The sequence below is a fragment of the Teichococcus coralli genome (assembly GCF_009829925.1).
GTDB lineage: Bacteria > Pseudomonadota > Alphaproteobacteria > Acetobacterales > Acetobacteraceae > Pseudoroseomonas > Pseudoroseomonas coralli.
The window spans coordinates 54983-107813 of the sequence record NZ_SNVJ01000017.1; the positions used below are offsets into that span (position 1 = coordinate 54983).

General features: G+C 71.2%; 55 protein-coding genes (1 of these 55 only partly in view). 28 read left to right on the forward strand and 27 right to left on the reverse strand.

Annotated elements, in window-relative coordinates; translation table 11 throughout:
* The 3 genes from E0493_RS17085 to E0493_RS17095 all read left to right on the forward strand — a co-directional run.
* Window positions 1-445: the end of an ATP-binding protein gene (locus E0493_RS17085; protein WP_367614533.1), read on the forward strand. The gene continues 953 nt to the left of window position 1, outside the view; only the last 445 of its 1398 coding nucleotides appear in the window; the start codon falls outside the window, past its left edge; the stop codon is at window positions 443-445.
* Entirely contained in the window at window positions 435-968 is a 534-nt protein-coding gene (locus E0493_RS17090) for a response regulator transcription factor (RefSeq protein ID WP_160938457.1), read from the forward strand. The genes E0493_RS17085 and E0493_RS17090 overlap by 11 nt, the downstream gene beginning before the upstream one ends.
* An 81-nt stretch (window positions 969-1049) precedes the next feature.
* Window positions 1050-1964 carry an NYN domain-containing protein gene (locus E0493_RS17095; protein ID WP_160938458.1) on the forward strand — a complete coding sequence of 305 codons (915 nt, stop codon included), beginning with the start codon at window positions 1050-1052 and terminating at the stop codon, window positions 1962-1964.
* Between the two features lie 125 nt (window positions 1965-2089).
* Here E0493_RS17095 and E0493_RS17100 read toward each other — a convergent pair whose 3' ends face one another.
* From E0493_RS17100 to E0493_RS17110, 3 genes are read right to left on the reverse strand one after another with little or no spacing between them, the layout of a single operon-like run.
* A complete protein-coding gene (locus tag E0493_RS17100) occupies window positions 2090-3064 on the reverse strand; it encodes a Bug family tripartite tricarboxylate transporter substrate binding protein (RefSeq protein ID WP_160938459.1) in 975 nt (324 codons plus the stop codon).
* Window positions 3061-4257: a CaiB/BaiF CoA transferase family protein gene (locus E0493_RS17105; RefSeq protein ID WP_160938460.1), complete on the reverse strand. Its 1197-nt coding sequence runs from the start codon at window positions 4255-4257 to the stop codon at window positions 3061-3063. The genes E0493_RS17100 and E0493_RS17105 overlap by 4 nt, the downstream gene beginning before the upstream one ends.
* Complete coding sequence (locus tag E0493_RS17110) at window positions 4254-5114, reverse strand: FAS1-like dehydratase domain-containing protein (protein WP_160938461.1); 861 nt, start codon at window positions 5112-5114, stop codon at window positions 4254-4256. Before E0493_RS17110 ends, E0493_RS17105 begins: the two co-directional genes overlap by 4 nt.
* A 62-nt stretch (window positions 5115-5176) precedes the next feature.
* Between E0493_RS17110 and E0493_RS17115 the strand changes: the two genes are divergently transcribed.
* The 4 genes from E0493_RS17115 (at window position 5177) to E0493_RS17130 (ending at window position 6956) form a co-directional block, all read left to right on the forward strand.
* Window positions 5177-6127 (forward strand): LysR family transcriptional regulator, encoded by a 951-nt coding sequence (locus E0493_RS17115; RefSeq protein ID WP_160938462.1) that lies wholly within the window; start codon window positions 5177-5179, stop codon window positions 6125-6127.
* A 104-nt stretch (window positions 6128-6231) separates the two neighbouring features.
* Entirely contained in the window at window positions 6232-6447 is a 216-nt protein-coding gene (locus E0493_RS17120; protein WP_160938463.1) for a dodecin, read from the forward strand.
* A gap of 10 nt (window positions 6448-6457) precedes the next feature.
* On the forward strand, window positions 6458-6754 hold the full coding sequence (locus E0493_RS17125; protein WP_160938464.1) for a hypothetical protein: 297 nt from the start codon (window positions 6458-6460) through the stop codon (window positions 6752-6754).
* A 7-nt stretch (window positions 6755-6761) separates the two neighbouring features.
* Complete coding sequence (locus tag E0493_RS17130) at window positions 6762-6956, forward strand: hypothetical protein (protein WP_160938465.1); 195 nt, start codon at window positions 6762-6764, stop codon at window positions 6954-6956.
* Between the two features lie 71 nt (window positions 6957-7027).
* On the opposite strand, the gene E0493_RS17135 is transcribed toward E0493_RS17130, so the two are convergent.
* Genes E0493_RS17135 through E0493_RS17155 form a run of 5 tightly spaced genes read right to left on the reverse strand, consistent with a single transcriptional unit; the run spans window position 7028 to window position 11762 of the window.
* Window positions 7028-8326: a TRAP transporter large permease gene (locus E0493_RS17135; protein WP_160938466.1), complete on the reverse strand. Its 1299-nt coding sequence runs from the start codon at window positions 8324-8326 to the stop codon at window positions 7028-7030.
* Between the two features lie 10 nt (window positions 8327-8336).
* On the reverse strand, window positions 8337-8879 hold the full coding sequence (locus tag E0493_RS17140) for a TRAP transporter small permease (protein ID WP_160938467.1): 543 nt from the start codon (window positions 8877-8879) through the stop codon (window positions 8337-8339).
* Window positions 8880-8901: 22 nt separating this feature from the next.
* A complete protein-coding gene (locus tag E0493_RS17145) occupies window positions 8902-9897 on the reverse strand; it encodes a TRAP transporter substrate-binding protein (protein ID WP_160938468.1) in 996 nt (331 codons plus the stop codon).
* Window positions 9898-9943: 46 nt separating this feature from the next.
* Entirely contained in the window at window positions 9944-10825 is an 882-nt protein-coding gene (locus E0493_RS17150; RefSeq protein WP_160938469.1) for an NAD(P)-dependent oxidoreductase, read from the reverse strand.
* A gap of 4 nt (window positions 10826-10829) precedes the next feature.
* On the reverse strand, window positions 10830-11762 hold the full coding sequence (locus E0493_RS17155) for an NAD(P)-dependent oxidoreductase (RefSeq protein WP_160938470.1): 933 nt from the start codon (window positions 11760-11762) through the stop codon (window positions 10830-10832).
* Window positions 11763-11973: 211 nt separating this feature from the next.
* On the opposite strand from E0493_RS17155, the gene E0493_RS17160 reads away from it, so the two are divergent.
* The 7 genes from E0493_RS17160 to E0493_RS17190 all read left to right on the forward strand — a co-directional run bounded on the left by E0493_RS17160 (window position 11974) and on the right by E0493_RS17190 (window position 20988).
* Window positions 11974-13401, forward strand: coding sequence for an FAD-binding oxidoreductase (locus E0493_RS17160; protein WP_235913843.1), 1428 nt, complete (start codon window positions 11974-11976; stop codon window positions 13399-13401).
* Complete coding sequence (locus E0493_RS17165; protein WP_160938472.1) at window positions 13398-14108, forward strand: FadR/GntR family transcriptional regulator; 711 nt, start codon at window positions 13398-13400, stop codon at window positions 14106-14108. The genes E0493_RS17160 and E0493_RS17165 overlap by 4 nt, the downstream gene beginning before the upstream one ends.
* 250 nt (window positions 14109-14358) lie before the next feature.
* Entirely contained in the window at window positions 14359-14820 is a 462-nt protein-coding gene (locus tag E0493_RS17170; RefSeq protein ID WP_160938473.1) for a MarR family winged helix-turn-helix transcriptional regulator, read from the forward strand.
* Between the two features lie 51 nt (window positions 14821-14871).
* The gene (locus E0493_RS17175) at window positions 14872-16023 is read left to right on the forward strand and encodes an HlyD family secretion protein (RefSeq protein WP_160938474.1); all 1152 of its coding nucleotides are present in this window, start codon (window positions 14872-14874) and stop codon (window positions 16021-16023) included.
* 11 nt (window positions 16024-16034) lie between these two features.
* Window positions 16035-17549 (forward strand): DHA2 family efflux MFS transporter permease subunit, encoded by a 1515-nt coding sequence (locus E0493_RS17180; protein ID WP_160938475.1) that lies wholly within the window; start codon window positions 16035-16037, stop codon window positions 17547-17549.
* Window positions 17550-17860: 311 nt separating this feature from the next.
* Window positions 17861-19393, forward strand: coding sequence for a serine hydrolase domain-containing protein (locus E0493_RS17185; RefSeq protein WP_160938476.1), 1533 nt, complete (start codon window positions 17861-17863; stop codon window positions 19391-19393).
* On the forward strand, window positions 19390-20988 hold the full coding sequence (locus E0493_RS17190; protein WP_160938477.1) for an ABC transporter substrate-binding protein: 1599 nt from the start codon (window positions 19390-19392) through the stop codon (window positions 20986-20988). Before E0493_RS17185 ends, E0493_RS17190 begins: the two co-directional genes overlap by 4 nt.
* Before the next feature lie 63 nt (window positions 20989-21051).
* Here the strand turns inward: E0493_RS17190 and E0493_RS17195 are convergent, their stop codons facing one another.
* Window positions 21052-22077, reverse strand: a complete 1026-nt coding sequence (locus E0493_RS17195) for a Gfo/Idh/MocA family protein (RefSeq protein ID WP_160938478.1) — start codon at window positions 22075-22077, stop codon at window positions 21052-21054.
* Window positions 22074-23060, reverse strand: coding sequence for an MDR/zinc-dependent alcohol dehydrogenase-like family protein (locus E0493_RS17200; RefSeq protein ID WP_367614534.1), 987 nt, complete (start codon window positions 23058-23060; stop codon window positions 22074-22076). Before E0493_RS17200 ends, E0493_RS17195 begins: the two co-directional genes overlap by 4 nt.
* Window positions 23061-23266: 206 nt before the next feature.
* Between E0493_RS17200 and E0493_RS17205 the strand changes: the two genes are divergently transcribed.
* Both E0493_RS17205 and E0493_RS17210 read left to right on the forward strand, forming a co-directional pair.
* On the forward strand, window positions 23267-23695 hold the full coding sequence (locus E0493_RS17205) for a VOC family protein (RefSeq protein WP_160938479.1): 429 nt from the start codon (window positions 23267-23269) through the stop codon (window positions 23693-23695).
* Window positions 23696-23715: 20 nt separating this feature from the next.
* Window positions 23716-24249: a metallophosphoesterase family protein gene (locus E0493_RS17210; RefSeq protein WP_160938480.1), complete on the forward strand. Its 534-nt coding sequence runs from the start codon at window positions 23716-23718 to the stop codon at window positions 24247-24249.
* An 18-nt stretch (window positions 24250-24267) separates the two neighbouring features.
* Here the strand turns inward: E0493_RS17210 and E0493_RS17215 are convergent, their stop codons facing one another.
* Entirely contained in the window at window positions 24268-24714 is a 447-nt protein-coding gene (locus tag E0493_RS17215; protein WP_160938481.1) for a YqaA family protein, read from the reverse strand.
* 197 nt (window positions 24715-24911) lie between these two features.
* Here E0493_RS17215 and E0493_RS17220 point away from each other — a divergent pair, with 197 nt between their 5' ends.
* Window positions 24912-25220: a hypothetical protein gene (locus E0493_RS17220; RefSeq protein ID WP_160938482.1), complete on the forward strand. Its 309-nt coding sequence runs from the start codon at window positions 24912-24914 to the stop codon at window positions 25218-25220.
* A gap of 124 nt (window positions 25221-25344) precedes the next feature.
* On the opposite strand, the gene ilvD is transcribed toward E0493_RS17220, so the two are convergent.
* Complete coding sequence (gene ilvD, locus E0493_RS17225; RefSeq protein WP_160938483.1) at window positions 25345-27195, reverse strand: dihydroxy-acid dehydratase; 1851 nt, start codon at window positions 27193-27195, stop codon at window positions 25345-25347.
* 403 nt (window positions 27196-27598) lie between these two features.
* Here ilvD and E0493_RS17230 point away from each other — a divergent pair, with 403 nt between their 5' ends.
* Window positions 27599-28126, forward strand: a complete 528-nt coding sequence (locus tag E0493_RS17230) for an MOSC domain-containing protein (RefSeq protein WP_202397183.1) — start codon at window positions 27599-27601, stop codon at window positions 28124-28126.
* Window positions 28127-28272: 146 nt separating this feature from the next.
* On the opposite strand, the gene E0493_RS17235 is transcribed toward E0493_RS17230, so the two are convergent.
* From E0493_RS17235 to E0493_RS17250, 4 genes are all read right to left on the reverse strand, one after another.
* Entirely contained in the window at window positions 28273-28755 is a 483-nt protein-coding gene (locus E0493_RS17235; protein ID WP_160938484.1) for a CreA family protein, read from the reverse strand.
* A gap of 96 nt (window positions 28756-28851) precedes the next feature.
* Window positions 28852-30183, reverse strand: a complete 1332-nt coding sequence (locus E0493_RS17240; RefSeq protein WP_160938485.1) for a hemolysin family protein — start codon at window positions 30181-30183, stop codon at window positions 28852-28854.
* A gap of 572 nt (window positions 30184-30755) precedes the next feature.
* On the reverse strand, window positions 30756-30944 hold the full coding sequence (locus tag E0493_RS17245) for a CsbD family protein (RefSeq protein WP_160938486.1): 189 nt from the start codon (window positions 30942-30944) through the stop codon (window positions 30756-30758).
* 545 nt (window positions 30945-31489) lie between these two features.
* Window positions 31490-32248 (reverse strand): FkbM family methyltransferase, encoded by a 759-nt coding sequence (locus E0493_RS17250; protein WP_160938487.1) that lies wholly within the window; start codon window positions 32246-32248, stop codon window positions 31490-31492.
* A 253-nt stretch (window positions 32249-32501) separates the two neighbouring features.
* On the opposite strand from E0493_RS17250, the gene E0493_RS17255 reads away from it, so the two are divergent.
* Window positions 32502-33392 (forward strand): dihydrodipicolinate synthase family protein, encoded by an 891-nt coding sequence (locus tag E0493_RS17255; RefSeq protein WP_160938488.1) that lies wholly within the window; start codon window positions 32502-32504, stop codon window positions 33390-33392.
* Window positions 33393-33670: 278 nt separating this feature from the next.
* Here the strand turns inward: E0493_RS17255 and E0493_RS17260 are convergent, their stop codons facing one another.
* Both E0493_RS17260 and E0493_RS17265 read right to left on the reverse strand, forming a co-directional pair.
* On the reverse strand, window positions 33671-34357 hold the full coding sequence (locus E0493_RS17260; protein WP_160938489.1) for an MBL fold metallo-hydrolase: 687 nt from the start codon (window positions 34355-34357) through the stop codon (window positions 33671-33673).
* Between the two features lie 278 nt (window positions 34358-34635).
* Entirely contained in the window at window positions 34636-35544 is a 909-nt protein-coding gene (locus tag E0493_RS17265) for a LysR family transcriptional regulator (RefSeq protein ID WP_160938490.1), read from the reverse strand.
* Between the two features lie 153 nt (window positions 35545-35697).
* Between E0493_RS17265 and E0493_RS17270 the strand changes: the two genes are divergently transcribed.
* Window positions 35698-36861, forward strand: a complete 1164-nt coding sequence (locus E0493_RS17270) for a mandelate racemase/muconate lactonizing enzyme family protein (RefSeq protein WP_160938491.1) — start codon at window positions 35698-35700, stop codon at window positions 36859-36861.
* A gap of 156 nt (window positions 36862-37017) precedes the next feature.
* Here the strand turns inward: E0493_RS17270 and arsB are convergent, their stop codons facing one another.
* The 6 genes from arsB to E0493_RS17300 form a co-directional block, all read right to left on the reverse strand.
* Window positions 37018-38112 (reverse strand): ACR3 family arsenite efflux transporter, encoded by a 1095-nt coding sequence (gene arsB, locus E0493_RS17275; protein WP_202397185.1) that lies wholly within the window; start codon window positions 38110-38112, stop codon window positions 37018-37020.
* Window positions 38109-38546, reverse strand: coding sequence for an arsenate reductase (glutaredoxin) (gene arsC, locus E0493_RS17280; RefSeq protein ID WP_160938492.1), 438 nt, complete (start codon window positions 38544-38546; stop codon window positions 38109-38111). Before arsC ends, arsB begins: the two co-directional genes overlap by 4 nt.
* Before the next feature lie 11 nt (window positions 38547-38557).
* Complete coding sequence (locus E0493_RS17285; protein WP_456316351.1) at window positions 38558-38893, reverse strand: ArsR/SmtB family transcription factor; 336 nt, start codon at window positions 38891-38893, stop codon at window positions 38558-38560.
* Window positions 38894-39083: 190 nt separating this feature from the next.
* A complete protein-coding gene (locus E0493_RS17290; RefSeq protein WP_160938494.1) occupies window positions 39084-40022 on the reverse strand; it encodes a cation diffusion facilitator family transporter in 939 nt (312 codons plus the stop codon).
* Window positions 40023-40328: 306 nt separating this feature from the next.
* Window positions 40329-41054 (reverse strand): DUF2270 domain-containing protein, encoded by a 726-nt coding sequence (locus E0493_RS17295; RefSeq protein WP_160938495.1) that lies wholly within the window; start codon window positions 41052-41054, stop codon window positions 40329-40331.
* Window positions 41055-41209: 155 nt separating this feature from the next.
* Complete coding sequence (locus E0493_RS17300) at window positions 41210-41575, reverse strand: hypothetical protein (RefSeq protein ID WP_160938496.1); 366 nt, start codon at window positions 41573-41575, stop codon at window positions 41210-41212.
* Window positions 41576-42040: 465 nt separating this feature from the next.
* Between E0493_RS17300 and E0493_RS17305 the strand changes: the two genes are divergently transcribed.
* The 5 genes from E0493_RS17305 (at window position 42041) to E0493_RS17325 (ending at window position 45852) form a co-directional block, all read left to right on the forward strand.
* Window positions 42041-42466, forward strand: a complete 426-nt coding sequence (locus E0493_RS17305; protein ID WP_160938497.1) for a curli assembly protein CsgF — start codon at window positions 42041-42043, stop codon at window positions 42464-42466.
* A 10-nt stretch (window positions 42467-42476) separates the two neighbouring features.
* Complete coding sequence (locus tag E0493_RS17310) at window positions 42477-43415, forward strand: CsgG/HfaB family protein (protein WP_160938498.1); 939 nt, start codon at window positions 42477-42479, stop codon at window positions 43413-43415.
* Between the two features lie 157 nt (window positions 43416-43572).
* Entirely contained in the window at window positions 43573-44706 is a 1134-nt protein-coding gene (locus E0493_RS17315) for a hypothetical protein (RefSeq protein ID WP_160938499.1), read from the forward strand.
* A gap of 131 nt (window positions 44707-44837) precedes the next feature.
* Complete coding sequence (locus E0493_RS17320; RefSeq protein WP_160938500.1) at window positions 44838-45200, forward strand: hypothetical protein; 363 nt, start codon at window positions 44838-44840, stop codon at window positions 45198-45200.
* Window positions 45190-45852: a hypothetical protein gene (locus E0493_RS17325; RefSeq protein ID WP_160938501.1), complete on the forward strand. Its 663-nt coding sequence runs from the start codon at window positions 45190-45192 to the stop codon at window positions 45850-45852. The genes E0493_RS17320 and E0493_RS17325 overlap by 11 nt, the downstream gene beginning before the upstream one ends.
* A gap of 341 nt (window positions 45853-46193) precedes the next feature.
* On the opposite strand, the gene E0493_RS17330 is transcribed toward E0493_RS17325, so the two are convergent.
* A complete protein-coding gene (locus tag E0493_RS17330) occupies window positions 46194-46400 on the reverse strand; it encodes a heavy-metal-associated domain-containing protein (protein WP_202397187.1) in 207 nt (68 codons plus the stop codon).
* A gap of 342 nt (window positions 46401-46742) precedes the next feature.
* On the opposite strand from E0493_RS17330, the gene E0493_RS17335 reads away from it, so the two are divergent.
* From E0493_RS17335 to E0493_RS17345, 3 genes are read left to right on the forward strand one after another with little or no spacing between them, the layout of a single operon-like run.
* The gene (locus E0493_RS17335) at window positions 46743-47783 is read left to right on the forward strand and encodes an aldo/keto reductase (RefSeq protein ID WP_367614535.1); all 1041 of its coding nucleotides are present in this window, start codon (window positions 46743-46745) and stop codon (window positions 47781-47783) included.
* A gap of 11 nt (window positions 47784-47794) precedes the next feature.
* A complete protein-coding gene (locus E0493_RS17340) occupies window positions 47795-48661 on the forward strand; it encodes an amidohydrolase family protein (protein WP_160938502.1) in 867 nt (288 codons plus the stop codon).
* A complete protein-coding gene (locus E0493_RS17345) occupies window positions 48655-49098 on the forward strand; it encodes an RbsD/FucU family protein (protein WP_160938503.1) in 444 nt (147 codons plus the stop codon). Before E0493_RS17340 ends, E0493_RS17345 begins: the two co-directional genes overlap by 7 nt.
* Window positions 49099-49235: 137 nt before the next feature.
* Here E0493_RS17345 and gyrB read toward each other — a convergent pair whose 3' ends face one another.
* Together gyrB and recF are read right to left on the reverse strand one after the other, a co-directional pair.
* Window positions 49236-51692, reverse strand: coding sequence for a DNA topoisomerase (ATP-hydrolyzing) subunit B (gene gyrB / locus E0493_RS17350; protein ID WP_160938504.1), 2457 nt, complete (start codon window positions 51690-51692; stop codon window positions 49236-49238).
* Window positions 51693-51745: 53 nt separating this feature from the next.
* Window positions 51746-52831: DNA replication/repair protein RecF (gene recF, locus E0493_RS17355; protein WP_160938505.1), on the reverse strand; the 1086-nt coding region annotated here is incomplete at its 5' end.

Here is a 52831-nt window from a genome sequence, read left to right on the forward strand (position 1 = left end):
CTTCCTCGAGGGGCTGGTGCAGGAATGGAGCGCGCTGCGCCCGCGCGCCCGCATCTCGCTGGAGAACAACCTTGGCGGCCAGGTGCCGATCGTCGCCGATCCCACGCTGAAGCAGGTGCTGTTCAACCTGTTCAACAACGCACAGGAGGCTTTCGCCTCGCGGATCTGCCTTTCCGCCGCCCGCGACGGCGCCACGCTGATCCTGGAGGTGCGCGACAACGGCGTGGGCTTCGCCCCCGAGATGCTGGCGCAGTTCGGCAACCCCTACCGCTCGACCAAGGCCCGCCAGGGCCGCGGCCTCGGCCTGTTCCTGGTGGTCAACGTCGTGCGCAAGCTCGGCGGCCGCGTCGCCGCCCACAACCGGCCGGAGGGCGGGGCGACGGTGACGCTCTCCCTGCCGCTGGGCTCCATCGCCATCGAAAGGAGGCGCGCCGATGCCGCATGATCGCCTGCTGCTGATCGTCGAGGACGACGTCAGCCTCTCCCGGACCCTGCGGCGCTCCTTCGAGCGGCGCGGCTACGAGGTCATGGTCGCGGCGGGCCCTGAGGAGATGGAGGCGCTGCTGCGGGAGCGCACGCCGCAATACGCGGTGGTGGACCTGAAGCTGGAAGGCGCCTCCGGCCTCACCTGCGTGCAGGCGCTGCACGCGCATGACCCGGCCATGCTGATCGTCGTGCTGACCGGCTTCGCCAGCATCGCCACCGCCGTGGAGGCCATCAAGCTGGGCGCCTGCCACTATCTGGCCAAGCCCTCCAACACCGACGACATCGAGGCCGCATTTGGCAAGGCGGCGGGGGATGCCGGCACGCCGCTCAGCCAGCGCCCGACCTCCATCAAGACGCTGGAATGGGAGCGCATCCATCAGACCCTGGCGGAAACCGGCTTCAACGTCTCGGAATCCGCCCGGCGGCTCGGGCTGCACCGCCGCACCCTGGCGCGCAAGCTGGAGAAGCGCCAGGTCGAGTAATCCTCCCCCTCCTTCCGGGTGAACTCGCCTCCGCCCTTCTCTGCCGGTAGGATGATCCCCGCAGGACCGGAGGCGCCGCACTTGGAACGCCGAATCGCGCTTTTCCTCGACTTCGACAACATCTTCGGCGCCCTCTGCGCCCAGGCGCCGGAAGCGGCGGAGGCCTTTGTCATCGAGCCGGCCCGCTGGCTGGACTGGCTGTCCCGCCGCCTGCCGGCCGACGAGGGCAGCAGCCGCCTGCTGCTACGGCGCTGCTACCTGAACCCTGGCGGATCGCTGTTGCTGGAGAACGGCGAGCGGGTGTTCTTCAGCAGCTTCCGCAACAGCCTGGTGCGCGCGGGCTTCCAGGTGACGGATTGCCCGCCCCTGACGCGCGGCGGCAAGACCAGCGCCGACATCGTCATGGTGATGGACGTGCTCGACGCCCTGCAGCACGCCACGCGTTTCGACAGCTTCGTGATCCTCTCCAGCGACGCCGACTTCACGCCCGTCCTGCAGCGCCTGCGCGCGCATGACCGGAGGACCCTGCTGGTCTCCATCGGCAGCACGGCCGATGCCTATCGCGCCGCCGCCGACGAGGTGGTCGGCCCGGAGGAGTTCATCCGTGAGGGTCTCACGCTGCCGGGCACGGCTGCGGAGCGGGCGGCCGGGGCTTTGCCGGCGCGATGGGAGGAGCACGCCCCACCCGAGGACGAGCTGCCGGACCTTGCCGCGGTGCGCGAGGCCATCCTCGCCCAGGTCACGGCCGAACTGTCCCGGGCCCCCGCCCCGTTGCATCTGCCGGCGCTGGGAAAGCGGCTGCATGAAAAGCTGGGCCCGCAGGTGCGGGCCACCGCCTTCGGCGGGGCGGGCAGCCTGGCCCGGCTGCTCGCCGCCGCCGGGGACCCGCAGATGGAGCTGATCCCCGGCTATGGCGGCGGCTGGGTGCGTGACACCGCGCGGCATCCGCCGGCCCGCCCGGACGAGGCGGCGGAGCTTCCGGCATCCCAGCCCTGAAAGGCGCCGCCCCGCCGGCGCAGGCGAGGGCGAGCAGTCGCCTCCCTGGCCTCTCGCTTCCGGCGGGGTCAGGGGGCACATGCGATGGTTTCCCGGCCGGGCTCCAGCGGCGGCCCTGATCCCCCTCAGTTCGCCGTCACGCCCGCCACCTGGATCAGCTTCGCCCAGCGGTCGAGTTCGGAGTGGATCAGCGAGGCGAACTGCTCCGGCGTCATCGGCGCCGGCACCGCCCCCTCCTGCTCCAGCCGCTGCTTGACCGCCGGCGAGTTCAGGCTGGCGTTCACCTCTTCATTGAGGCGCAGAATGATGGCCGGCGGCGTGGCCGCAGGCGCCGCGATGCCATACCAGGGCACGACATCGAAGCCGGGCGAGAGGGTTTCCGCGACCGTGGGCAATTCGGGCAGGCTGGCGACGCGCCCGGCGCTGGAAACGGCGAGGGCCCGCAGCAGGTCCTGCCGCACCAGGGGCATCACGGTTGGCGCGCCACCGAGCGTCACGTCCACCCGGCCGGCCACCAGATCGTTCAGCGCCGGTCCGAGGCCGCGATAGGGCACATGCTCCATCTCCAGGCCCAGCGCGTTGAGGAAGGCGAGCATGACGATATGGCCGGCGCTGCCGTTGCCGGCCGAGCAGTAGCGGAGCTGGTTGGGGTGGGCGCGGACGTGGTCAACGAAGCTCCTCACGTCCTGGAAGGGCAGCTTCGGGTGCACCACCAGCACATTGGGCACCTTGGCGATCATCGCCACCGGCGCGAAGTCCTTCAGCACGTCGTAGGGCAGGTTCGGGTAGATCGCCGGATTGACCGCCAGGGTGCCGATATGCCCGAGCAGCAGCGTGTAGCCGTCGGGCGCCGAGCGCGCCACGTTCTCCGCCCCCACGGCGCCGCCGGCGCCGGCGCGGTTCTCCACCACGACGGGCTGGCCAAGCCGCGGCGAGAGCTGGTCGGCGATGGCGCGGCCCAGCGTGTCGTTGGCGGCGCCGGGCGGAAAGGGCACCACCAGCCGCAGCGGCTGGCTCGGCCAGGCCGGCTCGGCACGCAGGCCGATCGCCGGCATGGCGAGCCCCGCCGCCGCACCGAGCAGCAGCTCGCGCCGCCTCATGACCCGCTCCCGCCGCGGCCGCGCAGCGCCGTCCGCTCCGTCTCGGAATAGCCGAGCTCGCGCAGGATGGCCTCGCCGTCCTCGTCCAGCCGCGGCGCCAGACGCGAGGGTGCGGCGCCGCTGCCTGAGTAGCGGTTCGCGTGACGCAGCCCGAGCATGGTTTCCTCCGTATGTTGTTCTGGTTCTTCGGTGAGCGTGCCGGAGCCGCGCAGCTGCGGGTCGTCCAGCAGGCTTTCCAGCGTGTGGAAGCGCATCGCCGGCACGTCGTGCCGGCGCAGCAGCGGCAGCCATTCGTCGGTGGTGCGCGCGGCCATCGCCTCGGTGCGCACGCGGAAATAGGCGGCGACGTTCTCCAGCCGGGCGCCGACGCTGCGGAAGCGCGGGTCCTCCTTCAGCTCGGGCCGGCCGATGGCGTCGAAGAAGCCGCGCGCCTGCGCGTCGGTATTGGCGGAGACGCAGATATGGCCGTCCCTGGTCGGCAGCGGGCGGGCGTCGGGCGTCATGATGCGCGGGTCGCCGAATTCGCCCTCCGGACCGAAGGTGCGCTGGCCCATGTGCTCTGACAGCACGAAGGCCGCCGCGTTCTCGAACATCGGCACCTCGATGGCCTGCCCGGCGCCGTCGCGCCCGCGCCCGACCAGCGCGGCGCAGATCGCCTGCGCGGCGACGATGCCGACGATGTGGTCGGTCAGCACGAAGGGGGCGAAGCGCGGCTCGCCGGTCTGCCGCTGGAAGCAGGCGGCGACGCCCGAAAGCCCCTGGATGATGGTGTCGTAGGCCGGCGCGCCGTCATAGGGGCCGCCGCTGGCGAAGCCGGAGATGGTGCAGTGGATCATCTTCGGGTTCAGCGCCGCCATGCTGGCCCAGTCGAGCCCCAGCGCGGCCAGGGCGCGCGCGCGCATGTTGCTGACGAAGACGTCCGTGCGCGCCGCCAGCCGCCGCATCACCGCGCGCCCGGCCTCGCTCTTGAGGTCGAGCACGATGGAGCGCTTGTTGCGGTTGAAGTGCAGGAACTTCGGCGACATGCCGGGCTGACGCGCCTTGCCGCCGAGGCGGCGCATCAGGTCGCCCTCCGGCGGCTCCACCTTGATGACCTCGGCGCCCTGTTCGGCCAGCAGCAGCGTCGCGGTAGGGCCGACGATGACCCCGGTGGCGTCCAGCACGCGGATGCCGGCGAGCGGGCCGCCGCTCATGCCGCGGCCTCGCCTTCGGCGATGGGCCGCCCGGCCTCGTCCAGCGCCCAGAGCAGCAGCCGCCCGTCCGCTTCCTGCCGGCAGCGCAGCTCGCCCCGCCGCCCGACGAAGAAGGGCCGCACGTTGCGCACGGAAAGCCGCCCGATCCGCCCGCCCGGCAACTGCCGCTTGGCCATTTCGCAGAGCCGCAGCGCGGTCAGCCCGCCATTCACCACCAGGGCGGGATAGCCCTCCTCCTGCGTGGCGTAGGGCTGGTCGTAGTGGATGCGGTGGCCGTTGAAGGTGACGGCCGAGTAGCGGAACAGCGTCACCGTGTCCGGCGCGTAGACCTCGGTGGCGGTCGGCTCCGGCAGGGGCGCCGGGGCCGGCGGGGGGGCGGCGGCCGCCCTGGTGGCCTCCTCGCGGTAGACGATGTCGTGTTCCTCGGTCACGACCACCTGGCCGTCCGCCGCAACGCTGTGGTCCACCCGCACAAAGACCATCCGGCCGCTGCGCCCGGTCTTCGGCGTCACCGCCGCGATGGTGGAGGTGCGGCGCAACTCCGCGCCGATCGGCAGCGGCGCCAGGAAGCGGATGCGCCGCCCGGCAAACATGCGGCGCGGCAGCGGCACCGGCGGCAGGAAGTCGCCCTTGCGCGGGTGCCCGTCCGGCCCGAGCTGCGACTGCGGCGTGACCGGGCCGAAGAACACGGCGTGCCAGCCCTCGGGCAGGGCGTCGCCGCGCCGGAAGCCCATGGCGTCACGGTCCATCAGCGCCGCCAGGCGGCGCACGATGGGCAGGGCGGCCTCGTCCTCCGCCACCTCGCTGCGCCCGACCCAGCCCTGCAGCGCCTCAATTTCGGCCGCCATGTCCTGCATCGCGTTTCCTCCTTTGGGCCTTCATCTGGCCGGGAGTTCGCCCATGCGTCCAATGCAATGCGGTGACAGTCCGATGCATCGCGCGCATCATCGCGGCCATGCATCTCGACCTGCCCGGGCTGGAGGCCTTCCTGGCGGTGGCCGATCTCGGCTCCTTCCAGCGCGCCGCGGCGCGGCTCGGCATCAGCCAGCCGGCGCTGACCCGGCGACTGCAGCGGCTGGAGCAGATCGTCGGGCAGGAGCTGCTGCTGCGCCGCTCCCGCCCGGTCCGCCTCAGCCCGGCCGGGGCGGCGCTGCTGCCCGAGGCGCAGGGCGCCCTGGCGCAGCTTGCCGACGCCCTGCGCCGCGCCGGCGGCCGGGCGGAGACGCAGGACGTCGCCTTCGGCTGCCTGCCGACCCTGGCGGTGCGCTATCTCGGCCCGTTGCTGGCGCGCCACCGCCGGCACTGGCGCGGCGAGGTCATCGTCTATGACCTCTCCGGCGCCGAGATCCGCAACATGCTGCAGGAGGGGCGGCTCGACTTCGCGCTTGCCGCCCTCGGCCCCGAGCACTGGGACGTCGAGAGCATCCCGTTGCTGGAGGAACCCTTCTTCCTGGTCTGCCCGGCGGGCCACCGGCTGGCCGGCCGCGCCGCCGTCGCCTGGGGCGAGCTGGCCAAGGAGCCGCTGGTCTCCATCGGGCCGCTCAGCGAGAACCGGCGCATCATCGAGGCCGCGCTGCGCCGCGCGCGGGTGGCGGCGCCCTGGCGGATCGAGGTGCGGCACCTTTCCACCGCGGTGGCGCTGGTGGCGGCGGGGGCGGGGCTCACCGCCCTGCCCGCCTCCGCCATCGCCGGGCGCGCGGGCGAGGGCGTGGTGGCGGTGCCGCTGGTGGAGCCGGCCCTGACCCGCCGCATCGGCCTGCTGCGGCGGCGGGACCGGGCGCCCTCCCCCGCCGCGCGCGACCTGATGGAGCAGATCCTGGCGACGCTCGGTGGCCAGGGCCGCGCGCCCCGCCAGGTTCGATCGGATTAGGCAACGGACGGCGCACCTGCCGTGTTCTGCCTCCATGCTCCGCAAACCGGCCGCGGCGGGAGCCGCTGCCCGCGCCATCGCGGAGCCCGGAAAGGGAGGCTGCGATGCCGGACCATGTCTACAAGGTGGTCGAGCTGGTCGGCTCGTCGAAAACGGGCATCGAGGATGCCATCCAGGGCGCGGTCAGCCGCGCCAGCAGCACGCTGCGGAACCTGCGCTGGTTCGAGGTGGTGCAGGTGCGCGGCGCCGTCGGCGACGACGGCGAGGTGGACCACTACCAGGTCACGCTGAAGGCCGGCTTCACCCTTGAGGATGGCTGAGGAGGAGACGATGTATCTCGCGCGGTTTTCCTATGACGTGCTGCCCGTCAACCGGCAGCGCGCCGTCGAGCTGATCCGCCAGGAGATGGCGGCGGCCGGCCGCAACGGCCTCAAGGGCCGGCTGCTGGTGCCGCTCACCCGCGGACAGGGCGGCGCGGCGCTCCAGTTCGAGGTGGAGCTCGCCAGCCTCGACCAGTTCGAGAGCCTGCGCCAGCAGGGCGGCGGCGACGATGCCGGCGACTGGATGCGCGCCTTCAGCGAGATCCTGCTCTCGCCGCCCTCGGTGGAACTCCTGCGGATCGCGTGAGGATGCCATGGTCACCCGCATTGTCCGGCGCCCGGTCTCGCTGACCTTCGACGAGGAGATCATCGAGGAATACAAGGCCAGGGGCGTGACCATCGCCCCCGCCCCGGGCGAGTCTTCCAAGCTCGTCATCTCCGCCCCGGACGAGGCGGCCGCCGATGCCGCCGAGATCTGGCTTGCGGAGATGGACACGCCCGCCGACTGATCGTCGGGTTCGGCGAAGCCATCGTTTCCACGCCAGGCCACCCGGGAGGCGAAACCTCCCGGGGAGCGCCTTCAGCCGAGCGCCCGCGGCAGCCAGAGCGAGATCTGCGGCAGGTAGGTCACCAGCGCGATGTCGGCCAGCAGAACGGCGTAGAAGGGCAGCATGCTCTTCAGGATCTGCTCGATCCGGAGCCCCGCCACCTGGCAGGCAACGAAGAGGTTGACCCCCACGGGCGGGGTGGTCATCCCGACCGCCAGGTTGACGATCATGATGATGCCGAAATGCACGGGGTCGATGCCCAGCTTCATCGCCACCGGCGTCAGGATCGGCGCCACGATGGTGATGGCCGCGCCGGTCTCCAGGAACATGCCGACGATCAGCAGGAAGGCGTTCACCAGCAGCAGGAAGACCGCCGGATCGTCCGAGAGGCTGATGAAGAAGCGCGCGATCATCTCGGGGATGCGGTTGGCCGTCAGGACCCAGCCAAAGACGCTGGCCGCCGAGATGATGACGAGGATGACCACCGTGCTGAGCAGCGAGGCGCGCAGCGCGGCGAGCAGCCGCGCCGGCGTCAGCGTCCGGTAGACCGCGGCGCCGACGAAGAGCGCGAAGAACACCGCCACGGCCGCCGCCTCGGTCGGCGTGAAGATGCCGCCATAGATGCCGCCCAGGATGATGACGGGCAGCAGCAGCGGCAGCAGGGCGTCGCGGAAGCTGCGCAACAGGCCCGCCGGCTCGCCGAGCCCCGGAGCGCCGCGCGGTGCGGCCTGGCCATAGCCGCGCAGCCGGCAGATGACATGCACCGTCAGCATCAGCGAGGCGCCGATGAGCAGGCCGGGAACCACGCCGGCGATGAACAGGCTGCCGATGGAAACCGGCACGCCCGCCGTCAGCGCGAAGATGATCATCGGGATCGAGGGCGGGATGATGACGCCCAGCTCGCCCGAGACCGCCTGCACCGAGGTGGCGAAAGGCCGCGGGAACCCCCGTTGCGCCATGGCCGGGATCAGCGTGCCGCCGATGGCCGCGGTGGTGGCGGCGCTGGAGCCGGAGATGGCGGCGAAGAACATCGCCGAGACCACCGTCACCAGCCCCAGCCCGCCGGTGGCGCGCCCGACCAGCGCCTGGGCGAAGTTGATGAGCCGGCGCGAGATGCCGCTCGCCTCCATCAGCGCGCCGGCCAGGATGAAAAAGGGGATGGCGGTGAGCGGAAAGGAATCCAGCGCCGCGAACATCCGCTGCACCAGCGCCTGCAGCGGAATGCCCGAGGCATGCATGGACAGCGCCGCCGTGCCCGCCAGCGAAATGGCGATGGGGATGCCGAGGGCGAACAGCGCCAGCAGGGCAAGGCCGATGGCGATGGGGCTCATGGCCGGCTCCTCAGTCCACCGGGATTTCGCTGCCGCCGCGCGGCGGATCGAGCGCGACGGCCAGGGTATTGGCCAGCGCAAGCAGGCTGCCGAGCGGGATGGCGGAATAGACATACGCCATCGGCACCTCCAGCGCGCCGGAACGCATGCCCTGCACATTGCCGAGGATGATCCAGCCATAGGCGACCAGCACCATCCAGAAGAGCGCGGAGAGGGCGAGGCTCGCCCAGGTCAGCACCTTCGCGGCCGGCGCCGGCACCGTCGCCCTGACGATCTCGACCGAGGCCAGCATGCCCCTGCGCACGCCAATCCCGACGCCAAGAAAGACGGACCAGATCAGCACGTAGCGGATCAGCTCCTCCGACCAGGTGAGCGGCGCGCCGATCAGGTAGCGCGCGATCACCTGCGCAAAGGCGAGCAGCGCCAGCAGGCCGAGCACCAGGGCCAGCACCGTCAGCAGCGCCGCATTGCAGCCATCGACCACCCGCAGCCAGCGCGGCGAGGCGGAAAGGCGGTCCGCCGGCTCCGCGGCGGCGCGCGGGAGGGATGACATGGCGGGCTCCTTTTCCGTCCGGTCAGCGCGCCGCGGGAGCGCCGACGGCGGCCACCTTCTCGTAGAGGGCGGCGACCGAGGGGAAGCTGGCCTTCACGAAGGCCGGCCCGACCTTGGCGCGGAAGGCCGCCTTGTCCGGCTCGATCAGCGTCATGCCCTCGCCCTGCAACTGCTTGATGAAGCCCGCCTCGCCCTTGTTCACCTCCTCGGACGCGAAGGCCTTGGCGGCGCCATTCGCGGCCTCCAGCACCGCCTTGCGCTGCGCCTCGGGCAGCCGGGCCAGCCGGCTGGCGCTCATCACCACCACGATCGGCTCGTAGGAATGCTCGGTGCGCACGAGGAACTTCACCACTTCGGAGAACTTCGAGGTCTGGATCAGCGAGAGCGGGTTCTCCTGCCCGTCGATCACGCCCTGCTGCAGGGCGTTGAACACCTCGCCGAAGCTCATCGGCGTCGGCGCCGCGCCCAGCGCCTTCCAGGAAGCCACCGAGACCGGGCTGTCCGGCACGCGGATCTTCAGGCCGGCGAGGTCGGCGGGCGCGTTCACCGGCTTCTTGGTGGTCAGCCAGCGCGGCCCGCGGAGCCAGTAGGCGAGGACCTGCAGGCCGGACTCCTTCCTGACGGCCTCGGTGATCTCCTGGCCGGTCGGGCCGCCATAGACCTGCCCGAAATGCTGCGAGTCGCGGATCATGAAGGGAAGCGCGAAGATCTTCGCCGTGTCCGAGGCGGAGGTGAGGACGCCGGCCCCGCCCACCCAGATGTCGTTCGAGCCGAAGCGCAGGCCCTCGACGAGTTCCCGGTCGCTGCCCAGCGTGCTGCCGCCGTAGATCTCCACCTTCACCGCGCCGTTGGTCGCCTGCGCGACATCCGCCGCGAAGCGCTCCGCCGCCCGGGCATGGATCTCGGCCGCCGGCCAGACATGCCCGAGCTTCAGCACGGTCTGGGCGAGGGCGACCCCCGGCAGCAGCACGGAGGAGGCCAGCGCGGCCGCCGCAACGGCCGTCTTGAAGTTGAACATTTCTTTTCTTCCCTTTGCTTTCCTGGACATTCCGCGCAGGGCGCGGTCAGCGCTCCTGCGCGGTCATGCGGTCATAGACGCGGAACAGCGCCTGGTTGCCGTTGCTGCCCTCGCCATGCGCGCGCGCCTCCAGGTAGAGGCTCGTCACCAGCGCCGTGCCCGGCAGCGGCACGCCCTGCTGGAAGGCGAGATCGTTGGCGAGGCGCAGGTCCTTCAGCTTCAGGTCGATGCGGAAGCCGGCGCCGGCGTCCTTTTCCAGCACTTTCGGGCCAAGGTTCTCCAGCATCCAGGAGTTGGCCGAGCCGCCCATCAGCACCTCGCGCGCCACCGCCGGGTCGAGACCCGAGGCGCGGGCCAGCGCGATGGCCTCGCACATGGCCTGGATGTTGATGGCGCAGACCAGCTGGTTGCACAGCTTCACCGTCTGCCCGTTGCCGATCGCGCCGACATGCACGACCTTGCTGCCCATCGCCTCCAGGACGGGCCGCGCGCGGGCGAAGGCCGCCTCCTCGCCGCCCACCATGATCGACAGCTTCGCGTCCCGCGCGCCGGTGACGCCGCCGGAAACCGGCGCATCCAGCATCGCCACCCCGCGCGCCGCCAGCGCCTCCGCCATCTTGCGCGTGGCGACCGGCGAGATGGTGCTCATGTCGATCACCAGCTGCTCCGGCCGCAGCCGGCCGAGCAGGCCGCCCGGCGCCGTCAGCACCTCCTCCACCTGCGGGGTGTCCGGCAGCATGAGGATGACGAACTCCGCCCCCTCCGCCGCCGCCGCAAGGTCGTGCGCCGGGGTGATGCCCTGCGCCGCCAGCCCCTCGGCCACGCCGGGGACGACGTCATGGCCGACCACCGCGTGCCCCGCCTTGGCGAGGTTGAGCGCCATCTCGCGCCCCATGACGCCGAGGCCGATGAATCCGATCCGAGCCATTCCGCTAGTTCCCCGATTGCTGCTTCTGCGCCTGCTGCCGCTCGTGCTCGTAGAGGCGGATGATCGAGACGATGTCGGCCATCGCGTTGCCCTGCTCGACATAGGCGTTGAAGCGCGCGGTGGCCGTCTTCACGCCGGGCAGGTCGAGCCCGAGCCCCTCGGCAGTGCCCTTCACCGCCTTCATGTCCTTGAGAAGCTGGCGCGCGTAGCCGAGCGGCGGGTCGAAGGCGCGGCGCTGCATCAGCGGGTAGATGCGTTGCAGCAGGGCGCTGTCGGCCAGGCCACCGGCCAGGCAGGCGGGCAGCGCGGCGGCATCGATGCCCGCGGCCTCGGCTAGGTGCAGCGCCTCCGCCATGGCGATGAAGCCTGCGCCGACGATCGCCTGGTTCACCACCTTCGTCACCTGCCCGGCGCCCACCGGCCCCATGCGGGTGATGTTGCCGGCGAGGTCGGCCAGCACCGCGGCGGCCTCCCGCAGCTCCGCCTCCTCGCCGCCCGCCATGACGGTCAGCGTGCCTTCGCGGGCGGCGGCCGGCCCGCCGGAAACCGGCGCGTCGATCCAGCCCATGCCCGTGCGTTCACGCAGCCGTGCCGCGAAGTCGCGCGTGGCGCCGGCGTCGATGGTGGAGAAGTCGATCAGCAGCCGCGCGCCGCCCTTGCCCCCGGCGACGCCGTTCGAACCCCAGACGCAGGCCTCCACCGCCGGCGTGTCCAGCACGCACATCAGCACGATGTCGCTGCGCGCGGCCACCTCGCGCGGGTTGCCGGCCTCGGCGGCGCCGGCCGCCAGCACCGGGTCGAGATTGGGCCGCTCGCGGTTCCACACTGTCAGCGGCCAGCCGCGCTCCAGCAGCCGCAGGCTCATCGCCGTGCCCATCAGGCCAATGCCGATGAAGCCCAGGCGCGGCCGGGCGGGCGTGTCGGTGGTCTGGCTCATGCCACGGCCTCCGGCGCGCGACGGTGGCTCCGTGTTCCTGGCATCCGGCTTCCTCCTTGCCCGCAGGCCTGCCCCGGCTGGTCCCGGCGCGTCGTTGTTGCTGAACTCTGGCACGTCGTCCTATTGTTGGACAAGTGATTTCCGGCCCGAGCCTCGGCGCCGCCACGTCCCCCGGCGCCTTGCCACGCCGGGATCGCCAGGGAGGGCGAACTTGCACATTGCCGGCCACCTGATCCCCCGCCTGCGGGACCTGCTGGGAGCCCAGGGCCTGCTCGACGAGCCCGCGCAATTCGCCCGCTACGCACAGGACTGGTCCGGCGACCTCGCCGGGTGCCCGCTCGCCGTCGCCCGCCCTGCCACGGTGGAGGAGGTGGCTGGGGTGGTGCGCCTCTGTGCCGAGGCGAAGGTGCCGGTGGTGCCGCAGGGCGGCCATACCGGGCTGGTCGGCGGTGCCGTCCCCTCCCCTGAGGGCGAGGAGCTGGTCCTCAGCCTGGAGCGGCTCGACCGCCTTCGCGCCATCGACCCCGTGAACTTCAGCATGGTCGCCGAGGCCGGTTGCGTGCTCGCCACCCTGCACCGCGCCGCCGCCGGGCACGACCTGCATCTGCCGCTCTCGCTCGGCGCGCAGGGGAGCTGCCAGATCGGCGGCAACGTCGCCACCAATGCTGGCGGGGTCAACGTGCTGCGCTACGGCATGGCCCGCGATCTCGTGCTCGGCCTGGAGGTGGTGCTGCCGGACGGCCGCGTCTGGAACGGGCTGCGCAGCCTGCGCAAGAACAACACGGGCTATGACCTGAAGCAGCTCTTCATCGGCTCGGAGGGCACGCTCGGCATCGTCACCGCCGTGGCGCTGAAGCTTTTCCCGCGCCCCACCCAGGTGCAGACCGTCATGCTCGGCCTCGCCTCGGTGGAGGCCGCCATGGCGCTCTATGCCGCCGCCCGGCGCGACCTCTCCGACCTGCTTTCCGCCTTCGAGCTGATGCCGCGCCGCTGCATCGAGCTGGCCCTCGCCGCCAGCCCCGCCCTGCGCGAGCCGCTCGCCGCGCCCGCGCCGGTTTATGTGCTGATGGAGGCCTCCGCCAGCGGCCTGGTGGACCTTGCCGCGCTGATGGAGCAGTTCCTCGCCGCCTGCCTGGAGCGCGGGTCGGTCCTCGACGGCAGCGTCGCCATGAGCGAGGCCCAGGCGCGTGGCTTCTGGCGCCTGCGCGAGGACCTCGTGGAGGCACAGCACCGCCACGGCCGCCATCTGCGCACCGACGTCTCGGTGCCGATCTCGGATCTCGCCACCTTCATGGCCGCCGCCGACGACGCCATGGCCCAACACCTGCCCGCGGCCCTGCCGGTCGCCTATGGCCATGTCGGCGACGGCAACCTGCACTACAACCTGCTGCCGCCGCGCGGCCTCGATCCCGCCGCCTGCGAGGCGCTGCTGCACCAGGGCGAGGAGCTCATCTTCGCGCTGGTGGACCGCTTCGGCGGCTCGATCAGCGCCGAGCACGGCATCGGCCGGGTCAAGCGCGCGCCCTTTCTCCGGCGCCTGGGCGCGGTTGACCGCGATCTGTTGCGTGCGATCAAATCCGGCCTGGACCCCGCCGGCCGCATGAGCCCGGGCCGGATCTTCACCTTGGACGAGTCATGAGCGATCGCGTCAGCCGCCCCCCGCAACTTCCCTCCCGCATCGCCGATCTCGTCGCCGCCGGCATCGCCGAAGGCCGCTGGAAGCCCGGCGAGCGCCTGCCCGCTGAGCAGGCGCTCGCGGATGCCTATGGCGTCAGCCGCAACGTCGTGCGCGAGGCGATCTCGCGCCTGCGCGCCGACGGGCTGGTGCAGTCCCGCCAGGGCGTCGGCGCCTTCGTCATCCGCAAGCAGGGCACCGGCGTGCTGCGCTTCGACGCCGAGGCGCTGCAGGACGGCGCCACCTTCCGCAACCTCTTCGAGCTGCGCGCCATCCTGGAGATCCAGACCGCCGGCCTCGCCGCCGAGCGCCGCACCGAGAACGACGTTGCCGCCATCACCGACGCCTTCCGGAACATGCAGCGCGAGGTGGAAGGCGACCCCGGCGGGGTGGACGCCGACCTCGCCTTCCACCGCGCCGTGGCGCGCGCCGCCGCCAACGAGCAGATCGCCCGGGTGATCAGCTTCCTCTCCGACCAGGTGCGCGAGACCATCATGGCCACCCGCACCCGGCCGGGCAGCTCGGTCAGCGAGGTCATCGCCGTCACCATCGCCGAGCACGGCGCCATCCATGCGGCCATCCTCGCCGGGGACCCGGCGGCCGCCCGCAACGCCATGGCCACCCATATCCGCAACGCCGCCAGCCGGCTGGGCTTCACGCTCGCCGTCTGAGCGCGGCCAGGGAGCGCTGTCCCCTGGGCCCCGGCCCTCGCCAGCCGGCATGAGGGCTCGGCCGTGGCGCCCCCGTTGCCGCATTCCGTTTCAGCGGAGCTGACCCCACCGCTGGGCGTCCCTTCTTTCTGGACACAAAATCAAAGGCTTGCACAACAGGAGGTCCGCCCAGCCGCCGGCACGCGGTTGGCGAAGACCATAAGCATGCTTATAAGAGGGAAGCTCATGACCCCTCGCCTCCTGTTGCCGGATGCCTGACACCCAGCCCACCCTTGGCTTCGTGCTGCACGACGTCGCGCGCTTCCTGCGCAAGCGCTTCGAGCAGCGCGCCCGCTGCCTCGGCCTGACGCGCTCGCAATGGCAGGTGCTGGCCTTCCTGGCGCCCAATGAGGGCATCCACCAGGGCGGTCTGGCCGAACTGCTGGAGATCGAGCCGATCACCCTGGCGCGGCTGCTGGACCGGCTGGAAGGCAATGGGCTGGTCGAGCGGCGGCAGCATCCGACCGACCGCCGCGTTTGGCAGCTCTACCTGACCGAGAAGGCCCACCCGATGCTGGCGCGGATGCGGCAGATCGGCGACCGCACCCGCGCGGAGGCGCTGGACGGCCTTTCCCAGACCGAGCGCGCAGAGCTGCTGCGGCTGCTGCTGGCGATGCGGAAGAACCTGACCGCCGCCTGCGAGCAGCCCGTTGAGGAGGCGACGCATGACTGAGCGGACCGCAGCCCGGCCCGCCAGGACTGCCATGAGAGCGAGGAAGCAAGGATGAGCCGGCTGCAACCGCGAACCGAGCCCCAGGACGAGGCGCCCATCAGCACCGGCGAGCCGCCGCACCACCCGCCGGCGACACGCGCCTCGGGCCGCCGCCGGCTGCGCTGGGCGCTGTTCCTGCTGCTGCCGGTGGCGCTGCTGGCCGGCGGCTACTTCTACGTCACCGGCGGGCAGATCATGTCCACCGAGAACGCCTATGTCCGCGCCGACATGGTGGGCGTGACCACCGACGTCTCCGGCATCGTGACCCAGGTGGCGGTGCACGAGAACCAGCACGTGGCGGCGGGCGAGGTGCTGTTCCGCCTGGACGACCAGCCTTTCCGCCTGGCGCTCACCCGCGCCGAGGCGCAGCTCGGCATCGTCGCCAACGACCTGAACGCGCAGAAGGCCGGCTATCGCGACATGCAGGCGCAGATCCGCCAGGCGCAGGTCGAGGTGGACTACGACGCGCGCGAGCTGGACCGGCAGCGCCAGCTGATCGCCCGCAACGTCGCCTCGCACGTCACCTTCGAGCAGGCGCAGCGCGACCTGCAGGCGGCGCAGCAGAAGGTGGCCTCGCTGAACCAGCAGCTCGCCGGCATCGCCGCCGGCCTGGGCGGCGACCCGGACCTTCCGGTTGCGCGGCACCCGCGCTACGTCGAGGCGGTGGCCGCGCGCGACGAGGCCGCCCGCCAGCTCGCCCATGCCACGGTGCGCGCGCCGATCGCCGGCACCGCGACCAACGTGCCCTCGCTGCAGCCCGGCCAGTACCTCGCCGCCGCCACCGCCGCCTTCAGCATCGTCGCCACCGACAACATGTGGATCGAGGCCACGCCGAAGGAAACCGAGCTGACCTACGTGCGGACCGGCCAGCCGGTGACGGTGACCATCGACACCTATCCCGATGGCCAATGGCACGGCACGGTGGAAAGCGTCAGCCCCGCCTCCGCCTCCAGCTTCGCCCTGCTGCCGGCGCAGAACAGCAGCGGCAACTGGGTGAAGGTGGTGCAGCGCATCCCCATGCGCGTGCGCCTCGACCCCGCCCAGGGCGCGCCGCCGCTGCGCGCCGGCATGAGCGCGGTGGTCAGCGTGGACACCGGCCATGCGCGCGGCCTGCCGCCCTTCCTGTCCGGGCTGTTCGGTGGCGCCTCCGGCCGGGCCGGCTGAGGGCGCCCGCCATGCCGGTCGCCAACCGCGGCGCCATCACCGCCTGCGTCATCCTGGCGGTGATCATGCAGGCGCTGGACACCACCATCGCCAACGTCGCGCTGCCCTACATCCAGGGCAGCGTCTCGGCCAGCGCCGACCAGATCAACTGGGTGCTGACCTCCTACATCGTCGCCGCCGCGATCATGACGCCGCCCTCCGGCTGGCTCTCGGCGCGCTTCGGCCGCAAGCGCGTGCTGCTGGTGGCCATCGCCGGCTTCGTCGCCGCCTCGGTGCTCTGCGGCCTGGCGCAGTCGCTGGTGCAGATCGTCGCCTTCCGGCTGCTGCAGGGCTTCTTCGGCGCCTCGCTGGTACCGCTCTCCCAGGCCATCCTGCTCGACATCTACACGCCGGAGGAGCGCGGCTCCGCCATGGCGCTGTTCGGCGTTTCCGTGATGGTGGGGCCGGTGCTGGGCCCCGTGCTCGGCGGCTGGCTGACCGACAACCTGAGCTGGCGCTGGGTCTTCTACATCAACGTGCCGCTTGGCCTGCTGGCCTTCCTTGGCGTCAGCGCCTTCGTGCAGGAGACCCGCGTCGAGCAGGGCGCGAAACTGGACTGGACCGGCTTCGGCGCGCTCAGCCTCACCATCGCCTCCCTGCAGCTCATGCTCGACCGCGGCGAGCAGCTCGGCTGGTTCGGCTCCGGCGAAATCCTGATCGAGGCGGTGGTGGCGGCCTCGGCCTTCTACATCTTCCTCGTGCACACCTTCACGGCCGAGCGGTCCTTCGTGAACCCGCGCCTGTTCCTGGACCGCAACTTCGCCCTCGGCATGGTCTTCATCTTCGTCGTCGGCATCACCTACCTCGCCTCGCTGGCGCTGATGACGCCCTACCTGCAGACGCTGATGGGCTACCCCGTGGTCACCGCTGGCATCGTCATGGGACCGCGCGGCATGGGCACGATGGTCTGCATGTTCATCGTCGGCCGGCTGATCGGCAAGGTGGACACGCGCCTGCTGCTGGCCACCGGCCTGCTGCTGACGGCCTGGGCGATGTACGACATGACGGCCTGGACGCCCGACGTCTCGCAATGGCGCATCATCGTCACCGGCTTCGTGCAGGGCGCCGGGCTCGGCTTCCTCTTCGTGCCGCTGACCACCGTCACCTTCTCGACGCTGCCGGCGCAGCAGCGCGGCGAGGGCACCGGTCTCTACAACCTGTCGCGCAACATCGGCTCGGCGGTCGGCATCTCGGCGGTGACGGCGCTGATCAGCGAGAATACGCAGATCAACCACGCCGAGCTTGTCAGCCACATCACGCCCTTCAACCGGCTGCTGCAACAGCCGGAGATGCAGGCCTACAGCCCGCTCACCCTGCCCGGCCGCGCCGCGCTGGACGAACTGGTGACCAACCAGGCCACCATCATCGCCTATCTCGACGACTTCAAGCTGCTGATGATCCTGTCGCTGGCCTCCATCCCGCTGCTGCTGCTGCTGCGCCGTCCCCGGCAGGCCGCGGCGGTGGACCACAGCATCGCCGTGGAATGAACCGGCCGCGGCAGGCCAGGGGAGAATGAATTCTCCCCCGGACCCCCTCTTCTTTTTCTCCATCCGTTTGCCGCGCGGATCATCAGGGANCTCCATCCGTTTGCCGCGCGGATCATCAGGGACGCCTTTGTTCCAGGCGAAGCCGAAAAACCGATAGGAAAAGGAGGGGGCATGGGGGAGTTCGCTCCCCAATTCCTTGCTTCATCCGGGCTTTGAGGCGCCGCGCTCCTCTTCCAGGCACTTCGGCCCGAGTTGACGCCGCGGCGGAAGGCTGGGGGAATGTCGCCCTCCGCCGAACAGGGACACGCCGCATGCCGGACTGGAACCGCGCCGCCACCGAAGCCGAGGCCATCACCACCGGCTGGAACGGAACGGCCGGGCCGGGCGGCGCCATCCTGACCTTCGACAGCGCCGGCATCCGCGACGCGGCCTGCGGCGGGCTCGCCAGCATCGAGCACGAAATCCCCTTCACGCCGGAAACGCCGAGCCGCTACGCCTCGATCAGCAAGCACTTCCTCGCCGCGACGGTGCTGCTGGAGGGCATTCCCCTCGACGCCCTGCTGGGCGCCCTTCTGGAGGGGCTGCCCCCGGCGATCGGCGCGCTGCCGCTCGGCCGCGCGCTCGACATGACGGGTGCCCTGCCGGACATGATGGAAGTGCTGTGGCAGCGCGGCGTGCCCTTCACCGCCAGCCTGAAGGCGGCGGAGATCATGGCGGTGGCGCGCGGCCTGCCCGGGCTGAACGCCGCGCCCGGCACGGAGATGGCCTATTCCAACACCGGCTGGCGCCTGGCCCAGGCGGTCGTTCCGGCGCAGCGGGGCGTCTCCTATGCCGAGGCGCTGCGGCGCCGCCTGCTGGAGCCGCTCGGGCTGCCCATCGCCTTTCCCGAGGACGAGGCGGAGCCTGTGCCCGGCCTCGCCACCGGCTACTGGCGGGACGGTGCGGCCTGGCGGCGGGGGCGCTACGGCGTGCATTTCTCCGCCTCGGGCGGACTGGCGGGCAGCGCGACGGCGCTGGCGGAATGGCTGTCGGCGCTGCTCGCCGGACGGGGCCCGCTGGCGGGCATGCTGGAGCGCCTCGCCGCCCCCCGCCCCTTCGCCGACGGCACGGAAAGCCTCTACCGCCTGGGCCTGGTGCGCAGCGCGCTGGGCACCACCACCCTGCTCGGCCATGGCGGCTCCCTGCCCGGCTACCGCAACCATGTCCTGATGGCGCCAGAGCATGGCGCCGGCGTGGTCGTGCTGACCAACCGGGAGGAGGATGCGCTCTGGCCCGCGCTGCGGGTGGCGGCGGCCCTGCTGGGGGAAGCGCTGCCCGGACCGCCGCAAGATTTCCCCACTGGCCTCTTCGTGGCGGAGGAAGGGCCGTTCTGGGCGGAGAGCACGGCCGACTCGATCACCTTCATGGGCGCTCATGAGCGGCTGGTCGCCGCCCCCGGCGGCGGTGCGCGCAGCCTGCCGGCCTATCTGGACATCCGCCTCCGCGCCGAGGGCCGGGATGTGCTGGCCGGCACCATCGGCGGCGCCGCGCGGCACCTGCGGCGCGTGCCGGCGGACCAGGCGCTCGACCCCGCCCTGGTGGGCGAATGGCGCGAGGCGCGGCTCGGCCTGCGCCTCACCCTGCGCGCGGACGGCACGGCGCGCTTCCCCTGGGCGGGCGGGATTGGTGTCGAGACCACCCTCACCCTGCTGCCGGGCGGCCGCGCGCTCGCCGCCCTGCCGCACGGCCCCTGGCTGCACCGCCCCTGCCTTTCCCTTGGGCGCGACGGGTCTTTGCGGGTTGCCAGCCACCGCGCACGGGTGTTGCACTTCCATCGCTGCAATGAACCGGGAGACGCCGCTTGACCCGCTCACGCCTCGCGCCGCTGCTTTCCGCCGCGCCGCTCGCCCTCGTCCTGGCCCTGCCGCCGTCCTCCGGGGCCGTGGCGCAGCCGGCACCGAACCGCGTGCTGCGCGTGGCCCCGCATGCGGACCTCAAGACGCTGGACCCGGTCTTCGCCTCCATCGTCATCACCCGCATGCACGGGCTGATGGTCTACGAGACGCTGTTCGCCTGGGATTCCAAGCTGCAGCCGCATCCGCAGATGGTGGAAAGCTTCTCCACCGCGCCGGACAACCTCGCCTGGACCTTCAGGCTGCGCGAGGGCCTGCGCTTCCATGACGGCCAGCCCGTCACCAGCAAGGACGTCATCGCCTCGCTGAAGCGCTGGATGGCGCGCGACACGGTGGGCGGCAAGCTCGCCGAATACACCGCCGCGCTGGAGGCGCAGGACGACCGGACCTTCACGCTGCGGCTGAAGAAGCCGACCGGCATGGTGCCCTTCGCGCTCGGCTCCGCGGTCGGGCAGATCCCGGCCATCATGCGCGAGAGCGACGCGACGACCGATCCGATGAAGCCGGTGCAGAACACCATCGGCAGCGGTCCCTTCCTGTTCAACCGCGCGGAATGGCGCAGCGGCGCGCGCGTCGTCTATGACCGCAATCCCGACTACAAGCCGCGCGGCGAGCCGGCCGATGGCCTCGCCGGTGGCCGCGTGGTGAAGCTCGACCGCGTCGAGTGGACCATCATGCCCGATGCCGCCACCGCCGCCGCCGCCCTGCAGGCCGGCGAGATCGACATCTGGGAGCAACCGAGCCAGGACCTCATCCCGGTCATCAGCCGCGGCCGCGACATCAAGGTCGAGCGCTATTCCAGCCTCGACAACCAGGTGATGCTGCGGCCCAACCACCTGCACCCGCCCTTCAACGACCCGCGCGCGCGGCTGGCCCTGGCCTACGCCACCGACCAGGCCGACTTCCTGGCCGCCGGCTTCGGCGACGAGCAGTGGTGGAAGCGTTGCGCGTCCTACTTCGTCTGCGGCAGCCCCAACGGCACCGATGCCGGCACGGAGGGCTACGCGAAGCCGAACCTGGAGACCGCCCGCAAGCTGCTGGCCGAGAGCGGCTACAAGGGCGAGACCATGGTGATCACCTCCTCCTACGACATCGCGCCGATCGGCCGCATGGCGGAGGTCGCCGCCGAGGCGCTGAAGAAGATCGGCATGAAGGTGGACCTGCAGTTCGCCGACTGGGGCACGGTGACGACGCGCCAGCAGAACCGCGCGGCGCCGGACCAGGGCGGCTGGAACCTCTTCGTCACCACGGCCTCCGGCCCCACCATGCAGTCGCCGATCACCAATATCGGCACCAACATGTCCTGCGACCGCGCCTGGGCCGGCTGGCCCTGCGATGCCGAGGCGGAGAAGCTGCGCAACGCCGTGGTGGAAGCCGTGGATGACGAAAGCCGCCGCGCCGCCACCGAGGCGCTGCATCGCCGCCTCGCGGAAGTGCAGCCCTATCGCGTGCTCGGCCAGTACACGCAGCCCTATGCGCGGCGCGCCAACGTCTCCGGCGTGCTGAACGCGCCGGTGATGGTGTTCTGGAACATCGAGAAGAAGTAAGGCCCCACGGATCGTGGGGTGCGGGGAGGCCGCAATGGTCCCTTCTGGCCTCCCCGGCAACGCTCAGCGCCCGTAGATGCGGTCCAGCACTTCGGACACCGCCACCAGCCGCTCGGCGCCGGCATCGAAGCGCGCGCCATTCGCGAGGCGCGTCGCCCAGTCGGCGGCGGCGCGGCCGCCCCAGGCGTCGGGCGGCGAGGCCAGGGTCTCGCGCGCCGTGCCGCGATAGCGCTCGGCGGTGAAGTCGTAGAAGGAGCCAGCGACGTTGCGCAGCGCCGCGCCGCCCTCGGTGCCGTAGAAGGCGGCGGAGATGACGGCGTCGCAGCCGGCCTGCAGGCGCCAGGAGCAGGCGAGCTGCACCGCCGCGCCGCTCTCCAGCGCCAGGGTGGCGACGGCATAGTCCTCCACCTTGTCCGGCCTTCCGCCGAGCGGCTCGCCGCCGGCAAACAGGCTGCCCGAGACCTTGGCGACGCCCGGGAAGTCCAGCACCCAGAGGGCAAGGTCCACCAGGTGCACGCCGAGGTCCATGACGCAGCCGCCACCCGAGAGCGCGGGGTCGTAGAACCACGGCTTGTCCGGCCCGTAGGCGTTGTGGAAGACGAGATCCACCGCGTAGATGCGGCCCAGCTCGCCGGACTGCGCGATCTCGCGGATGCGCCGCATCCCCTCGGTGAAGCGATAGGAGAGGTCCACCGCCAGCAGCCGGTCGGCCTTGCGCGCCGCCTCCACCACCGCGCGCGCCTCCGCCGCCGTGCGGCCAAGCGGCTTCTGGCAGAACACCGCCACGCCGTGCTCCAGCGCGCGGATGGATTGCTCGGCATGCAGCGCGCTGGGGGTGGCGATCACCACGCCATCGAGCTCCATCGCCAGCATCGCGTCGAGACTGTCCACGTGCCGGGCACCGGGCGCCAGCTTGGCCGCCTCGGCCGCCATCCCGGGCGAGGCATCGGCGATGGCGGCGGCCTCCGCCACGCCCGTCTCCAGAATGGCCTGCATGCGGTGCCGGCCGATCCAGCCGGTGCCGAGGAAGCCGAGCCGCAGGCGGCGGGTCTGCGCCGCAAGTGGCGCCTCGCTCCGCACCGCGCTCACCGGAAGGTCACCAGCGCCTTGAGGAAACCGTCGGGCCGGTCGCGCGTGGCGTTCAGCGCCTCGTCCAGCCGCGCCAGCGGAAAGCGGTGGGTGTAGAGCCCGCTCGGGTCCAGCCGGCCGGAGGCGACGGCCTCCACCGCCTCGCGGATGCCCTGCATGTAGACCTTCGGGTCGCGCTCATGCGCGTTGATGACGTCGAGCCCGCGCCAGTTCCACAGCCACATGTTGACCTGCCGCGGCCCGTCCTGGTGATAGCCGGCGACGATCAGCCGGCCGCGCTCCCGGGTCAGCTCGGCGGCGAGGTCGAGCGGCCATTGCTTGCCCACCGCCTCGATGACGCGGTCGCAGAAAACCCCGCCGGTCAGTTCCTTCACGCGGGCGATGATGGCGTGGTGGTCCTCCATCGGGATCACCTCCGCCGCGCCCATGCGGCGCGCCAGGTCCAGCGAGAAGGGCCGGCGCGAGATGGCGATGACGCGCGCCCCCGCGTCGCTGGCGAGCTTCGTCAGGATGGCGCCGAGGAAGCCGATGCCGATGATGGCGACGGTCTGCCCGGCCTCGATACCGCTGCGGCGGAAGATGTTCATCGCGCAGCCCAGCGGCTCGCCGGGGAAGGGCTGGCCGGCCAGCGAGTCCGGCAGGCGCACCACGGCATCGGCATCCGCGACGTCGTATTCGGCATAGCTCTTGTAGGAGAGCGCGGCGACGCGGTCGCCCGCGCGCAGGCCCTCGACCCCTTCGCCCAGCGCGTCCACCACGCCCCAGCCCTCATGGCCAAGCGCGCCCGGCTCGGTCGGGAACTGCATCCATTCCGGCCCTTCCCAGGGCGTCAGGTTGGAGGCGCAGACCCCGCAGCCTTCCAGCCGCAGGCGCACCTGCCCCGGGCCAGGCTCGGGCAGCGCCACCTCCTCAAGCCGGAGGCGTCCCGGGCCGGCGAGCGTCGCGGCCTGCATCGTGCGGGTTGCGGCGGCTATCTGGTTCACGGCGCGATCCCATCGGTCATTGCGGTTCGGTCCTCCTTCGCGTCATGCGTGCCTCCGACCTAGGGCCTGCTCAGCCTGCGGGACAATCAAAGCTTTGCGTCCATCGCCTGACCGCTCCCCTGCGCGGCGATGCAGGCTCCTGCCGCGTAAACTTCCGGGCGCATCGCTCATTGCTTCCCTGGGCCGGCAACCAGGGAGGAGCCGCGATGCCGAGCGGAAGCGCGCCGCCGCTGGGTGGCATTCTCGAAACCAGCCTCTACGTGGACGACCTCGCACGGGCCCGCGCCTTCTACGAGGAGGTGCTCGGGCTGCGGCCGATGGTCGTGGACGAACGCATCGCCGCCTATCCGGCCGCGCCGGGCAGTGTGCTGCTGCTGTTCCAGCGCGGCACCACCGGCACGCCGGCGGAACTGCCTGGCGGCGTGATCCCGCCGCATGACGGCAGCGGCCATCTCCACTACGCCTTCGCCGTCGCGCCTGAGCGGCTGGCGGCCTGGCAGGCGCATCTGGAAAGGCGGGGCGTGGCGATCGAAGGCCGGGTCGACTGGCCGCGCGGGTCGCGCAGCCTCTATTTCCGCGACCCCGACGGCAACCTGGTCGAGCTGGCGACGCCCGGCCTCTGGAAGAACTACTAGGCGCGGGAAGGCAGCACAGCGTGGCCGTCTTCTTCACCGCCGACACGCATTTCGGCCATGGCGGCGCGCGCGGGCTGTACCGCCGCCCCTTTCCTTCCATCGCCGCCATGGACGCAGCGATGCTGGAGCGTTGGAACGCCACCGTGCGGCCGGAGGACGAGGTCTGGCATCTCGGCGACTTCGCGCTCGGGCCGGACGCAACCGCCATGCAGGCCCTGCTCGACGGCCTGCACGGGCGCAAGCACCTCATCACCGGCAACAATGACGGCCCGGCCACGCTGGGCCTGCCGGGCTGGGCCAGCGTGCAGGCCTACGCCGAGATCACCGTGGAAGGCGCCTCGCTGGTCCTTTGCCACTACGCCTTCCGCAGCTGGCGGAACATGGGCCGGGGCTGGGTCAACCTGCACGGCCACAGCCATGGCCGGCTGAAGCCCCTGGCGCGGCAGGCCGATGTCGGCGTCGATGTCTGGGACTTCCGGCCGGTGGCGGTGGCGGAGATCCGCGCCGCCGCCGGGCGCCGCAGCGCCGCCAGGCCGGCGCCGCCGGCCCGCTGAGCGGGGCGGGACGGCCGCTCAGCCCGCTTCGGCCCAGCCCAGCACCAGAAGGGCGATGACGAGGTAGCGGCCGGACTTGGCCAGCGCCACCAGCAGCAGGAAGGGCAGGAACGGCTCCCGCATCACCCCCGCCACCAGGGTGAGCGGGTCACCGACGATGGGCAGCCAGCTCAGCAGCAGCGACCACTTCCCATGGCGCCTGTACCAGCCCTGCGCCCGTTCCAGCGCCGCCGGCCGCACGGGAAACCAGCGCCGGCCGCGGAAGCGTTCGATGCCGCGGCCCAGCCCCCAGTTGAGGGCCGATCCGGCGGTGTTGCCCAGGCTCGCGGCGACCAGCAGCAGCACCGGCGAGTAGGTCCCGGCCAGCAGCAGCCCGGCCAGCGCGGCTTCCGACTGCGCCGGCAGGATGGTGGCGGCAACGAAGGCCAGGCCGAAGAGCCCGGCATAGACGGCAAGCTCAGGCATCCCGGAGGAACCCTACCGGTCCGGCGGCACCGTGCCACCCGCTCGGCGGCCGGGTTGGTTGCATCCCGCCATCATCATTTCCGCCGATAGCCGGCATCGGCATTCGCCAATTCAGCCGGGGCCCCTGGGTGTCCATCTCGGGTTCACCGACGGAACACCCCGTCAGCGCAAAAAGAACCCGTTTAGGAAAAGCCATCATGACCATCACCCGCTCGCTGTTCGCCGCCCTTGCCCTTCTTGGCCTGGCCGGCGCCGCCCAGGCGCAGGACCTGACCGTGACCGACCGGGGCGAGAACTTCGCGGTCCAGTATGACCCGAGCTACACGGGCAACATCGTCGGCGGCGGCTATGCCCGCTTCGCGCAGCTCGGCCAGAACACGACGATCGCCTATGCCGACCCCTCGATTGGCAACCGGGCTCCGGGCACCCCGGTGGACCTGGGCGGCCACAGCGACGTCGTCTACCTGCAGCAGGCTCCGGCCGCCACGATGCTGGCGGCCCGCTGATCCCCTTCGCGCCGGCCCTTCCCCTGCCGGCGGAACGCGGCGGGACCGCTTCGCGGCGGCCCCGGCGCGGCATTTCGGGCGAGGCACCCGGCCCAGCCGGCCGCATGCCCTCGCCGGTCGCGCCTCAGCGGCGGCGCTGCTCAACGTCGCGCACGGCGCCGCGGGCGGCGCTGGTGGTCAGCGCGGCATAGGCCCGCAGCGCGGCCGAAACCTGCCGGTCGCGGTTCACCGGCTGCCAGGCCGCCGCGCCGCGCTGCTCCATGGCGGCGCGCCGCTGCTCCAGCACATCCTCGGCAACGGCCAGCCGGATGACCCGGTTCGGGATGTCGATCTCGATCCGGTCACCCTCCTCGGCCAGCCCGATCAGGCCGCCCTCGGCCGCCTCCGGCGAGACATGGCCGATGGAAAGGCCGGAGGAGCCGCCGGAGAAGCGCCCGTCCGTCACCAGGGCGCAGGCCTTCCCCAGCCCCTTCGACTTCAGGTAGCTGGTCGGGTAGAGCATTTCCTGCATGCCCGGGCCGCCCTTCGGCCCCTCATAGCGCACCAGCACCACGTCGCCCGCCGCCACCTTGCCGCCGAGGATGCCCTCCACCGCCGCGTCCTGGCTCTCGAAGATGCGGGCCGGGCCGGCGAAGGCGAGGATGGAGGCGTCCACCCCCGCCGTCTTCACGATGCAGCCCTCCTCGGCCAGGTTGCCGTAGAGCACCGCCAGGCCGCCGTCCTGCGAGAAGGCGTGCGCGCGGTCGCGGATCACGCCCTTCTCGCGGTCGATGTCCAGATCCTCCCAGCGGGCGGACTGGCTGAAGGCCTCGATGGTCGGGATGCCGCCCGGCGCGGCGCGGAAGAAGTCGTGCGCGGTGCGGCTCTCGGTGCGCCGCACGTCCCAGCGCGCCAGCGCCTCGCCGAGCGTCGGCTCGTGCACGGTGGAGACCGAGGTGTCGATCAGCCCGGCGCGGTCCAGCTCGCCCAGGATGCCCATGATGCCGCCGGCGCGGTGCACGTCCTCGACATGCACGTCGGCCACCGCGGGCGCCACCTTGCAGAGCACCGGCACGCGGCGGGAGAGCCGGTCGATGTCGCGCATGGTGAAGGGCACGCCGCCCTCCTCCGCCGCCGCCAGCAGGTGCAGCACCGTGTTGGTGGAGCCCCCCATGGCGATGTCCAGCGTCATCGCGTTCTCGAAGGCGGCGAAGGTGGCGATGTTGCGCGGCAGGGCGGCGGCGTCGTCCTGCTCGTAGTAGCGCCTGGCGAGATCGACGATCAGCCGGCCCGCCTCCAGGAACAGGCCGCGGCGGTCGGCATGGGTGGCGACCACGGTGCCGTTGCCCGGCAGCGCCAGGCCCAGCGCCTCGGTCAGGCAGTTCATCGAGTTGGCGGTGAACATGCCGGAGCAGGAGCCGCAGGTCGGGCAGGCCGAGCGCTCGATCACCTTCACCTCCTCGTCGGTGACGGTGCTGTCGGCGGCGGCGACCATGGCGTCGATCAGGTCCACGCTGCGCTTCTGGCCGCGATGCACCACCTTGCCCGCTTCCATCGGCCCGCCGGAGACGAAGACGACGGGGATGTTGAGGCGCATCGCCGCCATCAGCATGCCGGGCGTGATCTTGTCGCAGTTGGAGATGCAGACCAGCGCGTCGGCGCAATGGGCGTTGACCATGTACTCGACGCTGTCGGCGATCAGCTCGCGCGAGGGCAGGCTGTAGAGCATGCCGCCATGCCCCATGGCGATGCCGTCGTCCACGGCGATGGTGTTGAACTCCTTCGCCACGCCGCCCGCCGCCTCGATCTCGCGCGCCACCAGCTGGCCGAGGTCCTTCAGGTGGACATGGCCCGGCACGAACTGGGTGAAGGAGTTGGCGATGGCGATGATCGGCTTGCCGAAGTCGGAATCCTTCATGCCCGTGGCGCGCCACAGGCCGCGGGCGCCGGCCATGTTGCGGCCGTGGGTTGTGGTGCGCGAACGGTAGGCGGGCATGCTGGCGATCCTCATTCCGTGCCGGGTCCGGCGGTTCCCGGCCGCGCCGCGTCCGGCGCACCAGGTCGGGTTCCCCGCCTTTACCCCCGCCGGCCCGCGACGGCCAGCCGGGCGACGGCGCGCAAGCCATCCATGGCGGCGTGGCCCGTTCCTGAGCGGACAGGGGTCGGGAGAAGCAAGCTCCCCCAAACCTCGTCCTGGGTCCGCCTTCCCGGGTCCGCGGGTGGCGGGACGGCGTCCCGGCGGCCTGGGAGCGCCCGTGCTTCACCCGCGCCGGAAAAGCGGACAAAAAGGAGAACAGGGGGCCCCGGCGGAGAATCCTTTCTCCTCCGGCCGCATCGCCCAACGGCGTTCATGGGCGGGCCCCGAGCCGACGCGCCACCCGGAAGGATGACTCCCTGCCTTGCTGAACCCTCTCTCCCCCCTTTCCCGGCTGCTCGCCGCGCCGATGCGGCCGGGCCGCGTGTGCTGGATCGGCCTGCGCCCGGCCCGGCGGGAGCCGCTCGCGCCGCAGGCGGCGGTGGCGCTCGATCCGGAGACCGGCTTGGCTGGCGACCACTACAGCAGCCGCACCCGCCGGGCGCGGCAGGTCACGCTGATCGGCGCCGAGGACCTGGCGGCGATCGCCAGCTTTCTCGGGCGGGATGCGGTCGCTCCGGAAATGCTCCGGCGCAACATCGTTGTTTCCGGCATCAACCTCCTGGCGCTGAAAGGGCAGCGCATCCGCCTGGGAACCGCGCGGCTGGAGGTGACAGGCGAGTGCCAGCCCTGCTCGCGGATGGAGGAGATCCTGGGCGCCGGCGGCTACAACGCCGTTCGTGGGCATGGCGGCCTCACGGCGCGCGTGGTGGCCGGCGGCGAGGTGCGCCTCGGCGATTTCCTGACCCGCGACGCCGCGGAGCCTCCATCGGCCACCGGTGCCGCCGGGTGACACGGCGGTGCTCCACGCTGCTTCGGCCAGCGGGAGGCCAGGGCCGGAACGCGGTCCGGCCGGCCGGACGCGGAGGCACGGCGGAGCAGCCGCGGCTGTGCTGTCGGGCGCCCTTCTCCGGCGCGCCCCGCGGAGCATGCTCCGCCCTAGCGAGGCCGCCCCTTGCTCCAGGAAACCTCCCGATCGAAGAGCGGCACGGTGGAAATGGCCATCTTCGCGCTGCCGTCCTTGATCTGGCGCGAGTAGGATACGTAGATCAGCGTGTTGTTCTCGCGGTCGTAGAGGCGGCGGACCTGGAGCGACTTGAAGATGAGGCTGCGGCCTTCGCTGAAGACCTCCTCCCCGTTCTTGTCCGTCTCGATGTCGCCGACGACGATCGGGCCGGTCTGGCGGCAGGCGATGGAAGAGTTGGACGGGTCCTCGAACCAGTTGCCCTTCGACAGACGATCAATGAGGCCACGGCTGAAATAGGTCAGATGGCAGGTCACGCCCTGCACGTCCGGATCGGTGAGCGCCTCGATGACGATGTCGTTTCCGGTCCAGTCCGTGCTGATCTCGCCGACCTGCTTGGCGCGGACAGGGGCGGCGGCGAGCACCGCAACCGCGGCGGCAAGGAAAAGGCGCTTCATGGCATGCTCTCCGTGGCTTCGGCATCGCGGCGCCGAGAAAGGTTCGTGGCGGGAGAACAGGTGCCGGCCGCGCCAGTTTCGGGGCGGTCGCGGCGGTCAGCGGACCGGCGGCCCGGCCCCCGGCCGCCGCCGCATGGAAAGGGGCTCGCGTCCGGTCCGTGTCGCCAGCAGCTTGTCGATGCGGCGGCCATCAAGGTCCACCACCTCGAACCGCCAGCCCCCCCACTCCACCACCTCGCCCACGCGCGGCAGGCGCTTCATCACCTCCAGCATGAAGCCGGCGGTGGTCTGGTAGGCACGCTCGGCCGGAAGGCCCAGCTTCAGGTTCTCCGCCATCTCGTCCGCGGGGAGCCAGCCGGACAGCAGCCAGGAGCCATCCTCCCGCTGCAGGGCGGCAGGCTCCTCGCCCGCCTCCGCATCCGAGCGGAAGTCGCCAACGATCGCGCCCGTCAGGTCCGTCGGGGTCACCAGGCCTTCGAAGTTGCCGTACTCGTCATGCACCAGCGCCATCGGCACCTCGGCCTCGCGCAGCCGGGCGAGCACGTCGAGCGCCTCCGCCGTATCGGGGATCACGGGCGCGACGCGGGTCTGGGCGCGGATGTCCAGCGCCTCGCCACGCAGCAGCGCCGCAAGCAGCTCGCGCGACTGCACCACGCCGATCATGCGGTCGGCCGATCCGTCGCCGACCGGCAGGCGCGAATGGCTGGTGCGCATCAGCACCTCGCGCGCTGCCTCCTGGCCGGCGGCGGCGTCGATCCAGTCCACCTCGCCCCGTGGCGACATGACGCCACGGACCGGCCGCTCGCCCAGGCGCAGAACCCCGGCGATCATCTGGCGCTCCGCCGTCTCGATGGCGCCATGCCGCTCGGCCTCGGCGACCAGTGCCCGCAGGTCATCCTCGGTAACCCTTTCCTCCGGGTCGGTGCCGCGCCCGAGCAGGCGGAAGATCAGGCTGGTGGAGTTGTCCAGCAGCCAGACCAGCGGGGCGGCCACGCGGGACACCACCGTCATCAGCGGCGCAACGGTGCAGGCGAGCCCCTCCGCGTTGCTCAGCGCCAGGCGCTTGGGCACGAGCTCGCCGACCACGATGGAGAGATAGGTTACCAGGGCCACGACCACACCGAAGCCGAGTGGCTCGGCGATGCCCTGCGAAAGGCCGAGTCCCGCGAGCCAGGCCGCCAGGCGGCCACCCAGCGTGGAGCCGGAAAAGGCGCCTGCCAGCACGCCCACCAGGGTGATCCCGATCTGCACGGTCGACAGGAACCGGCCGGGATCGGCGGCCAGAGCCAGGGCCGATTGCGCGCCTGACCGTCCCTCCTCGGCCATTGCGCGCAGCCGCGAGCGGCGCGCGGAAACCACCGCCAGCTCGGACAGCGAGAAGACGCCGTTCAGCAGCACGAGGAACAGAACAACCAGCAGTTCGAGCAAGGCGTCCTCCGATCAGGGCGGCGGAAGGCTAACAGGCTCCGCCCTGCCCCGGCCAGCCGGCTTTCCCGCCGGCTGCCGCCGGTGCGCCTCGCCGCCCGCGGACCAGGTGCGACGAAGGGACCGCACCGAGCCATTCGCGCCGGTGCGTGCCCCGTGGAGACTTACGAGCGCATGGCCGAAGCCAATGCCCGCCGCGGCATGTCAGAAGCCGATCACGCCGGTGATCCAGAGAAGAATGACGATGAGGCCCGGCACTCCGAGCAGCCAGAGAAGCAGAGGCATGTTTCGCTCCCGAACATGGTGACGGGCGGTCCTGCCCGTCAGGGATTGTGCAGAGCCGGCAACAGGGAAGACCGTCACGCCGCGCGCGGTTGCGCTTCCCTGCCGATACGGGCTGGCGGAGCCTTCACCCACGCATCAGGCGCGCTGGCCAGCCCCGAAGTGAAGCCGCCCGGACCAACGGGCGGCTCCGGCCGCAGCCTTGACGCCGCGGGTGGCGACAGGCCCCGGCTGCCCACCGGACGCGGTCCGGCGGGCAACGGGGAAAGTCCCGATCAGCTCTTGTCGCCCGATCAGCTCTTGTCGAGGGTATCGCGGGCCTTGTCCTTGGCCGCGCCGTAGCTGTCCTGAACCTTGCCCTTCGCCTTGTCGGCCTCGCCTTCGGCCTTCATTTTCTCGTCGCCCAACATTTCGCCCGCTCCCTTCTTGAGCGAACCCTTGGCCTGCTCGGCCTTGCCTTCGACGCGATCCTTGTCGACCATGACGTCCTCCATCTCCTATCCGTTGCGGAAGCACCAGCGCGCTGGAAGCTCCAGGGCTCGGCGACACGGCTCGCCATGACCGAACATGGTCCTGAACCACCGCATCGGTCCGGGCGTGTCCCGCCTCGTCTGGCGCCCTGCAGCCTTGTTGGCTGCATGCCAATCTAACAGCAGCGGCGCCGCATGGTTTCGCCACGACCCCCAGCCCGCACGACGTCTGGCCCGCACGACGTCTGGCCCGCACGACGTCTGGCCCGCACGACGCCTGGCCCGCACGGCGCCTAACGCGGACGACGCCTGGCCCTGCCTCCCCGCTGCTGCATGGCGGCGGCACGGGGCTGCACGTCCTGTCCAGCGGCCACGGCATGCAACGCGACCATCCACCGGCCCATCGCAGCACCGCCCGCCGGATGCTGGCCGTGGCCATTCTCCTTGGCTGGCTGGCGGGATGGCTGCCTGAGGTGCCGCGGCCGGTCGTGGGCGGCCTCTTCGCCTTTTTCGCCCGCGCCCTGCGGAAAGCCCGCCGATGCGGCAGGGGTGGACGGCTAGGCGCCCCGGCCGAGCGGGCGCCCAGGCTGCAAGGCCCCTGCCCCGATCTCCGGCAGGCGCTGCCGGACCATGGCCTCCCGTTCCCGCGGCCAGGCGAAGAAATTGAAGACATAGGGATCAGAGGCCGCGTAGTCGGAGGGGTCCGGGCTGGCCCGCTGCATGGTCGCGCGGTCCAGCGCCGCGGCGGGCCACCACCGCCCGTCAAGAACAAAGCAGGTGACGTAGTCCAGCGCATCCAGAAAGGCGGGCACCGCCCAGGTGGACCCTTCCCGGTGCCGCTCCTCCAGTTCCAGCGTCAGCACCGGTCGGCAGCGCAGCAGGGTTTCACGCGCGCCCCGCAGCACCTCGTACTCCGCACCCTCCGCATCGATTTTCATCGCGGTCAGGTCGCACAGGCCGAAGCTGTCCAGCGTGACGACCGGCACCTGGAATGCCTCGGTGCCGACATGCCGGCCGTGGCCCTCGAAGCTCTTGACCAGGGAAGCCCATTGCTCCTGCCGGACGCCCTCCACCACCGGCACGGAAAGCGTGAGCTGGCCGGGCACATCGCCCAGCGCCTGCGGCAGCGGCGTGACCGACGTGATTTCCGCGCAGGCGGCGGAAAGCCGGGCGAAGGCGGCGGGGAGCGGCTCGAAGGCCAGCACATGCGCGCCGGGAAGGCGGGCCAGCGGCACGGCGAGCAGGCCGTCATGCGCGCCCACATCCACCAGGCTGCCAGGCCGGTGCAAGGCCGTCAGAAAGCGAAGCTCGTCCATCCTGCCCCCGTTCCGCTCCTCTTTCCCGCAGTGTGGCGGCGCCGGCGCGCGCGGTACAGGCCGTCCCGCCGCGGGTCGCTTGCCGCCGCGCAAGGCTCCCGCAGGGCGGCACGGCCGTTCCGGCGGCAGCCTCGCCGCCCGCGGGCAATCCCGCCGCGGCTGTGCCAAGCTGCGCGCCGGCGGAGGGGCGGGCCGGACCGCAGCGCCGGTTCCACCCGCCCGCGGCCATCTTCCACCCATCTGGAGATCCATGATGCCGGAGCCAAGCGGACTGCAGGGGGTCTATCCCTACCTCGTCTCGCCCATCGATGCGGAAGGGCGCGTGATGCGCGATGTGCTCGCCCGGCTGGTCGAGCACCTGATCGAGGCAGGCGTGCACGGCCTCACGCCGCTCGGCAGCACGGGCGAGTTCGCCTATCTGAGCACCGCCCAGCGGCTGGAGGTGGTGGATGTCGTGGTGCAGGCGGCGCGGGGCCGCGTGCCGGTGATCGCCGGCGTGGCCGCCACCACCATCCGGGAGGGCGCCATGCTGGCGCGCGAGGTCATGGCGCGGGGCGCCGACGGCGTCCTCGCGATCCTGGAGGCCTATTTCCCGGTCACGGAGCAAGGCGTGGAAAACTATTTCCGCGCGGTGGCCGAGGCGACGAACGGCCCGGTGGTGCTCTACACGAACCCGCAGTTCCAGCGCTCCGACCTCTCGCTGCCGGTGATCCGCCGCCTCTCGGCCGTGCCCAATATCCGCTACATCAAGGACGCCTCCACCAACACGGGCCGCCTGCTCTCCATCATCAACGAGACGGAGGGCCGCATGGGCGTGTTCGCCGCCTCGGCCCATATTCCCGCCTGCGTCATGATGATCGGCGGCGTCGGCTGGATGGCGGGGCCCGGCTGCATCATTCCCCGGCAGAGCGTGAAGCTCTACGACCTCTGCCGCGCGGGCGAATGGGACGCCGCGATGGTCCTGCAGCGCAAGCTCTGGGCGGTGAACCAGGCCTTCGCCAGGCACTCGCTGGCGGCCTGCATCAAGGGCGCGCTGGAGATCCAGGGCTTTCCCGTCGGCGCGCCCTTGCCGCCCCAGGCACCGCTGAGCGAAAGCGGCCGCAACGAGATCCGGCAGCTCCTGGAGGAGGTCGGCACGTTCTGAGTTCCGGCGCCCGCGGGTGAGCCCGGACACTTCCGGGCCGTGGCCCGGCGAAGGACCGGCAGTGGCGCGGGCCGCAACGCCGCGCCCGCAGCCGGGGCCGCACCATGGCCGGGCGCCAGATCGCCCGGCCGCTCATGCCCCCGCCTCGGCGCGGGGCCGCCGGAACGCGCCGCGCTGGAGCAGATCCCGTTCCGATGGCATCACCGGGACGGGTGAAGATGCTCGTCGAAACAACCGGCCAGAGCATTTCCCGTGAGCCAGAGCCAACGGAAAACGCTCTAGCGCGACTGCTCCAGCACGAAGACATGCGGCGCATCGCCCGGCAGCGTCTCGGGCGTCAGCTCCAGCGCCGGGCCGCCGACGCGCGTGACCGCCTCGGCCGGGAACCGGGCGATGAACCGTTCCACCGGCTCGATCTTCAGCACGCCGCGCGGGCTGAAATAATGCATGGGAATGATGACGCGCGGCCCGATCGCGCGGATCGCCTCGTCCAGGTCGTCGAGCGCGATGGTGGCGTGCTCGCCCGTCAGGGCCAGCAGAATATCGACCTGCCCGCGGAGGGCCTCCAGATGCTCGGGCGCGACCGGGTTGCCGATGTCGCCCATGTGGAGCACGCGCAGGCCGCCCAGGGTGAAGTGGTAGAGGGCGTTGGCATCGGGGTCCCGCCCGGCCGCCGCCTGGTAATCGAAGGTCAGGCTCTCATAGGCCGGGAAGGGGCGGATGGTGATCCCGCGCATCTCGGCGCCTTCCGGCGGCAGCTCAAGCGCGTTGACCACGACCGGCGCGCCCAGCACATGGCTCGGATCGGAATGGAAGTCATCCGTGGCCGAGCTCATGAGGACGATGTCGGCCGGTTCATGGATCGGATCGAAGCCGCTCCTGGCGGGCGTGTAGGGATCGGTGACGATCGCCAGGCCGTCCGCTTCGAGGCGGAAGCTCGCATGGGCGTAGAAGGTGATCTTCACGATTGCCTCTCCTGGATGACCGGGCCGTGGAACCGCGCCTGGGCTTTCCCGCTTGGGCGTGGTTCCCGGCCTTTGGTGACCCTAGCCGGTTTGCCGGCCGATGGGCGCAGGATCTGGCACGCCCTGCGCGCCTCCCGCCACCCCCCTCCTGCAAGACGCAGGGCCGCGATCCCCGCGCGGCCGCGCCGTGCTTCGCCGTTCGCCCGGACGGCGGCCATTGCCGCCGGGGATTCTGCAAGCGGTTCGTCCCGTCCTCCCCTTTTCAGGAGGCAGGCTGTTCAGGCGGCAGACTGTTCGGATGCGGCCGTCCAGAAGGCTTCGGCGACGTTCGACCGCCGGCGCAGCGGCCGGAAAAGCCGGATCTCGACAGGGATCGAAAACCCTGCTCCGCCCGCATCGACCAGATGCCCGGCCGCAAGATCCTCGGCCGCCATGGTGCGCGGCAGCCAGGCCATTCCCTGCCCCTGGCGCGCCATGGTCTGGAGTGCGGCCGCGAGTGGCGAGGTGAACACCGTGTCGAGCACCGGGACCTGGGCGAACGAACGCTGCGCAGCCTCGATGATGCGGCCGAGCCCCGAGGCGGCGTTGTATGCGAGCAGGCGGACAGGCGCCGCAGCGGCGCCGGGCAGCTTCCAGCGGGCCGCGCCCGCCGCATCGGGAGCCGAGGCCGGCACAAGGAGGTCGGTGCCCACCAGGAGGCTGGTGAAGGCATCGGTGGCCAGGCGCGCCGGCGCTTCGGCGTGGGAATGGCCGAGAAGAAAATCGGCGTCGCCCGCCAGCAGCACCCGCTCGCAGGCGGCCATGGAGTCGGAGACCAGGTTCAGCGTCCCCGGCATCTCCAACGTGGACAGCGCCCGGATCCAGCCGGGGAAAAAGGTGAAGGACAACGCGTGGGTGGCGGCGATCGTCAGCGCGGCCCCCTCGCGTCCCGCCGCCTTCAGCGCGCCACGCCGCATCTGTTGCAGGTCACGCGTCAGGCCGGCCGCCTGCTCCCGCAGGTGCTCGCCGGCCGCGTTCAGCACCACGCCCTGCGGCGTGCGCAGCACCAGCGGCGTGCCGACCCAGTTCTCCAGGGCCTGGATGCGCCGGCTGAAGGCGGGCTGGGTGACGTGCCGCGCCTCCGCGGCTCGCGAGAAGTTCCGGTGCTCCGCCAGGGCCAGGAAATCCTCCAGCCAGGTCAGGTCCACGGCCGATGCCCGGCATGCATGACGATTTCCATTCTTGGCATTGGAAGGCGGGGGGCGGCCGACTGTACTCCGGGTGCCGACCATGAACCAGCGGCCAAGGAGAGGGGGACGGAAGCGGACCTTGTCGCCTCGCCGCCCCAGGAGGTATGCCGAATGCGCATCGTCGACGTCCGCGAGATCACCCAGCCCATCGCCTCCCCGATCCGCAACGCCTATATCGACTTCAGCCGGATGACGACGAGCCTGGTGGCCGTGGTCACCGATGTGGTGCGCGACGGGCGGCCGGTTGTCGGCTACGGCTTCAACTCCAATGGCCGGTATGGCCAGGGCGGGCTGATCCGCGAACGCTTCCGCGGCCGCATCCTGGAGGCCGACCCGCAGAGCCTGCGCGACGACGCGCGCGACAACATCGACCCCGCCAAGGTCTGGGCGGCGATGATGGCGAACGAGAAGCCGGGCGGGCATGGGGAGCGTTCGGTCGCCGTCGGCACGGTGGACATGGCGGTGTGGGACGCGGTCGCGAAGATCGAGGGCAAGCCGCTGTTCCGCCTGCTCGCCGAGCGCCACGGGCGCGAGGCGAACCCGCGCGTCTTCGTCTATGCCGCGGGCGGCTACTACTATCCGGGCAAGGACAACGCCGCCCTTCGCGCCGAGATGCGCGGCTATCTCGACCGCGGCTACAACGTGGTCAAGATGAAGGTCGGCGGCGCTCCCATCGAGGAGGACCGCAGGCGCATCGAGGCGGTGCTGGCCGAGATCGGCGCGCAGGCCCGGCTCGCGGTGGATGCCAACGGGCGTTTCGACCTCGAGACCGCCATCGCCTATGCCAGGATGCTGCGGGACTATCCGCTGTTCTGGTACGAGGAAGCGGGTGACCCGCTGGACTACGCGCTGCAGGCCGCGCTGTCCGAGTTCTATCCCGGCCCGATGGCCACCGGCGAGAACCTCTTCTCCCACCAGGACGCCCGCAACCTGCTGCGCTACGGCGGCATGCGGCCGGACCGCGACTGGCTGCAGTTCGACTGCGCGCTTTCCTACGGCCTGGTCGAGTACCTGCGCACCCTGGAGGTCCTGCACCAGTTCGGCTGGTCGCCCTCCCGCTGCATCCCGCATGGCGGGCACCAGATGTCGCTGATGATCGCGGCCGGACTCGGGCTCGGGGGCAACGAAAGCTACCCCGACCTCTTCCAGCCCTATGGCGGCTTCCCCGACGGCGTGCGCGTCGAGGAAGGGCATGTGGTGATGCCCGAGCTGCCGGGCATCGGCTTCGAAGGGAAGTCCGACCTCATCCGGGTGATGCGCGAACTCGCGCCCTAGGCACTCGCGGCGTGGCCTCGTCAGGATGCCGGGAAGCGGACCGAGGGGCACCGGCCTGGGCCTCTGCCCAGGCCGGTCGAGCGGAACCGCCGGTTCCGCCTTCCCCATCCACCGCGCGGGAAGCCCGTTCAGCCCAACGCCGCTTCCCTTGCTCGCCTAGCCCGTTGCCGTCCGGCCCACGCCACGCTCGTACCAGCCCCGCGTGCGCATCACGAGGTGGACCACCGAAAGCATGACCGGCACCTCGACCAGCACGCCGACCACCGTGGCCAGCGCCGCGCCGCTCTCGAAGCCGAACAGGCTGATGGCGGCAGCCACGGCCAGTTCGAAGAAGTTGCTGGCGCCGATGAGCGCCGAGGGGCCGGCGACGCTGTGCGCCGAGCCGCACTGGCGGTTCAGGAGATAGGCCAGGCCGGCGTTGAAGTAGACCTGGATGAGAATGGGCACGGCGAGCAGCAGGATGACCACCGGCTGCGCCAGGATCTGCTCGCCCTGGAAGCCGAACAGCAGCACCAGGGTGGCCAGCAGCGCGGCCAGCGAAACCGGGTGCAGCACCTTGAGGACCCGCTGCAGGGCGCCCTCGCCGCCTGCGGCCAGGAGCGAGCGCCGCCAGAGCTGCGCCGCGACGACGGGCACGATGATATAGAGCAGCACGGAAAGCAGCAGCGTGTCCCAGGGCACCGCGATGGCGGACAGCCCGAGCAGCAGCCCGACCACTGGCGCAAAGGCCAGCACCATGATGGCGTCGTTCAGCGCCACCTGGCTGAGCGTGAAGTTCGGCTCGCCGTCCGTCAGCCTGCTCCAGACAAACACCATCGCGGTGCAGGGCGCCGCCGCCAGCAGGATCAGCCCAGCGATATAGCTGTCGATCTGGCCTTCGGGCAGCCAGGGCCGGAACAGCCAGCCGATGAACAGCCAGCCCAGCAGCGCCATGGAGAAGGGCTTCACCAGCCAGTTCACGCCCAGGGTCACCGCGATGCCGCGCCAGTGGCGTGTCACCTGCGCCATGGCGCCGAAATCCACGCGGAGCAGCATCGGCACGATCATCGCCCAGACGAGCAGGGCGACAGGGATGTTGACCTGCGCCACCTCCATGCGGCCGAGTGCCTGGAACGGGCCAGGCAGCACGGCGCCAAGCACGACGCCCGCGACGATGCAGAGCGCGACCCAGAGGGTGAGGTACCGCTCGAAGGTGCCCATCGCCGCCCGGCGCCGGCGCGTGGCGGCCTTCCCCGGCGCGGCCGCGCTCATTCCGTCCCCTCCGCCGGAAGGCGGCGCCCTGCGGTGTCCGCGACCGGCGTGCCGTCCTCCTTCGCGAAGGCGCCACGCTGCGGCTTCACCAGGAGGTCGAGCACCGCCTCGGAAGGCCGGCACAGCCTGGCACCGAGCGGCGTCACCACGATGGGGCGGTTGATGAGGATGGGATGGGCCATCATGGCGTCGAGCAACTGGTCGTTGGTCAGGGACGGGTCGCCGAGGCCAAGCTCCTCGTAGGGCGTGCCTTTCTGCCGCAGGACATCGCGCACCGCGACTCCCATGCGCCGGATCAGGCCGGCCAGCGCCTCCCGCGAGGGCGGCGTCTTCAGGTATTCGACGACTTCCGGCTCCTCGCCGCTGTTGCGGATGAGAGCGAGGACGTTGCGGGACGTCCCGCAGGCGGGGTTGTGGTAGATGGTCACGGTCATGGCGGGGTTCCTCAGGCGGCGGGGGCGCTACGGGAGCGGACGGCCGCGGCGGCCGGTTCGCAGGCTGGCCTGCAGGCTGCCCCGCCGCCGCAGCAGTTCTCGGTCAGGTAGGCCAGCAGCGCGTTCATGGGCGCCGGAGCCATGGCGTAGAGAAGCTGGCGGCTGACGCGGCGCTGCGTCACCAGCCCGGCATGCAGCAGCTGCTGGAGGTGGAAGGTGAGCGTTGAGGGAGGTGCTCCCAGCCGCTCCGCGATGAGGCCCGCCGGCAATCCCTCCGGCCCCGCCTCGACCAGCAGCCGGTAGGCCGCGAGCCGGTGTTCGTGGGCCAGGGCGCTCAAGGCCGCCACAGCTTGCTTTGCTTCCACAGCACGCTCCGGGTTGCGAGGAGCGCCATGCTAGCCGCCCTGCCGGCGGCGCAAAACTACTTTTCGAGGAATATCGAAATGTAAGGCTGCGGAAGCCGCCGTCTTGGAAGCGGATGCCGCCTCGTTTCGGCGGCGCGGGCAGCGGCCGGGGCACGGCGTGCCCGCCCGCCGCTCACACCACGTGGTCCGGCCGGAGCGCACAGGCCCGTGCCGCCTCCGGCGTCTCCAGTTGCACCGTCGGATGCGCGATGCCGAACCGTTCCTGGGCCTCGTGCTGGATGCGGTGCAGCAGGTCCCGGTCGGTCCGGCCGTCCTCGCGCACGAGGTGCGCCGTCAGGGCCGTTTCGGTGGTGCCCATGGCCCAGATGTGCAGGTCGTGGACCTCGGTCACGCCCGGCAGGCCGGCCAGCCACGCCTTCGCCTCGTCCGGGTCGATGCCGGGCGGGACCGCGGCCATCGCCAGGTTCACCGAGTCCCGCAGCAATCCCCAGGTGCCGACCAGGATCACCGCGGCAATGGCGAGGCTGACCGCCGGGTCCAGCCAGCGCCAGCCGGTCCATTGGATGAGCAGCGCGGCGAGGATGACGCCAACCGTGACGCCCGCATCCGCCGCCATGTGCAGAAAGGCGCCCCGGATGTTGATGTCGCCCTTGCGGCCGGACATGAAGAGCCACGCCGTCCCCGCGTTCACCACGACGCCGACCGCGGCCACCCAGAGCACCGTTCCGCTGGCGACCGGCGCGGGATCGGCGAGGCGGCGGACCGCTTCCCAGGCGATGGCCCCCACCGCGACCAGCAGCAGCACCGCGTTCGCCAGCGCGGCCAGGGTGGAGCTCGCCTTGTAGCCGTAGGTCCTGCGGCGGCTCGGGCCGCGGTTCGACAGCCAGCTTGCTCCCCAGGCCAGCAACAGTCCCAGCACATCCGAAAGATTGTGCCCGGCATCGGCGAGCAGGGCCAGCGATCCGGAAAGAACGCCGAAGACCCCCTCCAGGACGACATAGCCGAGGTTCAGGGCAACGCCGATGGCAAAGGCGCGCCCGAAACTGGCGGGCGCGTGGGAATGGCCGCTCCCACCGTGGTGGCTTTCCTCGTGGGTGTGGTCCGATGGCATCGCCGCTTCGCCCTCCCTGGTTTCCGCAGCCGCCCCGGCCCGGCGTTCCGAATACCGGCCTTCCAACGGCGCTCCCCCGCAGCGGGTTACACCTGTTCTCCCGTGCAGGCCGGCCCGCGCCGGCCGCCAGCCGGGCGAACGAAACGACGCTCGCGGCGGCTCGGGCGCAGGCGCTGGCCCATCGTCTCGCCGCGGAGGCCCGGGATCGCCGCCTGGCACGCTCCGCGAAGCGGAACGGTTCGCCGTCCGCGCGAGGCGGCGTCCTGCCGGACCCTGGAGATCGCCCTCGCCGCATCTTGCGCCGTTTCAGACATGGACGTCGCCATGAGCCAGCTCGCCCGACTTCTTGCGGGGGCGAAAGGTGGCATAGGTCAGCCAGCAGTAGAACGCGCCCACGGCCATGAGCACGACCCAGCCGGGAACCGGGCCGAGCGCCAGGTTCTGGATCGCGCCATGCACCGGCTTCGCGGGGTCCACCGGCGCCGCATCCCGCAGCAGCCAGGCAGACGAGACCTTCAGGATCCAGGCGGCCAGCAGCACCAGGAACATCCAGAAGTAGTTGCGGCGGAGCCTGCGCGACATCGCGGTTCGGCGCGAGATCAGGAAGCGCGGCGCGCGCAGATCCGCAGCCAGCCGCCCCGCCCAGTCTTCCGCTTCCTTTCCTCGCGGCGCGAAGACCTGCGCGTAGTAGTTCCGCTCGAGCGCACGCACGCGCGCCCGGTAGACGTCGAAGAAGCGGTAGCGCCGGGCCTCGATGGTGAGCAAAAGCATGACCAGCACCATGGCGAAAAGCAGAACGCCATGATGCGCGGCGGGCGTCGAGAGCGAGACGGACAGCATGCCCGCGACCACCGTGATCGCCCAGTTGCTTGTCAGGTCGATCCGGTCCCGCCAGCCTGTCATCCGCGCAATCTCCGCCCGGTGGAAATGGGCCAGAACGGTGATGGCCTCGCCGGTGGTGGCGGGAAGCGGCATGTTGAAGGCGCGCCGGGTTTCCCCATCACCCGGCAGTTCATCCTGAACGCTGTGCATGGCGACCTCTCCGTGAGCGCGGGGAGGTTAGCGGGCGTCAACCTCCCCCGGTAGCGGCGCCGGACGCGCGGAGCCAGGCGCGTGGCCTGCCGGCGCTGCCGAACCTGGAAAGGAGCCCTCCGCACCGGCGGCGGCCCGGTGGCCGGCGTGGCGCATCACCGCGCCCGGGTTCCGAGCGCGCCGCCCAGGAGTTCGAGGCGGCGAAGCTCCTTGGCCGCAGCCACCAGAACGGCCACGGACCCATCCTCGGCCGCCGCCAAGGCGGCGGCGAAGTGGCCTCCGCCTGCCTCGCGACGCGCCAGCCCGTCGAGCACAAAGGCCAGGCGCTCGCCGGGCGCCGTGCGCTCGAGGCAGAACACGCGCATGGTCCAGTCGGGATGGCGGGGAACGGCCGCAAGGGCAGCGCGCTTCAGCGCCGCCTTGACGTCCGTTCCTGGAGCGAGGCGGAACCTGCGGCCGATGTCCCGAACGGCTTCTCCATAGACGCGGACACGAATCGAGCGGGAGGGGTCATTTTGCATGCTGTTCGCCATGGGGCGATCTTCGCACGGAACCGGCGGCTGCCGGATGCGGCCATTCCGGCTCGCGCCAAGAACCGCCGCAGGCGTCGCGCGGTTGCAACAGGCCGCAGGGCCACAGGACCATCTGCGGACCTGATCGGCAGGATGGGCCGGCACATCCGGAAAGGCGGCCGAGATGGACAACCATAAGGTGTAAACCAAATGGGCGCGTTTTTACCACTTTAGGCCGGTCCGGCTCCGGCATTAATACTCTTCGCGACAACGATATATAGTTATAAATCAGGTTCTTATAAGTTCGCACGGATCAGTGATGGCGGAATGCGGATTAACCTGAGGTTCACCCCATTGCTCAAGCGACATTAATCCGCCTACACAGTTCCAGGCCAGAACGTCCAAAATTTTCGAATAATCTTTCTATTGGCTGTGGAGAGGATCGCTCACATGCAAACAAGGCTTGCGGCTTTCATGGCGCTCAGCTTGTGCGCGGCAGAGCCGGTCCTGGCCCGCGACCTCGTCTACCAGCCGGTCAACCCGGCTTTCGGCGGCAACCCCCTCAACGGCAGCTACCTGCTCGGCCTCGCCGGCGCCAACAACTGGCGCTACTCGGAAAGCCCCGAGGCCAAGAAGGAACGGCGTCAGCAGGAAGCCCTGAGCGGCGGCACCGACCCGGCCGCGCAGTTCGAGCGGCAGATCACCTCCAGCCTGCTCAGCCAGATCGCCTCCACCGTCGGCCAGCAGATCCTTGGCGAGAACGCCCGGGACAGCGGCACCTTCAACGTCGGCGGCACCATGGTGCGGTTCAACCGGGTGGGCGGCCAGATCAACATCGACATCACCGAGGCGTCCACCGGCGGCCGGACCAACATCCAGATCCCCGCCCCGCAGTTCTGAGAGAGCCCCCATGTCGTATCGCGCGGTCCTTGCCCTTTCCCTGGGCATGCTGAGCCTTGCCGCCTGCGGCACGGCCCCGGCGACCATGATGGCGGAGCAGCCCACCCTGGGCGCCCGGCCGCAGTCCACCTCGGAGCTCGTCGCCCTGCCCGCCCCCGAGCGCCGCCTCGACGTCGCGGTCTTCAGCTTCCAGGACCAGACGGGGCAGCACCGCCCGAACGAGAACTTCGCCGAGTATTCCTTCGCCGTCACGCAGGGCGGCGCCTCGATCCTGATCAACGCCCTGAAGGAGGCGGGCGGCCAGAGCCGCTGGTTCAACGTGCTGGAGCGCAACCGGCTGGCCGACCTGTTGCAGGAGCGCCAGATCATCCGCGCCAACCGCTCCGAGCATGTCGGCCCCGGCGGCCAGCCGCTGCCGCCGCTCGCCCCGCTGCGCAACGCGGGCATCATGATCACGGGCGGCATCATCGGCTATGACAGCAACGTGCTGACCGGCGGCGCGGGCGCGACCTTCCTCGGCATCGGCGGCACCACCGAATACCGGCGCGACAACGTCTCGGTCTACCTGCGCGCGGTCAGCATCGCCACCGGCGAGGTGCTGGTCAGCGTGACCACCGACAAGACCATCTACTCCGTCGCCCTGCAGGGGCTCGCCAACCGCTACGTCGGCTGGAACAAGCTGCTCCAGATCGAGGCGGGCGTGACCACCAACGAGCCTCGCCAGCTGGCCGTGCGCCAGGCGATCGAAAAGGCGGTCTACGCCATGGTCGCGGAGGGCGCGGAGAAGGGCTACTGGCGCTTCGCCGACGAGGCGCAGGGCCGGGCGGTCATCCACAACTACCTGGAGACACGCGACGGACAGGTTCCGGCGATGACGGCCGCCATGGCACCGCGGAGCGGGCCCGGCGACGCCAGCGACGGCACGCGCCCCGGCAGCGGGCGCTCATGAGATCCCGGCCGCGGCGGGGGGCAACCCGCCGCGGCCGGAGGAGGGAATCGCGGTGCGATGAGGCCTGACACTCCGCCATCACCGCGACGAAAGGCCGGAGGCGGCTGCAACCGCCTTCGGGTCGTCCAGGCAACTCAACTCCATCGAGAGAGATAGCATGCGCAAGCTCCTTCTCGCCACCGCCGCCACCCTGGCCCTGTCCAGCGGCGCCTTCGCGGCCGACTACAACTCCGCCTATGTCGAGCAGGTCGGCGGCAGCAACAACGAGGCCTTTCAGGACCAGAGCGGCGACCACAACACCGCCCGCGCCTACCAGACGGGGGGCCGGAGCAACGAAATCGGCCAGAAGCAGTCGGGCTCCTACAACAGCGCCCATGCCTCGCAGAATTCCGGCACCCGCGGGGGCCTGATCGAGCAGGACCAGGGCGGCCGCAACAACACCGCATCCGCCGCGCAGGTGGATGTCTCCTCCAGCGGCAAGATCGCCCAGAAGCAGCGCGGCGCCTACAACAGGGCGGAGGCGACGCAGACCAACAGCAGCGGCGTGCTGATCTCGCAGGACCAGAACGGCTCCGGCAACAAGGCCACGGCCACGCAGACCCAGACCAACGGGGTTCTCTTCTTCAAGTCCTCCATCGCCCAGAAGCAGTCCGGCGACAACAACACGGCCGCGGCGACGCAGGACCACGCCGCCGCCGTCACCATCCTGCAGACGCAGTCCGGCGTCTATCACAAGGCCTATGCCTCCCAGGTCGCGGGAACCTACGCTTCCGGCATCGAGCAGGCCCAGTCCGGCCACGGCGGCAACGAAGCCTCCGCCTGGCAGTCCAATGTCGGCGTGAGCAACATCGACCAGAAGCAGGACGGCGCCGGCAACTGGGCCAGCGCCCGGCAGTCGAACAGCGGCCTGGTCTTCATCACGCAGACCCAGACCGGTGACCACAACCGTGCCGAAGCGGAGCAGTCCGCGACGGTGGGCAGCAGCATCAGCCAGACCCAGGGCGGCAACTACCAGTCTGCGAAGGCGGAGCAGCGCGGCACGGCCGGCAGCCGCATCATCCAGGTCCAGGGCGAGCGCGGCCACAGCAGCGGCAACCAAGCCATCGCCTTCCAGATCTCGGCTGAGGAAGGCCTGATCAAGCAGACGCAGTCCGGCTACGGCAACTACGCCTACGCCTACCAGTCCGGCGTCAGCAACCAGATCGTCCAGATCCAGGCCGGCACGGGCAACTCCGCCATCGCCAACCAGTACGGCGGCAGCGGCAACACCGTGACGCAGACGCAGCGCTGAGGCCTGCAGGCCGCTCCCAACGGAGCGGCCGACCGGCCGGGGACGGTGCGCATCCGCCCCCGGCCTTGCCTTTCCCCGGCACGCACGGGCCGTGAACGCGCACGGCTCGACACCCTGACCTGGAGGTCTCCATGCGCAAGCTCCTCGCCCTGCTGGCCGCCGCCCTTCCGGCGGCTGCCCATGCGCAGGACAGCGTCGTCTCCACCCAGCAGGTTTCGCAGCAGCGCCTCGTCTCCCGCGGCGGCGGTCACCATGCCGAGACCATCCAGGTGGGCAGCGGCAACACCGCCGAGACCTTCCAGTCCGGCGGCGGGCACCGGGCGGTCATCCGGCAGGACGGCATCGGCAATTCCGCGGCCATCCGGCAGTCCGGCTACGGCCTCAGCGCGGAAAGCGCGCAGCTCGGCACCACGCCGGGCCTCTCCATCACGCAGTCCGCCGGCGCGGGCTCGATCCGGGTCCAGCAATACGGTCCCGGCACCAATGGCCGCTAGACCGGCCCTCGCCCCCGTCCTGGTCCTGGCCCTTGCGCTCGGGCCGGTGATTTCGGTGCCGGCCTTCGCCCAGCGCCAGCCGACGCTGCCAGGCCAGCCAGGGGTGCCTGCCGTCACCTGCGGTCCCTCCAACAACAGCCCGGCCTGCCAGTCCCTCCGGCAGGCGGTGCCGGGCGGCTCGATCCCAGGGGTGGTCGCGCCACGCCTGGCGGAGCCGCCTGCCTTCCGTTGGCCGCAGCCGGAACCCCTGGGCGACATGGCTCCGCAACGGCTGATCCCGCCGCGCATCCAAGCCTTTCTCCGCGACCCGCGCATCGACCCGCTGACGCGGGCCTATCTGCTGAGCCTCGGCGGCCGTAAGCGCGAGCGATGGAGCGTGCAGGACCTTCAGACCCTGAGCGCCCTCATCCCGACCCTCACCGAGCTCATGGTGCCGACCGCGCTCATCAGCGAACTCTACGAGTTTCTCGGCCTGGACCCGGCAAGCCTGTTCGAGCCGCAGCTCGGCGAGGGCTGGCAGGCGGCCTCAACGGCGCAGGACCCCCGCCGGCGGTTCCGCCGGGCCGAACGGTGCCTCCGCCTGACGGAGCAGGCGCAGGCGGATCCTTCCCAGGTGCTGGTGGAAGATCTCCTTAACTGCGACGCGGACTGACGCGCCCTCCGCTCCTTCGCGCTCCATTCCCCTGAAGGAGGCCGACGCCTTCCGCCGGCATGGCGCCGCGCCCCTCCCGCCGGCGATGCGGCCGCACGGCGTCGGAGCGGCCATGCCGCCCTCCCGGGTGGCTTGCCCCGGCGGGCGGCGCCTGATCGATCCCGGGAGAAGCGGGACAGGCCGACATGGGAAGGTCAGGCAGGCTTGCGGCCAGGTTCCGCCGGGCCGGAACCACGCCCCGCCACTGCCTGGCCACACCCATGCCGCGCGTGGCGGCGGAGCACCCTGCCCCTGCGGCCGCGGGCCTGCGCAACACCGCAAGCCCGCGGCCGCGCGGGGCGTCAGGCCACCAGACGCTCGCTATGCCAGCCCGCGTCGCGAAGGGCGCGGTCCAGGCGATCGGCGTCGGCGGCCGTATTCTCCACGGCGGCCTCGCGCCGCTCCAGGTTGACATGGACCACGGCCTCCGGGTCCACCTCGCGCAGGGTGGCGGTCACGCCCTTGGCGCAGCCGCCACAGGCCATGTTCAGGATCTTGAAGCGCGGCATGGATGCCTCCTTCGCGTTGCGATCATTCCGCGGAGATGGGGATTCCCACTATGGGAAGGTCAAGCCCACCAGCGGAATGCCCCGCTCGGCGCCTGGCCGGCCGCGCGGCGCATCGGCGGCGCAGGCCGGCAAGTCGCCTCCGGGCCCGGCCTCACCCGCTGCCTGACGTGGCCGTTTTGCGGTTGTACGGCCCGCAGGATGGTTTCATGGTGGCGGCCATCAAGGCCGGACTTGGCGGTCAGTCACCACCGCGGCGAGGTTGGCAAGATGGCGATCAACACCATGCTGCCCTTCGAGCCGGCCAGCGGGGCATGACCCGCTTCGCCCGAGGCGCGCTGTAAGGTGGCTGAGCGCGCGCCTGGCCTGCCGTCCCGCCCGCTCGGGCGCACCGGCATTCCGGTTTCCTGCATCGGCTTCGGCACCGCGCCGCTGGGCGACCTCTACGCCCGGCTGGACGAGCGCACGGCGATCGACGCCGTGGCCACCGCCATCACCCTGGGGGTGACGCTGCTGGACACCTCCCCGCTCTACGGCCATGGGCTGGCGGAGCACCGCTGCGGCACCGCATTGCGCATCGCCGGCCAGGAAGGCGCGAGGCGGGACGGCGTGGTGCTCTCCACCAAGGTTGGGCGCTGGATGGCGCCGCGCGAGGGCCGCGGCGACGGCTCGAACTTCGCCGGCGGCCTGCCGCACCGCGCGGTGGTGGACTATTCCTTCGACGGCACGCTGCGCAGCGTCGAGCAGTCCCTGCTGCGCCTCGGCACCGACCGCATCGAGGTGCTGCTGATCCACGACGTGGACGTCTGGACCCATGGCGGGCAAATGGAGCAGCGCTTCCGCGAGGCGATGGAGGGCGCCTACCCCGCGCTGCACCGGCTGCGGGCCGAGGGCGTGGTGAAGGCCATCGGCGTCGGCGTGAACGAGAGCGCGATGTGTGCGCGCTTCGCCCGCGCGGGCGACTTCGACACCATGCTGCTGGCCGGCCGCTACACCCTGCTGGAACAGGCGGCGCTGGACGAGTTCCTGCCGCTGGCGCTGGAGAAGGGCATCGGCGTCATGCTCGGCGGCGTGTTCAATTCCGGCGTGCTGGCGACCGGCGCCATCCCCGGCGCCAAGTACAACTATCGCGACGCGCCGCCCGAGGTGCTCGACCGCGTGCGGCGGATGGAGGCGATCTGCGCCGCCCATGCGGTGCGGCTGCCCGATGCGGCGCTGTGGTTCGGCCTGGCGCATCGGGCGGTCGCCTCCGTGGTGCTGGGCGGCGGCAGCCCGGAGGAGGTGCGCCGCAACCTCTCGGCCCTGGAACGGCCGGTGCCGGCGGCCTTCTGGGCGGAGCTGCGCGCCGCCGGCCTGCTGCGCGCCGACGCGCCCGTGCCGGCATGAGCCCGCCCCCTATGGGCCCGTTACGCATCGACGCGCACCAGCACTACTGGGCGCTCGCGCGCGGCGACTACGGCTGGCTGACGCCGGCGATGACGCCGATCCACCGGGACTTCGCGCCCGCCGACCTCGACCCGCTGCTGCGCGAGGCCGGCATCGCCGGCACCATTGCGGTGCAGGCCGCGCCGACCAAGGCGGAAACGCGCTACCTGCTGGACCTCGCCGCCGGCTGCCGCAGCATTCTCGGCGTGGTCGGCTGGAGCGAGCTGGAGGCACCCGACGCCCCGGCCCGCATCCGCGCCCTGGCGGCGGACCCGCTGCTGGTCGGGTTGCGGCCGATGCTGCACGACATCCCGGATGACGACTGGCTGCTCCGCCCGGCGCTCGCCCCGGCCGTGGCGGAGATGCAGGCACAGGGCCTGGTCTTCGACGCCTTGGTGCGCCCACGGCACCTGCCCCGGCTGATCCGCTTCGCGGAGGCCCATCCCGGCCTGCCGGTGGTGATCGACCACCTCGCCAAGCCGGAGATCGCCGCCGGGCCGGCGGGGCCGGGCCGGGCGGCCTGGGCGCGCGACATGGCGGCGCTGGCGGCGATGCCGCAGGTGAGCTGCAAGCTCTCCGGCATGGCCACCGAGGCCGGGCCGGACTGGGACGCGGCGCGGCTGCGCCCCTTCGCCGACCTCGCGCTCGACCTGTTCGGGCCGGAGCGGCTGCTCTGGGGCAGCGACTGGCCGGTGCTGCGGCTGGCCGGCAGCTACGCGCAATGGTGGCAGGCCACGGCGGACCTGCTGGCCGCGCAGCCGCCAGCGGCGCGGGACGCCATCCTCGGCGGCAACGCGGCGCGGATCTACCTGGGCCGGCGCGGGCGCCGGCCATGCTGAAGGGCCTCCATCCCCTCCTCTCGCCCGACCTCCTCTGGGTGCTGGCCGCGATGGGCCATGGCGACGACCTGGTGCTGGTGGATGCCAACCATCCGGCCGCCGCCATCGCCCGCTCCACCGCCACGGGCCGCCTCGTCACCCTGCCCGGCCTGCGCATGGCGGAGGTGGCGGCGGCGATCCTGTCCGTGCTGCCGATCGACGACTTCGAGCCCGCCCCGGTGCGGCGCATGGAGGTGGTCGGCGCGCCGGAGGACCTGCCGGCGGTGCAAGGCGAGGTGCAGGCGGAGTTCGCGCGCGCCGTGCCGGGCCTGAAGATGCAGGGGCTGGAGCGCTTCGCCTTCTACGCGGCGGCGCGGGCCGGCTTCGCCGTGGTGCAGGTCGGCGATGCCCGGCCCTATGGCTGCTTCCTGCTGCGCAAGGGCGTCATCGCGGGCTGAACGGTGCGCGGCGCCGCAGGCGCCTCGTGCGGCCAAGTTCTTCCGGGGAAAGGTCATGGAAGAACCACGGGCCGCAAAAAACAAGCCGCCACACCGAAGTGTGGCGGCCGCTATCCGTCGCGTGCCTCAGCGCGCGGTCACACGTCCAGGTTCGCCACCTTCAGCGCGTTGCCGACGATGAATTCGCGGCGCGGCTCGACAACGTCGCCCATCAGCGTGGAGAACACCTGCTCGGCATCCTCCACATCCTCGATCTTCACCTGCAGCAAGGTGCGGGTGGACGGGTCCAGCGTGGTCTGCCAGAGCTGCTCCGGGTTCATCTCGCCCAGCCCCTTGAAGCGCTGGATGGCCAGCCCCTTGCGGCCCTGCGCCAGGATGCGATCCAGCGCCGAGAGCGGGCCGGCGACGCGGATGCTGGTGCCGTCGAGCGCCAGGATGGCCGGCTCCGTCCAGGCGGCGGCGAGCGCGGCGTGGCGCTCGTTCAGCCAGCGGGCATCGGCACCGCGCAGGGCGGCATTGTCCAGCCGGTGGCGGTCGGCCACGCCACGCACGGTGCGGCCCATCACCAGCCCCTCGGCGCCCGGTGCGACCTTCCACCCCCGCTCGGAAGGCGGCGCCAACGCGTCGAGCCGTCCGGCCAGCAGCGGCGCTGCCGCCAGGGCGCGTTCGGAGTCAGCGGTCAGGGCGCCGGCGATGGCGGCCTGCTCGACCAATTCGGCCGGCAGCCCGGCGGAGAGGCGGCGAATGCGGCCGGCGGTCTGCCGCAGGGCCTCCACCACTTCTTGCAGTTCGTCGCCCTCCACCGTGCGGCCATCCGAGAAGCTCAGGCGCGCGTTGTGGAGTGCCTTCTCCAGCAGGAAGTCCTCCAGCGCCCGGTCGTCCTTCAGGTAGCGCTCCTCGTTGCCACGCTTGGCGCGGTACAGCGGCGGCTGGGCGATGTAGAGGTGCCCGCGCTGCAGCAGTTCCGGCATCTGCCGGAAGAAGAAGGTCAGCAGCAGCGTGCGGATGTGCGAGCCGTCCACGTCCGCGTCGGTCATGATGACGATGCGGTGGTAGCGCAGCTTGTCCGCGGAGAAGCCGCCCCGCTCCACCGGCCCGGTGCCGATGCCGGTGCCGAGCGCGGTGATCAGCGTGCCGATTTCGGCCGAGGAAAGCATCTTATCGATGCGCGCCCGCTCGACGTTCAGGATCTTGCCCTTCAGCGGCAGGATCGCCTGGAAGCGGCGGTCGCGACCCTGCTTGGCGGAGCCGCCGGCCGAGTCACCCTCGACCAGGAACAGCTCGCACTTGGTCGGGTCCTTCTCCTGGCAGTCGGCGAGCTTGCCCGGCAGCGTCGAGATGTCGAGCGCGTTCTTGCGGCCGACCTTCTCGCGCGCCATCTGCGCCGCCTTGCGGGCGGCGGCGGCGAGCACGACCTGGTCGAGGATCAGCTTGGCTTCCTTGGGGTGCGTCTCGAACCAGTGGCCCAGCGCATCGGCGACCGCCGCATGCACCACCGGCTGCACCTCGGAGGAGACCAGCTTGTCCTTGGTCTGCGAGGAGAATTTCGGGTCCGGCACCTTCACCGAGACGACGGCGGTCAGGCCTTCGCGCATGTCCTCGCCGGACAGTTCAACCTTTTCCTTCTTCGCCAGATCCTCGGCATACTTCGTCACGACGCGGGTGAGCGCCTGGCGGAAGCCGGCCTGGTGCGTGCCGCCGTCGCGCTGCGGAATGTTGTTGGTGAAGCAGAGCGCCAGCTCATGCGGGCTGCTGTTCCACCACATCGCCAGCTCCACCTGGATGCCGCCGCCTTCCTTCGCCTTGAGGCTGATGGGCGGCTTGAAGATCGGCTCCTTGGAGCGGTCCAGCCACTCGACGAAGGCGGTCAGGCCACCGTCGAAGCGAAAGGAAACCTCGCGCGGCGGCTCGCCCGCTTCGACGGGCCGTTCGTCACGCAGGAAGATGGCGAGGCCGGAATTGAGGAAGGCCAGCTCGCGCAGGCGCTTCTCCAGCACGGCGAAGTCGTACTCGGTGCGGGTGAAGGTGCCGGCGGAGGGCTTGAACACGACGCGGGTGCCGCGCGTATGGTCGGAAGGGCCGACGACCTTCAGCGGCTGCACCGTCTCGCCATGCTCGAAGCGGATGGAATGCTCCTGGCCATCGCGCCAGATGGAAACCTGCATCCATTCGGAGAGCGCATTGACCACGGCGGCGCCGACGCCATGCAGGCCACCCGAGACCTTGTAGGAATTCTGGTTGAACTTGCCGCCGGCATGCAGCCGGGTCAGCACCACCTCGGCGGCGGAAACGCCTTCCTCGACGTGGATGTCGGTGGGGATGCCACGTCCGTCATCGGTGACGGAGACGGAGCCGTCCGCGTTCAGCACCACCTCGCAGCGCGTGGCATAGCCGGCCTGCGCCTCGTCCACGGCATTGTCGATGATCTCGAAAGCCATGTGGTGCAGGCCCGAACCATCGTCGGTGTCGCCGATATACATGCCCGGGCGTTTGCGAACGGCTTCCAGCCCGCGCAGCACGGTGATGGAGGCGCTGTCATAGGCATCCGCCATCGGCTCGGTGGCGGAGGACGGCGCGCGCACGGACTCACTCATGCCGGCGGGAAACTCCTGTTTGAGATCACTGAAAGTGAAAATATTATAGCAGCTTATATGTCAGCCGACACGGGGAAATCGGCGGCCGGCCGGAGGCTGCCCGGGACTGCCTCAAGGAACTGTGCCCGCCCCTGGAGAGCCGCGAAGGGCGCGAACTCGGTGCCCGTCAGAAAACTCTGCGCGGGCAGGGCGTGAAGCGCCTCGAACAGGGCAGCGCGTCGCTGCGGATCGAGATGCGCGGCGACCTCGTCCAGCAGCAGCAGTGGCGCGAAGCCGCGATGCTCCGCCACCAAAGCCGCCTGCGCCAGCACAATGCTGACCAGGAGCGCCTTCTGTTCGCCGGTGGAGCAAAGTTCGGCGGGAATCTCGCGGGGCAGGAGGGTGAGGCGCAGATCGGTGCGGTGCGCGCCCTGACGCGCACCGCCTGCGGCGGCATCGCGAGATCGGTCGCCTGCCAGGGCGGCGCGCAGTTCCTCTTCGACCGCAAGCGCAGGCTGCTCAGCCAAGGCCGCCGCGATGGGGCAAGCCAGCTCCAGCCGGGCCGCGGGGAAGGAGCCGGCAATCCCGCTTTCCAGCGCCTCGTTCAGGCGCGAGGCAGTCGCGCGGCGCCGGGCTATCGCAGCGACGGCGTGGCGGGCCATGTTGTCCTCCAGGGCCGTCAGCCAAGCGGCATCCCGCCGCCCTTCCGCCAACAACCGGTTGCGCTGGCTCATCGCGGCATCATGCGCGGTCACGTCTCGCGCATGGCTAGGCTCCAGTGACCAGACAAGGCGGTCCAGGAACCGGCGCCGGCCGCTGGTACTTTCCTGGAACAGGCGATCCATTTGTGGCGTGACCCACAGGGCGGCCACATGGCGCGACAGCTCGGTCTGGTTGCGAATGGCGGCGCCGTCCAGGCGAAAATTGCGCCGCTCCTGGCCGGCTTCCGCGCCCGTGCCGATGATGACCGGCCCCGCCGGCCCCTCGAAATGGCCAGCCACGACCCAGGGCAACGCCGCTTTCCCTTCCTGTCGCGGCAACTCGCTGGCGCGCGCGGCCCGCAGGCCACGCCCTGGCCCGAGCAGGCTGATCGCTTCAAGAAGGTTGGTTTTGCCCACTCCGTTCCGCCCACCGATGACCAGCAGCTGTGCCTCGAAGCG

Bases quoted from the DNA above. Each gene is read 5' to 3' on its own strand.
- arsC (WP_160938492.1), bottom strand. From the start codon at position 38,546: ATGACCGTGACCATCTACCACAACCCCGCCTGCGGGACGTCCCGCAAC.
- E0493_RS17135 (WP_160938466.1), bottom strand. From the start codon at position 8,326: ATGAGCCCCATCGCCATCGGCCTTGCCCTGCTGGCGCTGTTCGCCCTC.
- E0493_RS17310 (WP_160938498.1), top strand. From the start codon at position 42,477: ATGTCGTATCGCGCGGTCCTTGCCCTTTCCCTGGGCATGCTGAGCCTT.
- E0493_RS17250 (WP_160938487.1), bottom strand. From the start codon at position 32,248: ATGGACGAGCTTCGCTTTCTGACGGCCTTGCACCGGCCTGGCAGCCTG.
- E0493_RS17330 (WP_202397187.1), bottom strand. From the start codon at position 46,400: ATGCCGCGCTTCAAGATCCTGAACATGGCCTGTGGCGGCTGCGCCAAG.
- E0493_RS17140 (WP_160938467.1), bottom strand. From the start codon at position 8,879: ATGTCATCCCTCCCGCGCGCCGCCGCGGAGCCGGCGGACCGCCTTTCC.
- E0493_RS17145 (WP_160938468.1), bottom strand. From the start codon at position 9,897: ATGTTCAACTTCAAGACGGCCGTTGCGGCGGCCGCGCTGGCCTCCTCC.
- E0493_RS17105 (WP_160938460.1), bottom strand. From the start codon at position 4,257: ATGAGCGGCGGCCCGCTCGCCGGCATCCGCGTGCTGGACGCCACCGGG.
- E0493_RS17125 (WP_160938464.1), top strand. From the start codon at position 6,458: ATGTATCTCGCGCGGTTTTCCTATGACGTGCTGCCCGTCAACCGGCAG.
- E0493_RS17100 (WP_160938459.1), bottom strand. From the start codon at position 3,064: ATGAGGCGGCGCGAGCTGCTGCTCGGTGCGGCGGCGGGGCTCGCCATG.
- E0493_RS17345 (WP_160938503.1), top strand. From the start codon at position 48,655: ATGCTGAAGGGCCTCCATCCCCTCCTCTCGCCCGACCTCCTCTGGGTG.
- E0493_RS17270 (WP_160938491.1), top strand. From the start codon at position 35,698: ATGCGCATCGTCGACGTCCGCGAGATCACCCAGCCCATCGCCTCCCCG.
- E0493_RS17220 (WP_160938482.1), top strand. From the start codon at position 24,912: ATGACCATCACCCGCTCGCTGTTCGCCGCCCTTGCCCTTCTTGGCCTG.
- E0493_RS17215 (WP_160938481.1), bottom strand. From the start codon at position 24,714: ATGCCTGAGCTTGCCGTCTATGCCGGGCTCTTCGGCCTGGCCTTCGTT.
- E0493_RS17320 (WP_160938500.1), top strand. From the start codon at position 44,838: ATGCGCAAGCTCCTCGCCCTGCTGGCCGCCGCCCTTCCGGCGGCTGCC.
- E0493_RS17150 (WP_160938469.1), bottom strand. From the start codon at position 10,825: ATGGCTCGGATCGGATTCATCGGCCTCGGCGTCATGGGGCGCGAGATG.
- E0493_RS17300 (WP_160938496.1), bottom strand. From the start codon at position 41,575: ATGCAAAATGACCCCTCCCGCTCGATTCGTGTCCGCGTCTATGGAGAA.
- gyrB (WP_160938504.1), bottom strand. From the start codon at position 51,692: ATGAGTGAGTCCGTGCGCGCGCCGTCCTCCGCCACCGAGCCGATGGCG.
- E0493_RS17315 (WP_160938499.1), top strand. From the start codon at position 43,573: ATGCGCAAGCTCCTTCTCGCCACCGCCGCCACCCTGGCCCTGTCCAGC.
- E0493_RS17290 (WP_160938494.1), bottom strand. From the start codon at position 40,022: ATGCCATCGGACCACACCCACGAGGAAAGCCACCACGGTGGGAGCGGC.
- E0493_RS17110 (WP_160938461.1), bottom strand. From the start codon at position 5,114: ATGCAGGACATGGCGGCCGAAATTGAGGCGCTGCAGGGCTGGGTCGGG.
- E0493_RS17155 (WP_160938470.1), bottom strand. From the start codon at position 11,762: ATGAGCCAGACCACCGACACGCCCGCCCGGCCGCGCCTGGGCTTCATC.
- E0493_RS17175 (WP_160938474.1), top strand. From the start codon at position 14,872: ATGAGCCGGCTGCAACCGCGAACCGAGCCCCAGGACGAGGCGCCCATC.
- E0493_RS17185 (WP_160938476.1), top strand. From the start codon at position 17,861: ATGCCGGACTGGAACCGCGCCGCCACCGAAGCCGAGGCCATCACCACC.
- E0493_RS17245 (WP_160938486.1), bottom strand. From the start codon at position 30,944: ATGGTCGACAAGGATCGCGTCGAAGGCAAGGCCGAGCAGGCCAAGGGT.
- E0493_RS17340 (WP_160938502.1), top strand. From the start codon at position 47,795: ATGGGCCCGTTACGCATCGACGCGCACCAGCACTACTGGGCGCTCGCG.
- E0493_RS17325 (WP_160938501.1), top strand. From the start codon at position 45,190: ATGGCCGCTAGACCGGCCCTCGCCCCCGTCCTGGTCCTGGCCCTTGCG.
- ilvD (WP_160938483.1), bottom strand. From the start codon at position 27,195: ATGCCCGCCTACCGTTCGCGCACCACAACCCACGGCCGCAACATGGCC.
- E0493_RS17295 (WP_160938495.1), bottom strand. From the start codon at position 41,054: ATGCACAGCGTTCAGGATGAACTGCCGGGTGATGGGGAAACCCGGCGC.
- E0493_RS17170 (WP_160938473.1), top strand. From the start codon at position 14,359: ATGCCTGACACCCAGCCCACCCTTGGCTTCGTGCTGCACGACGTCGCG.
- E0493_RS17305 (WP_160938497.1), top strand. From the start codon at position 42,041: ATGGCGCTCAGCTTGTGCGCGGCAGAGCCGGTCCTGGCCCGCGACCTC.
- arsB (WP_202397185.1), bottom strand. From the start codon at position 38,112: ATGAGCGCGGCCGCGCCGGGGAAGGCCGCCACGCGCCGGCGCCGGGCG.
- E0493_RS17205 (WP_160938479.1), top strand. From the start codon at position 23,267: ATGCCGAGCGGAAGCGCGCCGCCGCTGGGTGGCATTCTCGAAACCAGC.
- E0493_RS17120 (WP_160938463.1), top strand. From the start codon at position 6,232: ATGCCGGACCATGTCTACAAGGTGGTCGAGCTGGTCGGCTCGTCGAAA.
- E0493_RS17235 (WP_160938484.1), bottom strand. From the start codon at position 28,755: ATGAAGCGCCTTTTCCTTGCCGCCGCGGTTGCGGTGCTCGCCGCCGCC.
- E0493_RS17255 (WP_160938488.1), top strand. From the start codon at position 32,502: ATGCCGGAGCCAAGCGGACTGCAGGGGGTCTATCCCTACCTCGTCTCG.
- E0493_RS17165 (WP_160938472.1), top strand. From the start codon at position 13,398: ATGAGCGATCGCGTCAGCCGCCCCCCGCAACTTCCCTCCCGCATCGCC.
- E0493_RS17180 (WP_160938475.1), top strand. From the start codon at position 16,035: ATGCCGGTCGCCAACCGCGGCGCCATCACCGCCTGCGTCATCCTGGCG.
- E0493_RS17130 (WP_160938465.1), top strand. From the start codon at position 6,762: ATGGTCACCCGCATTGTCCGGCGCCCGGTCTCGCTGACCTTCGACGAG.
- E0493_RS17090 (WP_160938457.1), top strand. From the start codon at position 435: ATGCCGCATGATCGCCTGCTGCTGATCGTCGAGGACGACGTCAGCCTC.